The sequence below is a fragment of the Streptomyces sp. ISL-43 genome (genome assembly GCF_018614195.1).
Taxonomy (GTDB): domain Bacteria; phylum Actinomycetota; class Actinomycetes; order Streptomycetales; family Streptomycetaceae; genus Streptomyces.
The window spans coordinates 1-57,671 of the sequence record NZ_JAGGOT010000018.1; the positions used below are offsets into that span (position 1 = coordinate 1).

The following is a 57,671-nucleotide window of genomic DNA, read 5'->3' on the forward strand; positions in this document are numbered from 1 at the left end:
GTGGCGGTGGCGCCAACACGCCGAACACCCCGAACACGCCTAACTCCCCCAACACTCCGGGTGGCGGTGGCGCCAACACCCCGAACACCCCCAACACCCCGAACTCTCCTAACACCCCGGGTGGTGGTGGGGCCAACACTCCGAACACCCCCAACACCCCCAACACCCCGGGTGCCTGAGCCAACACCCCAAACGCCCCCAACCCCCCCAGCAGTCGAGGTGATGCACTGACCACATGACGGCGCCGCGCAGTGAAGACACTGCGCGGCGCCGCCGTGTGATGTGAAGAGCCAAGCAGCCTTCAGGCTTCGACAGCGCCTACACAACGCTCGATGTGTTGGGCGTATTCGGCGTATTCGGCGTGTTGGGCGTGTTCGGAGTGTTTGGAGTGTTCGGGGTGTTGGGGGTGTTGGGGGTGTTGGGCGTATTCGGAGTGTTCGGGGTGTTCGGCGTGTTGGGCGTATTCGGGGTGTTCGGAGTGCTCAGGGTATTCAGCGAGTAGGGCGCGTATGGCGTATATGGCGTATATGGCGAGTAGGGCGCATACGGCGAGTACGGCGCGTATGCCACGCCGTCGGTGGCCAGCTTGAACGCCTGCTTCTCGGCTGCATTCTCCTGCAGCCACGCCTGGGGCCTAGCCTGCGGGAGGTGCGCAAGTTGCGGCAGTTGAGCAAGCCGCGGGAGCTGCGGAAGTGGCGGGAGCTGCGGAAGTTGTGGCAGCTGAGCAATCCTCGGTGTGTGCGGCGTCGGCGGTGTCTGCCCGCCCCACGCGCTCAGACCGCTGGAAGACCGGCCACTGTGGCCACTCGCGTCGGCGTGAGCACTTCCCGCGCCCAGGACGGCCAGACTCCCCACCGCCATAGTGACGATCACGACCTGCTGGAGCTTGTGCATGAATACTTACCCTCCGTGCTTCGGCATTCGCGCGCACTGATTACCCGGTGCAAGCAGACGGTCACAAAGTACACATAGGGGTGGATTCATACCTGCCGGGAAGAACGCGTCGCCCCCTCCATCACCCATTCGTCGTCCACAGCCCGCTCAGCCGCCATTGATACCCGGGGCTGTTCCTCGTCGCGGCCGTTGCGGATCGGTGGGCCGTGGGGGAGCGGAATGGACCTCGTGTCTCGACGGCTCGCGGCCGGCCGATGGCGATGACGGGCCCGCCTCCCGATCACCGTCGCGCGGCGAACCGCGCGACGGGGTTCTTGAGGGTGCCGATCAGCTGGAGGGCGGCCGACGGGTCGGCGAGGTCGACCATCTGCCTGTTGTTGCGCAGCTGGAGGCGGTTGAGGCAGGACAGCTGGAACTCGTCCGCGAAGAGGTCGTAGCGGGCGAAGCGGTCCGCCAGGGCCGGGATCGAGTCCTGGTAGTCGTGGGCGCAGTCGGCCACGGCCTTCCAGAAGGTGTCCTCCTCGCAGATGCCCTCCGAGACCAGGATCGAGCCCAGGAAGCGGAAGAAGCAGTCGAAGACGTCCGTGAAGATCGACAGCAGCTTCATGTCCTCCGGGATGTCCGCCCGGACCCGCTCCACGGCCGGCGGCAGGACCGCGTCCGGGTCCATGACCACGATCTCCTCGGCGATGTCCTTGAAGATCGCCCGCTTCACCACGCCGTTCTCGATGACGAGGATCGTGTTCTCGCCGTGCGGCATGTACGCGAGGTCGTACTGGTAGAAGCAGTGGAGGAGGGGGACCAGGTAGGCGTTCAGGTACGAGCGCAGCCACTCGGCCGGGGTGAGGCCCGACTCGGCGATGAGGGCGCCGACGAAGGAGTTGCCCTCGCCGTCCACGTGCAGGAGCGAGGCCATCGTCGCGAGGCGCTCCTCGCCCTGGAGCGAGGCCACCGGGGACTCGCGCCACAGCGCGGCCAGCATCTTGCGGTACGGGGAGTAGCGGTCGGTCGCGCGCTCGTACTGGCGGTGGTGGTAGCCGATCGCCGCGCGCTCGCGGATGATCGAGAAGTTCACCGACCGCAGGACCTCGTCCGACTGGATCAGCTGGTGCAGCCAGTCGTTGATGGCCGGGGTGGCCTCCATGTAGGCGGCGGACAGGCCGCGCATGAAGCCCATGTTGAGGACCGAGATGGCCGTTTTGACGTAGTGCTTCTCGGGGGCGCTGGTGTTGAAGAACGTACGGATCGACTGCTGGGCGAGGTACGCGTCCTCGCCCTCGGCCAGCAGGACCAGACGGCGGTTGGCGATCTCCGCGGCGAAGGTGACCGTGGTCTTGTTCCACCACTGCCAGGGGTGGACCGGGAAGAAGTGGTAGTCCGCCGGGTCCAGGTCCAGGGCCCGCAGGGAGGCCTCGAACCGCTCCACCGCCGGCTCGCCGAGCTCGGCGCGCATGAAGGAGTCGTGGTCCAGGCCCGAGCCCGCCGTGAAGGTGGAGACGTCCTTGCGGGCCGCCACCCACACGAGGTGGACCGGGCTCGCGGTCTCCGGGGCGTACGAGAGGTACTCGTGCACGCCGAAGCCGAGGCGGCCGTTGTTGGCGACGAAGCAGGGGTGGCCCTCGGTCATGCCGGTCTCGATGTCCTGGAAGGAGGACTTCGCGAGGACGGCGGAGGGGATCTGCGGCCTCGTGTACTTGAAGCCCGAGCCCGCCAGGGTGGAGGAGATCTCCTCCAGGTAGACCGGCAGGACCTCGGCGCTCAAACCGAGCGAGTCCTTCAGCTCGATGTGGAAGTCGATCGCGTCCGGTGGCAGTTCGGCGCCGTCCCGGTGGCGGGTGATGGACGCCTCGTCCACCGCCCAGTGGTCCAGGGAGTGCAGGACGGCGGTGAAACGGTACTCCACCGTCCGGTCGTCGCTGAGGACCGCGTACGCGTCCCCGCCCAGCGGCGCCGGGGTCAGCAGGCGCTCGTGCGAGAACTCGGCCAGGGCCTTCTTGACCAGGGCGCGGTTGGCGCGGGCCCACAGCTCGGGGGAGAGGTGGGCGACGGCGTCGGTGAGGCTCATATCGACGCTCCCGTGGTGAGGCCGGTGGCGGCTTCGAACTGCTCGCGGGTGCAGAAGCTCAGCAGGGCTTCCTTCTCCGGCTTGGTGACCGGGCCGTCGGGCACGAAGCCGACCGCCTCGTTCAGCGCGTGCACGGCCGTGTTGCGCACGTCGGGCTCCACCACGACGCGGCGCGTCGCCGGGTCGGCGAAGAGGGCCGCCATGACGGTGGTGATGACCGCGCGGGTGAATCCGTGCACGGGGGCGCTGCTGGGGGCGACGAGGAAGTGCATGCCGACGTCCCCGGGCTGTGCGTCGTACAGGCCGACCAGCTCCAGCTCGCTCGGGTCGTAGCGCTCCATCAGGAAGGCGGGGCGGCCCTCGTGGAGGCCGATGAAGGCGTCGTGGTGCTCGTGGGCGGCGATGCGCATGTACTCGCGCTCGACGTCCGGCAGCGAGGCCTCCTGCATCATCCAGAACGAGGCCTTGGGGTGGGTGACCCAGCCGTGCAGCAGCTCGGCGTCGGCGAAGGGGTCCAGCGGCCGGACGGCGAAGGTGCCGAGGGCGGCATCGGTGCGGGTGAACCGGTGGTCGGTGGTGGTGCTCATGCGAAAGCGCCTTCCGGGGCTGCGAACTGCTGGAACGCGATGGACTTCTCGACCTTGTAGTACTCGCGGCCGAGGAGCTCTCCGATGATGTACGCGTTGCGGTACGCGGCCATGCCCAGGTCGGGCGAGGTGATCGAGTGGTTGTGGACCGTGCCGTTCTGGAGGAACACGCCGCGGCCGGTGGTGTCGATGCTGTAGTTGCGCGCCGCGTCGGGGCGGCCGTGGCCGTCGAAGTTCAGGCGGTCGCGGACCGGGTTCAGGAACTCGGGCAGGGAGTACTTGTAACCGGTCGCGAGGACCAGGCCCTCGGTGGCGAGGGAGAAGTCGCGCTCCTGCTCCTCCTGGCGCAGCCCCAGCGTGTACGAGCCCGTGGTGGTGTCGTACGCGGCGCTGTTCAGCGAGGTGTTGGTCAGCAGGGTGGTGGGGACCGGGCCCGGCGAGGTGACCTTCTTCTGGTAGAGCATGTCGAAGATGGCGTTGACGAGCTCGCCGTCGATGCCCTTGAAGAGGTTCTTCTGCTGGGTCTCCAGGCGGTAGCGGGTGTCCTCGGGCAGCGCGTGGAAGTAGTCCACGTACTCGGGGGAGGTCATCTCCAGCGTCAGCTTGGTGTACTCCAGCGGGAAGAACCGCGGGGAGCGGGTGACCCAGTTGAGCTGGTAGCCGTGTACGTCGATCTCGGCGAGGAGGTCGTAGTAGATCTCGGCCGCGCTCTGGCCCGAGCCGACCAGGGTGATCGACTTCTTCTTCTGCAGCTCGGCCCTGTTCTGCATGTAGGCGGAGTTGTGGGTGAAGTCGCCGCCGGCATGCGCGCACGCCTGCGGGATGAAGGGCGGGGTGCCGGTGCCCAGGACCAGGCGGCGGGCCAGGTGGGTCTCGCCGCGGTCGGTGTGGACCTCGTACAGGCCCGCCCGCTCGTCGTAGGTGACCTCGGTGACCGAGGTGGAGTACAGGACGTTGTCGAGGCGGTCGGCGGCCCAGCGGCAGTACTCGTTGTACTCGGCGCGCAGCGGGTAGAAGTTCTCCCGGATGTAGAACGAGTACAGCCGGTCCTTGTCCTTCAGGTAGTTCAGGAAGGAGAAGGGCGAGGTCGGGTCGGCGAGGGTCACCAGGTCCGACATGAACGGCGTCTGGAGGTGTGCGCCGTCCAGGAACATTCCGGCGTGCCACTCGAAGTGCGGCTTCGACTCGATGAACAGGCCGTCGAGCTCGTCGATCGGCGCGGTCAGGCAGGCGAGTCCCAGATTGAAGGGACCGAGACCGATTCCGATGAAGTCGCGGGGCTTAACGGTGGACGGCAAGGGATTCTCCCAGGAACTGCTCGGCGTGTGCGGCGAGAAGGTCGAGGACGGCCGCGATGTCGGCCGTCGTGGTCTGCGGGTTGAGGAGGGTGAACTTCAGGTACTGCCGGCCGTCCACCTTGGTCCCGGCCACGACGGCCTCACCGGAGGCGAACAGGGCCTTGCGGGCGTGCAGGTTCGCCTCGTCCACGAGGTCGGCGCGCGCATCGCCCTCGGGGACGAAGCGGAAGACCAGGGTGGAGATCTGCGGCTTGACGACGACCTCGTAGCGCGGGTCGGCGTCGATGACGTCCCAGCCCGCCGCCGCCAGGTCGATGACCTCGTCGAAGAGCGAGCCGATGCCGTCGGCGCCCATCACGCGCAGGGTCATCCACAGCTTCAGCGCGTCGAAGCGGCGCGTGGTCTGGATGGACTTGTCGACCTGGTTGGGGATGCGCTCCTGCGCCATCCGGCGCGGGTTGAGGTAGTCCGCGTGGTACGTGGCGTGCTTCATGGTGTCGCGGTCGCGGACCAGCAGGGCGCTGGAACTGACGGGCTGGAAGAACGACTTGTGGTAGTCGACCGTCACCGAGTCCGCCGTCTCGATGCCGTCGAGCAGGTGCCGGCGGGTGGGGGAGACCAGCAGTCCGCAGCCGTACGCGGCGTCCACGTGCATCCAGGCGGAGTGCTCGGTGGCCAGGCGGGCGATCTCGGGGAGCGGGTCGATGGACCCGAAGTCGGTGGTGCCGGCGGTGGCGACGACGGCCATGGGGAAGAGGCCCTCGCGGGCGCAGCTCTCCAGTTCCAGGGCGAGGACCGAGGTGTCCATCCGGCGGTTGCGGTCGACGGGGACGCAGATGACGGCCTCGTAGCCCAGTCCGAGCATGGCGGCCGACTTCTGCACGCTGAAGTGGCCGGCCTCGGAGGTGAAGATGCGCAGCTTCGGCAGGACTTCGGACTTGGGCAGCTCGCGGGAGCTGTTCTTCATGACGTTTCGGCAGGCCTCGTCGCGGGCCAGGAGCAGTGCGTGGAAGTTCGACTGGCTGCCGCCGGAGGTGAAGATGCCGTCCGCGTCGGGGCCGAGGCCGATGCGCTGCGCGGTCCAGTCGATCAGGCGGCGCTCGATGAGCGTGCCGCCGATCGACTGGTCCCAGGTGTCGAGGGAGGAGTTGACTGCCGAGAGGACGGCCTCGCCGAGCACGGCCGGGATGACGACCGGGCAGTTGAGGTGACCGAGGTAGCGCGGGTGGTGGAAGTAGACCGCGTCGCGGAGGTAGACCTCTTCCAGCTCGTCCAGGGCGGCGGCCGCGTCTTCGAGCGGGGCGTCCAGGTCGATGCCGGCGATGACCGGGGCGAGCGCGTCGACGGACATGCCGGTGTGGGGCCGTTCCGTGGTGGCGAGTTTGGCCGCGACGCGCGCGACTCCCTCGGTGACGGAACGCCGGTAGAGGTCCGCGGTCGTCTCGTTGAGCAGATGCTGACGCATCAACTTTCCTCCGGGCAGGGGGAGAGGATGGGGGGTGCGGGACTTAGGTTAGCCTAACCTAACTTTCGCACCAAATGGAGATGGGCCCCGGCCGAAGCCGGAGCCCATTCCAAGTGTTTTCAGCCGAACGGCGGTTGAAGCCGTGCTGTGGATCCGCGGAGCTAAAGGGCTGCCGTCGGGTCCTCGCTGGGTGCCTGACCCGCGTACGCCTCCGCGAGGAGCTCCTCCTCGCTCGCCCCGAGCCGCCAGTAGCCGGTGAAGCGCACCGCGCGCCGGTCGACGCCCCGCTCCTGCACGAAATGTCTGCGCACCGCCCGGATCGTCGCGGACTCGCCCGCGATCCAGGCGTACGGGGCTTCGGCGGCGGGGGTTTCGGCCGCCCGGAGCACCTCCAGCAGCCGCTCGGTGCGCTCCCCGCCCGCACCGCGCTCCCGGACGACCCAGGTGATGTCCGCGTCGGCGGGCGTCGACAGGGCCAGCCGGTCGTCCTCGTGCGGGACCTCGAACCAGGCCTTGACCCGGGTGCCCTTCGCCAGCCGGTCCAGGATCGCGGCGGCCGCGGGCAGGGCGGTCTCGTCCGCGTACATCAAGATCGCGTCGGTGGCGGCAGGCGGCTGGAAGCGTACGGACTTGTTCTCCGCGACGGCCGGACCGATGGCCATGATCCGCCGGCCGGTCACCGCGCGGCCCGCCCAGGAGGCGGCTGGGGAACCCGCCGCGTCGGCGGCTGATGTCGCAGTGCCGTGCAGGACGAAGTCGATGTCGACCTCGTCCACACCCTCGGGCGTCCGCCGCTGCTCGCGGACGGTGTAGGAGCGCATCACCGGGCGCTCCTCGTCGGCCATCGCGCGCCAGTCCGCGAACCAGGTGTCCTCACCCGTGGACGGCAGCACGGTGTGCTCGCGGCCCGCGGGCGGCAGGAACAGGGAGAGGCTCTGGTCGTAGCCGCCCGAGCGGAAGTCCGCGAGGGACTCGCCGCCGAAGGTGATCCGCAGGAACGAGTGGCCGAGGCGGCGGGTGCGCGCCACTTCGAGTTCGAAGAACCGGAAGTGCGCGACGGCCGGGGCGGCTTCGGTGGTCGGAGCGGCGTCAGCGGCCCCGGTGGCCCGGGGCGCGGAGGCCTGGGCGGCGTCGGATGCGGCGGCGGTCATGCGGAGGGTCCCCCTGCGGATCGGTGCGATGACGGGCGACGGCAAGCGGCCCCGGCGCCTGGGTGAGGCGCCGGGGCCGGTCGGCCGAGGGTCAGCTGACCTTCTTGGCGTTCTGGATGGACTTCGCGAGGTCTTCCAGGATCTGCGCGCACTTCTCGTACGAGTAGATCGGCTCGGTCACGCGCGGGGTGACCTGGTTCGCCTTGACGGCGGGCAGCTCGGCCCAGGTCGGCTTGGCCTTCAGCTCGGTCGGCTGCAGGGTGCCGGTGCGGTTGTCGAGGAGGACGACGTCGGCCTTGTACTTGCCGGCGTTCTCCCAGCTGAGGCTCTCGAAGAAGCCGCCCTCGTCCGTCTTCTCCGGGTTGACGAACTCGACGCCGAGCGACTGGAAGTACTTCAGGTCGGCGGAGGTGGCGGCCGTGGAGACGTAGAACAGGTCGGCGGAGCCGGAGCCGACGAGCACCTTGGTGCCCGGGTTCGCCTTGGTGGCCTCGCGGAGCTTCGCGGAGGCCGCCTCGAAGCGGGCCTTGCCGTCGACGGCCTTCTTGGCGTTCATGTCGGCGCCCAGGGACTTGGCGAGCTCCGCGGTGCGGGCCAGCGCCTTGTCCATCGTGACGTCGCCGCCCACGCCGATCGCGGCGGCCGGGGCGAGCTTCAGGATCTTGTCCTTGGAGGCCTCCGGCACGTACCAGTACGTGCCGTCCCAGGTGTTGGTGACCAGCAGGTCGGGCTGGAGCGCGGCGTACTTCTCGACGTTGAACTCGTCGTAGACGTTGCCGAGGATCTCGACCTTGGAGATGTCCATCGAGCCGGCCTGGACGTCGGCCTTGCCGTCGGCGGTCTTGGTCGGGCCGAAGACGCCCTTGACGTTGATGCCGTAGTCGTACAGCGCGGCGGCGGTGCCGGTGAAGGCGACGATGTTCTTCGGTGTGGACTTGGCGGACAGGGGGTCCTTGCCGAGGTCGTCCTTGAAGGACCAGGGACCCGAGGCCGCGGCGCCCTTGCTGCCCGACTCGTCCTTCGCGGAGTCGTTGCCGCAGGCGGTGAGCGCGGCGACGAGGCCGAGAGCGCCGCCTGCCGCGATGAGACCGCGGCGGGTGAGGAGGGAGGATCGGGACTTGGGCATGTCGATGTCCGCTTTCATGCGTGCCGGGCGGCCGTCGGGCCGTTCGAAAGGAAGGTTAGCCTAACCTTGGCTGAAAACGGTAAGGGGGCCCTAACCAATCTGGGCCCCCTGGTCCTGCGATGGTCCTGCGACGCGCGTGCCGTCGGGCGTTGGCGCGGCTAGACCCCGAGCCCCAGCTCGCGGGCGATCAGCATGCGCTGGACCTCGCTCGTGCCCTCGCCGATCTCCAGGATCTTCGAATCGCGCCACATGCGGGCCACCGGGTACTCGTTCATGAACCCGTAGCCGCCGTGGATCTGCGTGGCGTCGCGCGCGTTGTCGACGGCCACCGTCGAGGAGTACAGCTTCGCGATGGCCGCCTCCTTCTTGAACGGCTCGCCCGCCACGAGCCGGGAGGCCGCGTCGCGCCAGCCGATCCGGGCCATGTGGGCGCGCATCTCCATGTCCGCCAGCTTGAACTGGATGGCCTGGTTGTCGCCGATCGCCTTGCCGAAGGCGTGCCGCTCCTTCGCGTACTTCACGGACTCGTCCACGCAGCCCTGCGCGAGCCCGGTCGCCAGCGCCGAGATGGCGACGCGGCCTTCGTCGAGGATCCGCAGGAACTGGGCGTAGCCGCGGCCCTCTTCACCGACCAGGTTGGCGAGGGGGACCCGTACGCCGTCGAAGGACAGTTCGCGGGTGTCCGAGGAGTTCCAGCCCACCTTGGAGTACGGGGCGGCCACGGTGAAGCCGGGGGTGCCGGACGGGACGATGATCGAGGAGATCTCCGGGCGGCCGTCGGCCTTGCGGCCCGTCACGGCCGTGACGGTGACCAGACCGGTGATGTCCGTACCGGAGTTGGTGATGAAGCACTTCGAGCCGTTGATCACCCACTCGTCGCCCTCGCGGACCGCGGTGGTGCGGGTGCCGCCCGCGTCGCTGCCCGCACCGGGCTCGGTCAGGCCGAAGGCGCCCAGGATCTCCCCGGAGCACATCCTCGGCAGCCACTGCCGCTTCTGCTCCTCGGTGCCGAAGAGGTAGAGGGGCATGGCGCCCAGGGAGACGCCCGCCTCCAGGGTGATGGCGACCGAGGAGTCGACGCGGGCCAGCTCCTCCAGGGCGATGCCGAGGGCGAGGTAGTCGCCGCCCATGCCGCCGTACTCCTCCGGGAAGGGCAGGCCGAACAGGCCCATGCGGCCCATCTCGCGGACGATCTCGTACGGGAACTCGTGCCGCTCGTACAGATCGCCGATCTTCGGCGCCACGACATCGTGCGCGAACGCCTCGACGGTGCGGCGGAGTTCCTCGTGCTCGGGGGTGAGCCGGTGGTCGAGGGCCATGGTCTTCGTTACTCCTTGTGGGAGAGGGCGCGGACGGTACGGGAGGGGCTGGGGCGCCCCAGCTGCTCGGCCATCCACACGCTCGTGGCGGTGAGGGCGGCCAGATCGACCCCGGTCTCGATGCCGAGGCCGTCCAGCATCCAGACGAGGTCCTCGGTCGCGAGATTGCCCGTGGCGCTCTTCGCGTACGGGCATCCGCCGAGGCCGCCGGCGGAGGCGTCGACGGTGGTCACGCCGTGCTGGAGCGCGGCGAGGGTGTTGGACAGGGCCTGGCCGTAGGTGTCGTGGAAGTGCACACCGATCCGGTCGGTGGCGACCCCCGCCTCGTTGAGCTCGTTCAGGAGGGTCTGGACGTGCCCCGGGGTGGCGACGCCGATGGTGTCGCCGAGGCTCAGCTCGTCACAGCCGAGGTCGAGCAGGGCCTTGGCGACGCCGACCACCTGGTCGACCGGGACCGGACCCTCCCAGGGGTCGCCGAAGCACATCGAGAGATAGCCGCGCACGTGCGCCTTCTGGTCCTTGGCCCGGGCCACGACGGGCTCGAACATGGCGAGGGACTCGGCGACGGTGCGGTTGAGATTGCGGGAGGCGAAGGTCTCGGTGGCCGAACCGAACACGGCGATGCGGGTGGCCCCGAGCGCCAGCGCGCGGTCGAGGCCGCGCTCGTTGGGGACGAGGACGGGCAGGGCCGCCTCCACGTCGGCGAGGAGCGGGAAGAGCTCCTCGGCGTCGGCCAGCTGGGGGACCCACTTGGGGTGCACGAAACTGGTGGCCTCGATGGTGCTGAGCCCCGCGGCCGCCAGCCGGTGGACGAACTCCGCCTTCACGTGGGTGGGGACGGCCGTCTTCTCGTTCTGCAGCCCGTCGCGCGCGCCGACCTCGTGGATGCGGACCCGGGCCGGCAGCCCGGGTGCGGCAACGGTCATGGGCAGCCCGTTCATTCGCTCTCCTCGTCCGGGGCGACCACGGCCAGGACCTGGTCCATGGCGACGGTGGTGCCGGGGGTGACGTCGATTTCGGTCACGGTGCCGGCGTGCGGGGCGGAGATGACGTGCTCCATCTTCATCGCCTCGACGACGAGCAGGCTCTGCCCGGCCGCGACCCTGTCGCCGACGGCCACCTTGACGACGGTGACGGTGCCGGGCATGGGGGCGGCGAGGGTTCCGGCGCCGGTGTGGCCCCGGCCGCCGAGGGCTGCCGCCACGGGGTCGTGGGCCTGCACGTGCCAGGAGTCACCGTCGCGGCCGAGCCAGGTCCCCTCCGGGGAGGTGGCGTGGCTGAACCGGTGCGTGACGCCGTCGAGCTCGATGGTGACGTGGTCGGGGGCGCGGTGGACGATCCGACCCCGGGCCGGTGCGCTGGGGCTCCCCCCCAGCCCCCGCGCCTCGAATGCCGACGAGGCCGGATCGGCGGAGTCGGCTGCGCGGAGGAGGAGCTCCGTGTGCGGGTCGGGGCCTTGCCCCGGGTCCGTCCCGGCGGGCCGGGTGCGGACCTCCACCGGGTCCTGGCCCGGCAGGCGGAAGTGGTGCACCGTCCAGGCGGGGGTGCCGCCCAGGCGCCACCCGTTGGAGGCGCTGAAGGGGTCGACCCACCCCTCCGGACCCGCCGGCGCTTGAGGCGCGGGGGCCGGGGCCGAGCCCCGGTTTCGGGAAGGGGCGGGGTGGGGGGCGGAAAGCAGTGCCGCCGCCGCGTACACCTCCGACGGGACCGACGGCGGGAGCAGGGACGGGAGGTCCCGTTCCACCAGGCCCGTGTCCAGGTCCCCGGAGACCACATCCGGATGCGCCAACAGCCTCCGCAGGAAACCGGTGTTGGTCTGGACGCCCAGGATGACCGTGTCGGCCAACGCGCCCCGCAGCACCCGCAGAGCGGTCGCGCGGTCGGGGCCGTACGCGATGACCTTCGACAGCATCGGGTCGTACGTCGACCCGGTGTCCACCCCCGCCACCAGCCCGGAGTCCGTCCGCACGGAGCCGCCGGACGGTTCGGACAGCGCCAGCACCATGCCGCCGGAGGGCAGGAACCCCCGTGCCGGATCCTCCGCGCAGACCCGGGCCTCGATCGCGTGCCCGGTCAGGACGACGTCCCACTGGCCGAAGCCCAGCTCGGCGCCCGCCGCCACCCGCAGCTGCTGCTCCACCAGGTCCAGCCCGGTGATCAGCTCCGTCACCGGGTGCTCGACCTGGAGCCGGGTGTTCATCTCCATGAAGTAGTACGAGGAGGGGTCGGAGCCGGGCACGATGAACTCCACCGTGCCCGCGCCGACGTACCCGCACGAGCGCGCCGCCTCCACGGCCGCCGCGCCCATCGACTCCCGCAGCTTTGGCGTCAGCAGGACCGACGGGGCCTCCTCGATCACCTTCTGGTGGCGCCGCTGCAGCGAGCACTCGCGCTCGCCGAGGTGCACCACGTTCCCGTGCGCGTCCGCCAGTACCTGGATCTCGATGTGCCGGGGCCGGTCCACCCAGCGCTCCACGAGCAGCGTGTCGTCCCCGAAGGAGGACCGCGCCTCGCGCCGTGCCGCCGCGATCTCCTCGCTCAGCAGCCCTGGGTCCCGTACCAGCCGCATGCCCTTGCCGCCGCCGCCCGCCGAGGGCTTCAGCAGGACCGGCATGCCGATCTCCTCGGCGGCGGCGGCCAGTTCGGCGTCCGACAGGCCGCTGCCCGAGGAGCCGGGGACCACGGGCACGCCCGCCGCCTTGACGGTCTCCTTGGCCCGGATCTTGTCGCCCATCAGGGAGATCGCGCTCGCCGGCGGCCCGATGAAGGCCAGTCCGGCGTCCGCGCAGGCCTGCGCGAAGGCCGCGTTCTCCGCGAGGAAGCCGTAGCCGGGGTGGACGGCCTCGGCGCCGGTCCGGCGCGCCGCGTCGAGCAGCCGCTCCACCGACAGATAGCTCTCGGCGGCCGCCGCCGGGCCGATCCGGACGGCCGTGTCGGCCTCGCGTACGTGCCGGGCGTCCGCGTCCGCGTCGCTGAAGACGGCGACGGAGCGGATGCCGAGCTGCCGCAGGGTGCGGATGACCCGGACCGCGATCTCGCCCCGGTTCGCCACCAGAACAGTGCTGAACATCAGTGAGGTCCTCACGTCACATACGGAAGATGCCGAAAGCGGAGTCGCCCAGCGGGGCGTTCGCGCACGCGGTCAGGGCCAGTCCCAGCACCTGCCGGGTCTCCAGCGGGTCGATGACCCCGTCGTCCCACAGCCGGGCGGTCGCGTAGTAGGCGTTGCCCTGTGCCTCGTACTGCTCCCGGACCGGGGCCTTGAAGGCCTCCTCGTCCTCGGCGGGCCACTCCTGGCCGGCGCCCTCGATCTGGTCCCGCTTGACCGTCGCGAGGACGGACGCGGCCTGCTCGCCGCCCATCACGGAGATCTTGGCGTTGGGCCACATCCACAGGAAGCGCGGCGAATAGGCCCGCCCGCACATGGAGTAGTTGCCGGCGCCGTAGCTGCCGCCGACCACGACGGTCAGCTTCGGGACCCGGGTGCAGGCCACGGCCGTGACCATCTTGGCGCCGTGCTTGGCGATGCCGCCGGCCTCGTAGTCCCGGCCGACCATGAAGCCGGAGATGTTCTGGAGGAAGAGCAGCGGGATGCCGCGCTGGTCGCACAGCTCGATGAAGTGCGCGCCCTTCTGGGCGGATTCGGAGAACAGGATGCCGTTGTTGGCGACGATCCCGACGGGGTGGCCGTGGATCCGGGCGAAGCCGGTGACCAGCGTCTGCCCGAACTCCGCCTTGAACTCCTGGAAGCGGGAGCCGTCCGCGATCCGGGCGATGATCTCGCGGGCGTCGTAGGGGGTGCGGGAGTCGACGGGGACCGCGCCGTACAGCCCGTACGGGTCCACCTTGGGCTCCTCGGGAGCCTCCACCGACCAGGGCAGGGCCCGGCGCTCGGGCAGGGTGGCCACGATGTTCCGTACGATCCGCAGCGCGTGCGCGTCGTCCTCCGCGAGGTGGTCGGTGACGCCCGAGGTCCGGGAGTGGACCTCGCCGCCGCCGAGCTCCTCGGCCGTGACCACCTCGCCGGTGGCGGCCTTCACCAGCGGCGGGCCGCCGAGGAAGATGGTGCCCTGGCCGCGCACGATGACGGCCTCGTCGCTCATGGCGGGGACGTACGCGCCGCCCGCCGTGCAGGAGCCGAGGACGGCGGCGATCTGCGGGATGCCGGCCCCCGACATGCGGGCCTGGTTGTAGAAGATGCGGCCGAAGTGGTCCCGGTCGGGGAAGACCTCGTCCTGCATGGGGAGGAAGGCACCGCCGGAGTCGACGAGGTAGAGGCAGGGGAGACGATTCTCCAGGGCCACTTCCTGGGCGCGCAGGTGCTTCTTTACGGTCATCGGGTAGTACGTGCCGCCCTTGACGGTGGCGTCGTTCGCGACGATCACGCACTCGCGGCCGCTGACCCGGCCGATGCCGGCGATCACCCCGGCGGCCGGAGCCGCGCCCCCGTACATGCCCTCGGCGGCCAGCGGGGCCAGCTCCAGGAAGGGGGACCCGGGGTCGAGGAGGGCGTCCACGCGGTCGCGCGGCAGGAGCTTCCCGCGGGCGGTGTGGCGGGCGCGGGCCTTCTCCCCGCCGCCGAGCCGGGCGGCCTCCAGACGGGCGCGCAGGCCGTCGGCGAGCTCGCGGTGGGCGGCCTCGTTGGCCCGCCAGGCATCGGACGCCGGGTCGGCGGCGCTCGTCAGCACTGGTGCCTGCTGCATCGGTCGAGCTCCCTTGCTCGGTACACGCTTGTTAATGAGCGTTAACGCATGTGGGGCTTAGGTTAACGACCGCTAACGGCCCTGTCTAGAATGGATTTCCATGAGCACCAGAGCGGCCGCACCGACCCGTCGCGAGCAGATCCTCAACGAGGCCGCCCGCCTCTTCGCCGCGCGCGGATTCCACGGCGTGGGCGTGGACGAGATAGGCGCCGCCGTCGGTATCAGCGGCCCCGGCCTGTACCGGCATTTCGCGGGCAAGGACGCCATGCTCGCCGAGCTGCTCGTCGGCATCAGCGAACGGCTGCTGACCGGCGGCCGCCGACGGGTGGAGGAGGCGGCCGGCGACCCGGCCGGCGTACTGGCCTCCCTCGTCGAGGGCCACATCGACTTCGCGCTCGACGACCGGGCACTGATCACCCTCCACGACCGCGAGCTCGACCGGCTGCGCGAGGCGGACCGCAAGCTCGTACGGCAGCTGCAGCGGCAGTACGTCGAGCTGTGGGTCGATGTCGTGCGCGAGCTGAACCCCGAGGTGGGCGAGGCGGAGGTACGCGTCTGCGTGCACGCGGTCTTCGGCCTGCTGAACTCCACCCCGCACCTGGCCGCCCTGGGCCGGGAGGCGACGGAGTCGCTGCTGCGGCGGCTCGCCAACGGGGCGTTCGGGGCGCTGTCGGGATGAAGTCACGTGTCCGCCGGTCGGGATGGGGCGGACGCCTGCGCCCGCGCGGCGGCAGAATGGGCCGCATGCCGAAGCCGATAGAGACGCCCGTACCCAGCCGCGCCGAACTCGTCGACCACCTGGTCCGGACGCGGATCGCGGGGCAGGTGGCCACCCCGCGCGAGAACAACCTCTCCCACTACCGCAAGCTCGCCAACGGCGACCGGCACTACTGGCTGGGTCTGGAGCTGGGCGACCGCTGGAGCGACGAGCAGGACGTGCTCGCGGTGATGGCGGAGCGCTGCGGGGTCGTGGACGAGCCCGCGTACATGTACGGCCAGGACACCATCGACCCGGAACTGACCGTGGCCGGCCTGGACCGGCTGGCGGCGCGGCTGCGCAAGGCCGCGCTGGACCGGCAGAGCGTGCTCCTGGCCACCGGCCACCCGGGCGGCCTGCTGGACGTCCACCGGGCGACGGCCGACGCCCTGCGCGCGGCGGGCTGCGAGATCGTGGTGATCCCGCCGGGCCTCATGGCCGACGAGGGCTCGGTGTGGCAGTTCGCGGACGTCGCCGTACTGGAGCGCGGCGCGACCCTGTGGCACACCCACTCCCCGGAGCCGATGGCGGCGATCCTGGACGCCCTGACGGGACACGGCCGCCCCCAGCCGGACCTGGTCGTCGCCGACCATGGCTGGGCGGGCTGCGCCGCGCAGCGCGGCCTGGACGCGGTGGGGTACGCGGACTGCAACGACCCGGCGCTCTTCCTGGCCGAGGCCGAGGGCACCCTCCAGGTGGCGGTCCCCCTGGACGACCACGTCCGCGACCCGCGCTTCTACGACCCGATGGTGGCGTATCTGCTCGACGCGGCGGGCCTGCTGTAGACCCCGCGACGCCGTCGCAGGGGGCCGGGGCGGAGCCCCGGGTCTCTCGGGTCCGGGCCGGGCTCAGGGCCCGCCCGCGGGAGTGGGGGGACCGGGGACGCCCGCGGACGCCGGCGGCGGGGCCGGTGTCGGGGTCGGGTCCAGGTACACGCGGCGGATCGCCGGGAAGCGTTCGCGCAGCTGGGCCTCCGCGTCCTCGCACGCCGCTTCCACCTGCCGCGCCGACGCCAGGTCGTGGAAGTCGATCTTCGCCGCGATCAGTACCTCCGACGGCCCCTGCACCAGCGTGGTCAGCTCCAGCACGCCCTCGATGTGCAGCACCGAGAGCAGCTCCTCCCGTACCTCCGCGCGCATCCCGGGCGGCAGCGGGCGGCCGATCAGGTACTGCGCGTTCGAGCGGCCCAGCTCCCACGCCACCCACACCAGGAGCAGCCCGATCAGCAGCGAGGCCACCCCGTCGTAGACGCCCGATCCGGTGAGCTGCGCGCCCAGCAGGCCGCCGGCCGCCAGCGCCAGGCCGATCAGCGCGGCCACGTTCTCCAGCAGGACGGCCTTCACCGCCGTGTCCGGGGTGTGCTGCACGTACAGCCCCAGCGGCGCCCGCATCCGCGCGGCCTCGCCCTTGACCTGCCGCCAGGCCACCAGCAGCGAGTAGCCCTCCAGCAGGAAGGCGACGGCGAGGATGACGTAGGACAGCGCGGGGTTCCCCGGGTCCTCCCCGTGGACCAGCGTGTGGACGCCGTCGTAGACCGCGAACACCGCGCCGCCGACGAAGGTGGCGATCGAGGCCAGGAGCGCCCAGATGTACCGCTCGGGGCCGTATCCCAGCGGGTGCGCCTCGTCCGCCGGCTTCGCGCTGCGCTTGAGGGAGGCCAGCAGCATGACCTCGGTGACGGTGTCGGCCACCGAGTGCGCGGCCTCGGAGAGCATCGCGCTCGATCCGCTGACGATCCCGCCGACCGCTTTGGCTGCGGCGATGCCGAGGTTCGTGACGACGGCGACGGCGACCGTACCGACGCTTTCGTCTTCGCTTCCACCACTGCTGGACATGGAGTGACGGTACGTCGGACGGTCGTAACTACGCGCGCGGGACGCGCACCACGCCCTCCTGGATGACCGTCACGGCCAGCCGGCCGTCCTGGGTCCAGATCCGGGCCTGGCCCAGGCCCCGGCCCGCGGCCGCCGAGGGCGACTCCTGGTCGTACAGCAGCCACTCGTCCGCGCGGAACGGCCGGTGGAACCACATCGCGTGGTCCAGGGAGGCGCCGACCACGTCGCCGACCGCCCAGCCGCCCCGCCCGTGGGCGAGGAGCACCGAGTCGAGCAGGGTCATGTCGGAGACGTACGTGGCCAGGCAGGTGTGGAGCAGCGGATCGGCGCTGTCCAGCTTGCCGGCGGTACGGAACCACACCTGCGAGCGCGGTTCGACCGGCTCGCCGACGGTGCCCCAGGGCGGGACGGTCGCGTACCGCAGGTCCACGGCGCCGCGCGCGTCGATCAGCCGCTCCACCGTGCCCGGGTCGCGGAAGATGTCCCGGTAGAGCGGGAGCGACTCGGCGGCCGTCGCCAGGGTCTCCGGATCGGGCGCGTCGGGCATCGCGGCCTGGTGGTCGAGGCCCTCCTCGTACGTCTGGAAGGACGCGGAGAGGTGGAAGATCGGCTGCCCGTGCTGGACGGCGACGACCCGGCGCGTGGTGAAGGAGCGCCCGTCGCGGATCCGGTCGACCGAGTACACGATGGGCGCGCCCGCGTCGCCGGCGCGCAGGAAGTACGAGTGCAGCGAGTGCGCGGTGCGGTCCTCGGGCACGGTACGCCCGGCCGCGACCAGGGCCTGGGCGGCGACCTGGCCGCCGAAGACCCGCGGTACCAGCGCCGAACGGCTGGTACCGCGGAAGATGTTCTCCTCGATCTGCTCGAGGTCGAGCAGATCGAGGAGCGTCGTCAGTGCCTCGTTCATGGGGTGAAGGCTGGGTGCCTTACAGGCCCATCGACTTGGCGATGATCGACTTCATGACCTCGCTGGTGCCGCCGTAGATGCGGTTCACGCGGTTGTCGGCGTACAGGCGGGCGATCGGGTACTCGTTCATGTAGCCGTAGCCGCCGTGCAGCTGGAGGCACTTGTCGATGACGCGGTGCGCGACCTCGGTGCAGAACAGCTTCGCGGACGCGGCCTCGGCGGCGGTGAGCTCACCGGCGTCCAGGGCCTCCAGGGCGCGGTCGGCGACCGCCTCGGCGGCGTCCACCTCGGCCTGGCAGGCGGCCAGTTCGAACTTGGTGTTCTGGAAGTGCGCGACCGGCTTGCCGAAGACGGTGCGGTCGGTCACGTACTGCTGCGCGAAGCGGACGGCGGCCTTCGCCTGGGCGTACGCGCCGAAGGCGATGCCCCAGCGCTCCGAGGGCAGGTTGGCGCCGAGGTAGTGGAAGCCCTTGTTCTCCTCGCCGAGCAGGTCCTCGACCGGGACCTTCACGTCGACGAACGCCAGCTCGGCGGTGTCGGACGTGCGCAGGCCGAGCTTGTCGAGCTTGCGGCCGATGGAGTAGCCCTCGGACTTGGTGTCCACGGCGAAGAGGGAGATGCCGAAGCGGCGGTCGTCCTCGCGCGGGGAGGAGGTGCGGGCGCAGACGATCACGCGGTCGGCGTGCACGCCGCCCGTGATGAAGGTCTTGGAGCCGTTGAGGACGTAGTGCGTGCCGTCCTCGGAGAGCTTGGCGGTGGTCTTCATGCCCGCGACGTCGGAACCGGTGCCCGGCTCGGTCATCGCGAGGGCCCACATCTCCTCGCCGCTGACGAACTTCGGCAGGAAGCGCTTCTTCTGCTCGTCGTCGCCCAGCATCTTGAGGTAGGGCAGGGCGAGCAGCACGTGCACGCCGGAACCGCCGAACTGGACGCCCGCGCGCGAGGTCTCCTCGTAGAGGACGGCCTCGAACTTGTGGGTGTCCAGGCCCGCGCCGCCGAACTCCTCGGGGACGTTGATCCCGAAGATGCCCAGCTCGCCGAGCTTGTAGTAGAACTCGCGAGGGGCCTGGCCGGCCGCGAACCACTCGTCGTAGACCGGGACGACCTCGGCCTCGATGAAGGCGCGGATGGTCTCGCGGAACGCCTCGTGGTCCTCGTCAAAAACGGTACGGCGCACAGCCGGCTCCCTTCGGTCGCGGCGGTCCGCCGCTTATGCCTAAGCGCTTGCTCAGACTAAGTTACCGGCGAGTTATCCTTCCTGTCCAGAGTGAGGTCGAGCACGCCCGCGGCGGAACCCGGTGAACCTTGCCGGTCACGGCACTGGAAGCCGCCGCAGACCGCCGGGGCGGGTACGCGTACGGCGGTGGGGCCCTGGGGTGGGCGCTGCCCCCATCCCTGTGGCTCCGGGGAGCCGTCCGGCCGTGTCCCAAGCGTCGCCCCGGATGTCACGGACCGCGACCCCCTCCTCCCCGTCAGGGGGACGTCCCGCCGGCCCGGGACGGCCCATGGCGGCGCCCGGCGGGTCAGCCGTCCGGCTCGGTGTGCCGCAGCGCGAACCACAGCTCCATCCGGGTGTCCGGGTCGTCCAGGTCGGCGCCCAGCAGGCCGGCGGCCCGGGCGATGCGCTGGCGGACCGTGTTGCGGTGGACGCCGAGCGCGGCTGCCCCGCGGTCCCAGCTGCCGTGGTGGGCCAGCCAGGCGCGCAGGGTGTCCCGCAGGACGGGGGAGAGCGGGCCGAGCAGGGCCTCGGCGTGCGCGCGGGCCTCGGCCTCGCCGACCAGGCCCGCGAAGCCGGGATCCGTGTGCCGGGCCATCGGGGTACGGGCCGCCTCGGCGCGCTCCAGGGCCCGCCCGGCCTGCGCGTCGGCTCCGGGCAGGCCTTCGGGCGCGGCCGCGGCGCTCACCCCCAGCCGCCAGCCCGCCTGCGGGGCGGGTTCCCGGTCGGTGAGCAGGCGTACGCCGTCCTCGCGCGGGTCCAGCAGTACGGTGCCCAGCGCGGCCGCCAGGGCCTGCGGATCCCCGCCGCCCCGGGCGTGGACGGCGTACCAGGGCCCGGGACCCAGCGCCGCGCCCGGCTCCCCGCCGAGCAGCAGCCGGGTCAGGGCGGCGGCCTGAGCCCCGGCCGGGCGGTGGGCGGTGAGCAGGGTCAGCAGGACGGCAGCCACCGAGGCGACCGTGTGGTCCCCGGGAGCCCGCGAGGGAGTGGCGAGGGCCAGGGCCCGGCCGTCGCCGAGGGCGTGGGCGGCGAGGTGGAGCTCACCGTGCGCGGCGGTGGCGGTGGCCGCGGAGCCGGGCGCCACCCGGCGGGCGAGCGCGGCGAGCGCGGCCAGCACCTCGGGGGCGGGCGGCGGCCCGGCTCCGGGCGCGGCGGCGGGCGGCGGCCCGGCCACGGCCGCGGCGGCCCCCGTGCCCTCCGGCGGCGTGGTCGGGAGCAGCCCCGCCCAGCCGCCCAGGGTCGCCGCCAGCCGGCGAAGTACCGCCGGGACCGGGTCCGGGCGGGCGGCGGCCGCCGCCAGGGACTGCTGGGCCTCGGTGACCCGGCGGAGCTCACCGGTCCTGGCCTGCGCCATCAGCCGCCAGACGCTCCGGCCGACCGCCGTGAACGGGGTCCCGGGCGGCACCTCCACCAGGGGCAGCCCGTGCCGGGCGCAGGCGTCGACGAGTGACCGCGGCACGGTCTCGTGCACCGGGGTCACGCCGAAGCCCACGGCCGCGGTCCCGGCGCGGACGAGCCGGGCGACGTACTCCCCGGCATCCGTCCCGCCGTGCGCGAGGCCGCCGGCCGGACCGCCCGCCTGGCCGCCGGCGGACGGCTCCGCCCCGGCGAGGCCCGCCCCCGCCGTCAGCAGCAGCTCGCCGCCCAGCAGGTACGGCGACGGGTCCGCCATCTCGGAGGCGTGGACGCCGTGCACCTCGCCCTCGGCGGGCCCGGCCAGATGCCGCAGCCCCAGCTCGTGGTCGGCGAGCAGCCGGCCGAGCGCCACCGGCGGGGTGGGAGGTGCCTCCATGGATACTCCGTACACATCAGGGGAGCCGGATGGATGAAACGTACACTTCGCGCGCTCTGGGTGTCGGCTTACGCTCGAAGCACCGCACCCGTAGGAACCCGCAGTACCTCCAGAAGGGCACCCCCCATGAGCACGCAGCCGCGCGGCCCCGTCGACTCCTCCCGCATCCCGCGCTACGCGGGCCCCGCGACCTTCGCCCGGCTGCCCCGACTGGACGAGGTCGGCGGCAAGGCGGACGTCGCCGTCGTCGGCGTGCCCTTCGACTCCGGTGTCTCCTACCGCCCCGGCGCCCGCTTCGGCGGCAACGCCATCCGTGAGGCCTCGCGCCTGCTGCGCCCGTACAACCCGGCGCAGGACGCCTCCCCCTTCGCGCTCGCGCAGGTGGCGGACGCGGGCGACATCGCCGTGAACCCCTTCAACATCAACGAGGCCGTCGACCAGGTCGAGGCCGCCGCCGACGAGCTCCTCGGCGCGGGCTCCCGCCTGATGACCCTCGGTGGCGACCACACCATCGCACTCCCCCTCCTCCGCTCCGTCGCCAAGAAGCACGGCCCGGTGGCCCTGCTCCACTTCGACGCGCACCTGGACACGTGGGACACCTACTTCGGCGCCGAGTACACGCACGGCACGCCGTTCCGCCGCGCCGTGGAGGAGGGCATCCTCGACACCGAGGCGCTGTCCCACGTCGGCACGCGCGGCCCGCTGTACGGCAAGCAGGACCTGGACGACGACGCCAAGATGGGCTTCGGCATCGTCACCTCGGCCGACGTCTACCGGCGCGGCGCCGACGAGGTCGCGGACCAGCTGCGCCAGCGCATCGGCGACCGCCCGCTGTACATCTCGATCGACATCGACGTGCTGGACCCGGCGCACGCGCCCGGTACGGGCACGCCGGAGGCCGGCGGCATGACCTCCCGCGAGCTGCTGGAGATCATCCGCGGACTGTCCTCCTGCAACCTCGTTTCCGCCGACGTCGTCGAGGTCGCCCCGGCGTACGATCACGCCGAGATCACCTCGGTCGCGGCCTCGCACACCGCGTACGAGCTCACCACGATCATGAGCCGCCAGATCTCTGCCGCCAGATCTCTGCCGCCAGGCAGGGTCGGTAAGCACACTGCTGCGGCGAAGGCGAACCCGAAGGGCGAGTAGGCGCACGTGACGCACGACCACGACCTGGTACTCCGTCCCACCGAAGCCCAGAAGGCGGCCGCGCTCGCGCCGCCGCCGGGGCGGACGGGCGGGGACCTGGTCGTGGAGACGCTGCGCTCGCTCGGCGCGACCACCGTCTTCGGACTGCCGGGGCAGCACGCGCTCGGCCTCTTCGACGCGGTCGGGCGCTCCGACCTGCGGCTGATCGGGCTGCGTACGGAGAACAACGCGGGCTTCGCCGCCGACGCGTACGGCCGGATGACGGGCGAGGCCGTACCGCTGCTCCTGTCCACCGGCCCGGGCGCCCTGATGGCGCTGCCCGCCCTCGCCGAGGCGGCCGCCGCGTCGGCGCCCGTCCTGGCGATCTCCTCACAGGTCCCGACCCCGGGGCTGGGCGGCGGCCGGCGCGGGCACCTGCACGAGCTGCGGGACCAGGCGGCCTCCTTCCGGGACGTGGTCAAGTCGGTCCACGCCGCCCGCACCCCCTCCCAGATCCCGTCCGTGATCGCCGAGGCCTGGGAGTCGGCGCTGACGGCCCCGCACGGCCCGGTGTGGGTCGAGATCCCGGAGGACGTCCTGCGCGCGGAAACGGTGATCCCGCAGGTCACCGGCATGGACGCGACCCCGCACGAGCTGGCCCCGCGCCCGGAGCTGACGGCGCTGGCCGCGCACTGGCTGGAGAACGCCGAGCGCCCGGTGATCATCGCGGGCGGCGGGGTGATCCGTTCGGACGCGGCGGGCAAGCTGAAGCAGCTGGCCGAACGGCTCAGCGCCCCCGTCGTCACCACCTTCGGCGGCAAGGGCGCCTTCCCCTGGAACCACCCGCTCTCCCTCCAGTCCTGGCTGGAGGACCGCCACATGACGGACTTCCTGGAGGACGCGGACGTCCTGCTGGTCGTCGGCTCGGGGCTGGGGGAACTCTCCTCGAACTACCACACGTTCTTCCCGGAGGGCCGGGTCGTCCAGATCGAGGCCGACCTCGGAAAGCTGGAGTCCAACCACGCGGGCCTCGGCATCCACGCGGACGCCCGCCTCGCCCTGCAGGCGCTCCTCGAAACGGTCTCCGAGCGCGAGGACCCGCAGGCCCCCGAGCGAGTGCGCCTGCTCCTCGCGGACATCGCTGCCCGCCTGTCCACCCAGGACGTCGGCCTGGAACAGCAGCTCCTCGCCTCGATCCGCGCGGCCCTGCCCGCGCGCTCCCCGTCCTTCTGGGACATGACGATCCTGTCCTACTGGGCCTGGTCGGCCTTCGACGCCAAGCACCCCAACACCATGCACTCGGCGCAGGGCGCGGGCGGCCTCGGCTACGCCTTCCCGGCGGCCCTCGGCGCGTGCGCGGCCGAACCGGGCACCCCGGTGCTGGCCGTCTCGGGCGACGGCGGAGCGATGTACTCGATCGCGGACCTGGCCACGGCGAAGCAGCACGACCTGGACGTCACCTGGCTGATCGTGGACGACGGCGGCTACGGCATCCTGCGCGAGTACGGCTGCGAGACGGGCACGTCCCTGACCCGCCCCGACTTCGTCGCCCTGGCGGCCTCCTTCGACATCCCGGCGACCACGACCACCCCGGAAACCCTCCGCGAGGACCTGTCCAAGTCCCTCGCCGAGCCGGGCCCCTCGGTCCTCGTCCTCCCGGCCACCCTCAAGATGTTCGCCCCGACCCACCTCTGACCTCGGCCCAGACCGCCTTCCCGATCCCGTGGCGCCGGGGGCACTGGCCCCACCGCACGGCGAGGGCGGCGACGATGGCGAGGCCTCGCCCGTGCTCGTCGCCGTCAGACGCGATCCGTGGCGTGAGCTTGACGATGGGACCGGCGTCGGCCACCTCCACGCGCACCACCCCGTCGTACCGTGCGAGCCGGACGCCGATGTCCCGGTGCCTAGGATGACTAGAGATGATCAGGGAGGACCGCATGCCGAGTGATGGCGCCGTTCGGCAGCCCAAGTACCAGCGCATCGCTGCCGCGCTGAAGGCCGCCATCGACGCAGGCGAGTACGGGCCCGGCGACCGGTTGCCCGGCGAGAACGACCTGATGAGCACCTACGGTGTCGCCCGGATGACCGCACGACAGGCGCTCGGCGTGCTCCAGGCCGAAGGGCTGACCGAAGCGCGCAAGGGCGCAGGGGTGTTCGTGCGGGAGTTCCGGCGGATCCGGCGGCGTGGTGTTCAGCGGCTGGCCGCGGAAGTCTGGGGCGCGGGGCAGTCCATCTGGGCCGCCGACACCGAGGACCGGGATCCCGAGGTGGAGTTCCTCGGCGTCACGGAAGAGGCCGCGCCCAGCGGCGTCGCTGCGCTGCTCGGGCTGAGCGGTGGCGCACCGGCCTGCGTTCGCCGCCGGAGGTTCCTGCTCGACGGGAAGCCGGTGCTGCTCGCCACCTCGTACCTCGACGCCGCCCTCGCCGCCGGCACGCCCATCGCGGATCCGGATTCCGGCCCCGGCGGTATCTACGCCCGCCTCGCCGAGCTGGGCCGCAAGCCCGCCCGCTTCCGCGAGGAGATCAGCTCGCGGATGCCCAGCCCCGACGAGGCCGCGAGCCTCGGCCTGGCCGCCGGGACCCCGGTGGTCCTGATCTGCCGTACGGCCTTCGCCGCCGACGGCAAGGTGGTCGAGGTCAACGAGATGGTGCTCGACGCCTCGGCGTACGTCCTGGAGTACGAGTTCGACGCCTCATAGCAAGAGGGCCCCACATGTCCGGTGAGTACATCGAAGTCGACGACGAGGCCCTGGCGGCAGCGGCCGAAATCCTGCGCACGACATCGCCGGAGGCTACCGTCAACGCCGCGCTCCGTGCCTTCATCGAGCAGCATCGGCAGCCGCTCGCCGACCCCGAGTCCGGTCAGTCGTAGCGCCGGCTCAGGCCGCCTCGTGCTCCTGGGCCGTGAAGACGACCTGGGAGGTCTCCCCGACCAGCTTGAGATTGAGTTCCGACTCCATCGCCCGTGCGAGGCGCGCCAGCAGTGGCACGGTCGGTACGGTGCCGCCCAGCTCCAGCTTGGAGACCTGCGGCTGCGTCATGCCGGCGCGGCGGGCCAGCTCGGTCTGGGAGATCCCGAGCGCGGTGCGCCGGTCGTACACGGCCTGGCCGAGGTCCCAGGCGAGCCGGATTTCCTCGCGGTGTTTTGTCACCTCCGGGCTCTCGGAGAAGCCCTGGGCGACCTTCTTGTCCCGGGCAAGTTTCCAATGCGCGTGGCTCACCATGACCTGGCTCCCTCTTGCGGCTCACGGCTGAAGACGTCGTGGGCTGGTTCGTGCTCATCCGCGCAGATCGCCTTTGTCTGCTTGGCGCGTGCGACTTCGGCGTCTTCGCGCTGCCGGGTCTTACGGAAGACGGTCAGCAGCACGACCCGGCGCCCCGGGGCTAGCCAATAGGAGATTCTGACAGCGTCCCGGCTAGGGCCGATGTCGAATCGCAACTCCCGGACTCCGTCGCCCAGGTAGCGGGAGTGTGGTTCACCCAGGGTGGTTGCCTCGGTTGCCAGTCGATCGGCTGCGTGCTCGGCTGCTCTGTAGTCCGCCTCGGAAAGGTTCATCAGCCACAGCCGGACCTCCGGCTCGATCTCGATGTCGAACGGGTCGTTCATGCGTCGGAATGTATAGACGCTTCAGTGTATGGCTGGCTTGAACGCGGAGGAAGTCCACCGGAAGGGGTGATGCCTCGGTGTGACGGTGACGTACGGGAGTGCGATTGTTCCCGGGGGATGAAATCCGCCGGTCCGGGCGTTGGGGGAGGCGGCAGGACAGGACGAACGGGGAGGCATCACGTGGCGGCGGCAGAGACAGCGGCTGGGGAAAAACAGGGCTGGGGCAAGCGGCTGGCGGCCTACACCTGGCGGTACAGGGCCAATGTGCTGCTGGCGCTCGGGTCCTCGCTCGGCGGCATGGCCGTCATGGCGCTCGTGCCGCTCGTCACCAAGGTGATCATCGATGATGTCATCGGGGAGAAGAGCAAGCCCATGGGCCCCTGGGCCGGGATGCTCATAGGTGCGGCGGTTCTCGTCTACGTGCTCACCTACATACGTAGGTACTACGGCGGCCGCCTCGCCCTCGACGTGCAGCACGACCTGCGCACCGACATGTACGACACCATCTCCCGCCTCGACGGGCGCCGCCAGGACGAGCTGTCCACCGGCCAGGTCGTCGGGCGGGCGACGAGCGACCTGCAGCTCATCCAAGGGCTGCTCTTCATGCTTCCGATGACCATCGGGAACTTCCTGCTCTTCGGGATATCCCTCGGGATCATGCTGTGGCTCTCGCCGCTGCTGACCGTCGTCGCGCTGCTCATGGCCCCCGCCCTCTGGTTCATAGCCAAGCGCAGCCGCAAGAAGCTCTTTCCCGCCACCTGGTACGCCCAGAGCCAGGCCGCCGCCGTCGCCACCGTCGTCGACGGGGCCGTCACCGGCGTCCGCGTCGTCAAGGGCTTCGGCCAGGAGGAGCAGGAGACCGGCAAGCTCCGCGACGCGGGCCGCCGGCTCTTCGCCGGCCGGATGCGCAGCATCCGGCTGAACTCGCGGTACACCCCCGCCCTGCAGGCCGTACCCGCCCTCGGGCAGGTCGCCATGCTGGCCCTCGGCGGCTGGATGGCCACCAAGGGGCAGGTGACCCTCGGTACCTTCGTCGCCTTCTCGACCTACCTCGCCCAGCTCGTCGGGCCCGTCCGCATGCTCGCCATGGTCCTCACCGTCGGCCAGCAGGCCCGCGCCGGCGTGGAGCGGGTCTTCGAGCTCATCGACACCGAGCCCGTCATCGAGGAGGGGGGCCAGGAGCTTCCCGCGGACGCGCCCGCCACCGTCGAGTTCGACGAGGTGCGCTTCGGGTACGACGCCGAGCGCCCGGTCCTCGACGGCTTCTCGCTCCGCATCGACGAGGGCGAGACCGTCGCCCTCGTCGGCTCCTCCGGCAGCGGCAAGTCCACCGTCTCCCTGCTCCTGCCCCGCTTCTACGACACCGACCACGGCACGGTCCGCGTCGGCGGCCACGACGTGCGCACGCTGACCTACGACTCGCTGCGGGGAGCGATCGGGCTGGTGCCCGAGGACTCGTTCCTCTTCTCCGACACCATCCGCTCCAACATCGCCTACGGACACCCCGGCGCCACCGACGAGCAGGTCGAGGCCGCGGCCCGCGCCGCCCAGGCCGAAGGGTTCATCCAGGCCCTGCCCGCCGGCTACGACACCAAGGTCGGCGAGCAGGGCCTGACCCTCTCCGGCGGCCAGCGCCAGCGCATCGCGCTCGCCCGCGCCATCCTCACCGACCCCCGCCTGCTGCTCCTCGACGACGCCACCTCCGCCGTCGACGCCCGCGTCGAGCACGAGATCCACGAGGCGCTGCGCGCCGTCATGGCCGGCCGCACCACCCTGCTCATCGCTCACCGCCGCTCCACGCTCGCGCTCGCCGACCGGATCGCCGTACTCGACCACGGGCGGCTCTCCGACATCGGCACGCACGAGGAGCTGGAGCACCGCTCCGCCCTGTACCGGCGGCTGCTGACCGACCCGGACGCGCTGGGCGCCGCCTCCCCGCGGACTCCGGACGCCCCGCCCATGGCCGAGTTCGAGCGCGACCTCGAGCGCGACCGGGGCCGGGACATCGAGCGGGACATCGAGCTCGAGGCCGAGATCGACTCCGAGCCGGTCAACGCCAAGCGCCGCGTGGCCGGCGGCATCACCCCGGAGCTGTGGCGGCGCCAGGAGGAGGCGGACGAGAAGGACACCGCCCCCGCCGGCATGCCCGCCACCCCCGAGCTGCTCGCGCAGGTGGCCGCGCTGCCGCCCGCCGACGACACCCCCGACGTGGACGAGGGCCGCGCCGCGTCCGCCGAGGACAGCTACAACCTGCGCCGCCTGCTCCGCGGCTTCTGGGCGCCCCTCGCGATATCCCTCGGCCTCGTCGCCGCCGACGCCGGATCCGGGCTGCTCCTGCCGATCCTGATCCGGCACGGCATCGACCAGGGTGTGGAACAGGCCGCCCTCGGCGCCGTCTGGGTGGCCGCCGGCCTCGCGCTGGCCGTCGTCGTCGCCCAGTGGGCCGCGCAGTTCGCCGAGACCCGGATGACCGGCCGCACCGGCGAGCGCGTGCTCTACGCGCTGCGCGTCAAGATCTTCGCCCAGCTCCAGCGCCTTGGCCTCGACTACTACGAGCGCGAGCTGACCGGCAAGATCATGACCCGGATGACCACGGACGTGGACGCCCTGTCCAGCTTCCTGCAGACCGGGCTCGTCACCGCAGTCGTCTCCGTCTTCACCTTCTTCGGCATCCTGATCGCCCTGCTCGTCCTCGACGTCGAGCTGGCGCTGATCGTCTTCGCCACCCTGCCCGTCCTGGTCCTCGGCACGTTCTTCTTCCGCCGCAAGTCGGTCGCCGCGTACGAGCTCGCCCGCGACCGGGTCGGCCTGGTCAACGCCGACCTCCAGGAGTCGGTGGCTGGGCTGCGCATCGTCCAGGCCTTCCGCCGACAGCACTCGGGCGCCGCCCGCTTCGCCGAGCGCAGCGACTCCTACCGCGAGGCCCGGGTCCGCGGCCAGTGGCTGATATCCGTCTACTTCCCCTTCGTCCAGCTGCTGTCCTCCGGAGCCGCGGCCGCCGTGCTGATCGTCGGCGCGGGCCGGGTGGAGGCCGGCACGCTCACCACCGGCGCGCTGGTCGCGTACCTGCTCTACATCGACCTGTTCTTCGCCCCGGTCCAGCAGCTCTCCCAGGTCTTCGACGGCTACCAGCAGGCCACCGTCTCCCTCGGCCGGATCCAGGGCCTGCTGCGCGAGCCGACCAGCACCCCCCGCGCCGCCGCGCCCCGCGCCGTCCCGGAGCTGCGCGGCGAGATCGCCTTCGAGGGGGTCCACTTCGCCTACGGCACCGCCGAGGAGCGCGGCGAGAAGGAGCAGGCGCTGGCCGGAATCAGCCTGCGCATCCCCGCCGGGCAGACCGTCGCCTTCGTCGGCGAGACCGGGGCCGGCAAGTCCACGCTGGTCAAGATGGTGGCCCGGTTCTACGATCCGACGTCCGGCCGGGTCACCGCCGACGGGGTGGACCTGCGCGAGCTGGACCTGACGGGCTACCGCCACCGGCTGGGGGTCGTCCCCCAGGAGCCGTACCTCTTCCCGGGGACGGTCCGCGACGCCATCGCCTACGGGCGGCCCGAGGCGAGCGACGCCGAGGTGGAGGCCGCCGCGCACGCGGTCGGCGCCCACGACATGGTCGCCACCCTCGACGGCGGCTATCTGCACACCGTCACCGAGCGCGGCCGCAACCTCTCCGCGGGCCAGCGCCAGCTGATCGCGCTGGCCCGCGCCGAGCTCGTCGACCCCGACGTGCTGTTGCTCGACGAGGCCACCGCCGCCCTCGACCTGGCCACCGAGGCCCTGGTCAACCAGGCCACCGACCGGCTCGCCGGCAAGCGCACCACTCTGGTCGTGGCGCACCGCCTGACGACCGCCGCGCGCGCCGACCGGGTCGTGGTCATGGACCGCGGCCGGGTGGTGGAGGACGGCACGCACGCCGAACTGCTGGCCCGCGGCGGCGGCTACGCGCGGCTGTGGCGGATCTTCGTCGGGGAGGACGAGCGCGCGGCGGCCTGAACGCGGTGAGCGGCGGGGCTCAGAGCTCGCCGAACAGCAGGTTCCCCGGGGCGTCCTCCTCGGTGCCGGTGTAGTACTCGCGCACGGCGTCGAGGAGCTCGTCCACGGACAGGAACCCGTCGTGGTTCGTGTCGATCCGGGCGAAGAGCACGTCCGCGTCCTCACGGTTCAGCTTCGTGTCGAAGGCCAGCTGGGCCTTGTGGAACTCCTCGGCGCTGATGCGGCCGTCGCCGTCGGTGTCGACGACCAGGAGCATCGCCTGGACCATCGGCCGGAACGACTTGTCGTACGCCGCGCCGCCGCCCTCGTACAGGCGCGCCATGCCCTGCTTGTACTCCTGCGGCGTCACCTTGCCGTCCCGGTCGATGTCCAGCTCGGTGAACAGCTCCTGCCAGAAGTCGACGAGCCCGCCCATCACCTGGGTCGCCTTGGGCGAGGTGGCCGGCTCCCCGAGGGCGGAGAGCAGGCGTGAACCGAGCCCGATGATGTCGTGCTCGTCGATGACCTGGTCGTCGTTGACGTCGAGGTGCGCGAAGGCGCGGTCCAGCTTGCGGTCGAGCAGGTCGTTCGTCATTTCAGTTGCCTTTCACGGCTACGTTGCGCGGTCTTTCGATCACCTACCGCAGTCTCCCTCGTGATCGTGAACTCCCGTTATCCCGCTAGGAAGTTGTGGATGCACTCTTACGAGGTATGGGTGGCCGGCGCGGAAGAGCCCGGCACCCGTTGGGTCTACTGGCCCCGGATGGGTCAACTGCTCCGCGAGCCGTTCGAGGTGCTCGGCCTCAAGGCCCGCCTGGAACGCGGCGAGGACCTCCCGTACGACGACCGCCTGCTCGCCGGCCGCGTCGCCATGTCCACCCCCGAGCAGGGCCTGCGCGCCCTGGCCGCCGCCCGGGCCGCCCAGCCGGCCTGGGCGAGGGTCCCGCTCGCCGACCGGCTGGAGCTGCTGCACGCCGTCCACCGCGCCGTCGTCGGGCGCCGTGAGGAACTGGCCGCGCTGCTGGTCGCCGAGGGCCACCCCGTGCGGCTGGCCGCCTGGGAGCTGGACTCGGTGGCCTGCGGGTTCCACCCGGACTCCGTCGCCGACTTCGCCGAGCGGCTGCGGCAGCCCGAGCGGATGTCGGCGGGCCGGCGGGTCCGCATGGTGCGCAAGCCCGACGGGGTGGTGTGCCTGAGTCCGCCCCGCAACGCCCCGACTTCCAACTCCTTCTACGGGGCGCTGGTGCTCGCGGCGGGCAACAGCCTGGTCGTCAACGCGCCGCCGACCGCCCCGCTGGGCGTCAGCTTCGTCTACCGGGAGATCGTGGCCCCGCTCCTGGAGCGCCTCGGCGCCCCGCCCGGGACCCTGAGCGTGCTCTCCACGCATGCCCGCGCCGTCGTGCGCCAGTGGCTGGACAGCCCCGACTGCGACGACCTCGTCTTCTTCGGCGGCTCCGAGCAGGGACTGAAGCTGGAGCGGGAGTGCGTGGCCGCGGGGAAGAAGCCCGTACTCGAACTGTCCGGCAACGACGGTGTGCTGGTGTGGCGCGACGCCGAGGCCGATCTCGCCGCGCGGGCCCTGTGTGAGCGGTACTACGGCTCCGGGCAGATCTGCATGACCCCGAAGTTCGCCATCGTCCACCCGGAGGTGGCGGACCGGCTGCTGAAGGAGCTGGTGGAGCGGGCGGGCGAGATCCGGCCCGGGCCGCCGGAGGATCCGGACACGGTGCTGAGCCCGGTGGTCAAGCGGGCGGAGTTCACCGAGTTCCTCGATGAGGTGCTGGCGGCCGGCGGGGAGCTGCTGTGCGGTGGCGAGTTCGTGGACGTGGACGACGTGCCCGCGGCGGCGGGGCCGTTCATCCGCCCGGCGGTCGTCCGCGTGGACGGGCTGGAGGCCGCCGGCCGGCTGCGCGCCTTCCGCGAGGAGACCTTCTTCCCGCTGCTCTGCGTGGTCGTGCCCGAGGCGCCCGTCCGACTGGAGGAGGCCATCGGCTTCCTCAACGCCAACCGCTACGGCCTGCGCAACTCCCTGTGGACGCAGGACGAGCGGGTCGTGGAGCGGTTCTGCGAGGACGTGGTCAACGGCGGCATGCTGAAGGTCAACGACTCGCACATCGGCTGCGTGCCGGTGCTCCCGTACAACGGCGGCACGGGCGCCACGGGCGGGGTCTTCGGCGAGGCCAACCAGCCCGCCGTTCGCACCACCCACCTCCAGTCGATCGCCGTCGCCACCCTGGTCCGGCCCCGGGAGTCGGTCTTCGACCACGCGGCGGGCGTGGAGTGAGCCCGGCGCGCTGAGTCCTTGTCCACCGCAACCTTTCGAGCGGAATGAACGTCGTACGGGCGTGCGCGCGTTAGTACGTACGACCGATGGGGGACAGGGTGTTGAAGGCGCGGAAGGGGTGCGGCCGGTGGGCCGCACGCCTGGGGGTGTTCACGGCGGCGCTGTGGATCGGCGCGGGCGCGCTGCTCGTGGCGCAGCCGGCGCAGGCGGCGACCGGGGGGTGTCCGGGGCGGCTGGCGGTGACGCTGCCCTTCTCGACGGGCGAGGTGCGGGTGTACAAGACCCGCGACCAGGCCTGCGCGGTGGCGGTCGCCGGTGACCCCGGCCGGCGCCGCCCGATGTCGGTGAGCATCCAGCCGCGCGGCGGATACCCCGTCCGCGATTCGGGGCGATTCACCCGTTATGCCGGACCGGTCACCGTCCACGCGATCCACCGCTGCGTGTATGTAAAGGGGAGCGTGGGGACCGGATCTGTCGATTCCGGCTGGATACTGTGCTGATGGAGCGACCCAACTAGGTCTGTTCAGGCGTGCGTTGCCCCCGCTAGGTTCACGGCGACCGAAGTGAACTCAAGGGGAGTGTGAATGCGCAAGAAGCTCGGATGGCTGCTGTCGCTCGTGGTGCTCATCGGCACCATGGGCGCGGCCGGCACCACGGCGCAAGCGGCCACCGCCGCGGAGCCTGCCGCCGCCACGGATGCCGCCGCCGCCACGGACATCAAGGACCAGATCCTCGCGGTCCCGGGGATGAGCCTGATCGAGGAGAAGCCGTACGCCGGCTACCGCTTCTTCGTTCTGAACTACGAGCAGCCGGTGGACCACCGCGCGCCGTGGAAGGGAACCTTCAAGCAGCGCCTGACCCTGCTGCACAAGGACGTCTCCCGGCCCACGGTGTTCTTCACCTCCGGCTACAACGTCAACACCAGCCCGCGCCGCAGTGAGCCGACGACCATCGTCGACGGCAACCAGGTGTCCATGGAGTATCGATTCTTCACCCCGTCCCGGCCCGACCCGGCCAACTGGGGGAACCTGGACATCTGGCAGGCCGCCAGCGACCAGCACCGGATATTCACCGCCCTGAAGAAGATCTACAAGAAGAACTGGCTCGCCACGGGCGGCAGCAAGGGAGGCATGACGGCCACCTACTTCGAGCGCTTCTACCCGCGCGACATGGACGGCGTCGTCGCGTACGTCGCCCCCAACGACGTGGTGAACAAGGAAGACTCGGCCTATGACCGGTTCTTCGCCAAGGTCGGCACCGCGGAGTGCCGCGACAAGCTGAACGCGGTCCAGCGCGAGGCGCTCGTGCGCCGCGACGCGCTGGAGGTCAAGTACGCCGCGGCCGCAGCCGAGAACGGCTGGACCTTCACCACCGTCGGCAACCTCGACAAGGCCTACGAGGCCGTCGTGCTCGACTACGTGTGGGCCTTCTGGCAGTACAGCCTGCTCGCCGACTGCGCCTCCATCCCGGCGGCCGCGACCGCGAGCGACCAGGAGATCTGGGACACGGTCGACGCGATCTCCGGCTTCTCTGCCTACGCCGACCAGGGGCTGGAGACGTACACGCCGTACTACTACCAGGCGGGCACGCAGCTCGGTTCGCCCGATATCAAGCAGCCCCACCTGGGCAAGCTGAGCCGCTACGGCTACCAGCCGCCGCGCAACTTCGTCCCCCGCGACATCCCCATGAGCTTCCAGCCGGCGGCCATGCGGGACGTGGACACCTGGGTCAAGCACCACGCGAACCAGATGCTCTTCGTCTACGGGCAGAACGACCCGTGGGGATCGGAGCCGTTCCACCTCGGCTACGGGGCGCACGACAGCTACGTGATGACCGCGCCGGGCGCCAACCACGGAGCCAACGTCGCCAAGCTCCAGGAGGGCGAGAAGGCACTGGCCACCGCGAAGATCCTGCAGTGGGCCGGGGTCGCCCCGGCCGCGGCGCTCACCGGCCCGGCGAACGCCGCGCCGCTGGCGAAGCCGGACGCGCAGCTCGACCAGGTGGACCTGGAGCGCGAGCCGATGCTGCGGCCGTAGCCGCTGCCCCCGCTGGGCCCCCGGCTAGTACGTCAGCCCGTGGCCCAGCGGGTAGCGGCCCGGCACCGGCACCGGGAGGCGCCCGGTGGGCCGCAGCGCCCCCGTGAGGACCCGGGCCGCCGCCCGCAGTTCCACGTCCGTCCAGGTGTACGTCGCCAGCTCGGCCGCGCAGCTCGGCAGCCGGGCCGGGTCGTACGGGTTGCGGATCGCCACGAGGACCACCGGCACCCCGGTGGCCAGCAGCTCCGTGACCAGGTCGCGCTGCGGGCTCGCCCCCTCCGGGACGTTGTACGTGCACACGAGCACGGCCGCGTTGCCGGGGGCGGCGGCCACCGCGCGGGCGGGCGGCAGGGCCGTCGCCCGGCAGCCCAGCGCGGACAGCTCCCGGGCCAGTACCGCCGTAGGGGGTCCCGTGGTACCCGTGGGGGAGACCGGGTCGCTCCCGGTGACCAGGAGCAGCGGCCGGGCCGCGGGATCCAGCGGCAGCAGCTTCGCCGCGTTGGCCAGCAGGGTCGTCGTCCGGCCCGCGATCTCGTCGGCGGCGGCCAGGTGCGCCGGGATCCCGACGGCCGCGTCCACCGCCGCGCCCGCCGAGGCCGGCGCCGGGGCTGTGACCTCGCCGAACAGCCCCCGGCGGGCCTTCAGTTCCAGGATCCGCAGCACCGACTCCTCGATCCGGGCCCGCGTCAGCTCGCCCGATTCCACCGCCGCCAGCACGCTGCGGTGGGCGAGCCCCAGGTCCGGCGGGTTCAGCAGCTGGTCGCAGCCCGCCTTCAGGGCCAGTACCGGGACCCGGTCGTCCCCGTACTTCTGGCGTACCCCGGCCATGTCGAGCGCGTCGGTGACCACCACGCCCCGGAAGCCCAGGCGTTCACGCAGGATGCCGGTGACGATGGGCCGAGAGAGGGTCGCCGGATCCCCCGAGGGATCGAGCGCGGGGAAGACGATGTGCGCCGTCATGACCACGTCCACGCCCGCCTCCACGGCAGCCCGGAACGGCGGCTCGTCCAGCTCCTCCCACTGCGCGCGGGTGTGCTTCATGAGCGGCAGCCCGACGTGGCTGTCGGTACCGGTGTCCCCGTGCCCCGGGAAGTGCTTCACCGTGGCGGCCACTCCCGCGCCCTGGTAGCCCCGGACCTGGGCGGCGACCAGGGCCGCCACGGCCCGCGGGTCGGCGCCGAAGGACCGTACGCCGATGACCGGGTTGGCCGGGTCCACGTTCACGTCGGCCACCGGCGCGTAGTTGTGCCGGATGCCCATCGCGGCCAGCTCGGCGCCCGCGACGCGCGCGGCCCGGCGCGCCTCGGCGGCGGCCCCGCCGGACTCGGGGGCCATCGCACCCAGCGCCATGGCGCCCGGGAGCAGGGTCGCGGGCTTGCCCACGCGGGCGACGGCGCCGTGCTCCTGGTCGGTGGAGAGCAGCAGCGGGATGCCCGCGCCGGAGTCCGCGGCCGCCTTCTGGAGGCCGGCCGACAGCTCGGCGATCTGGTGCGGGGTCCGGGTGTTGTGCGCCCAGCCGAAGTAGACGATTCCGCCCAGGTGGTAGCGGGCGACCAGTTCGGCGGCGGTGCGCACCCCGAAGAGCGCCTGGTTGCGCTCGGCGTCCTCCGGGGCGGGGTCGGTCGCCGAATGCCCGTACGCCCGGGACACGAAGAGCTGCCCGACCAGTTCGGCCAGGCTCATCCGGGCCATGGTCTCGCGCGGCCGGCCCGGGGCGCGCCCCGGCGGGCGGTCGCCCGGCCGGCCGTCGTCGGGGACGGGGCCGTGCGGGGCCGGTCCGCCGGGTGTCCGGGAGGGGCCCACGGCGGCCGTGACGGCCCCCGCGGCGGTGACGGCGGCCACGGCGGCCGCGGTGAGCAGGGTCCGGCGGGAGGCTTGGTACGGCACGCGCCGGACGCTACTGCGGGACTACGCCTTCGGAGCGAGGGACACTCGCCAGGTCCCCCGGACGGGGGGCCAGCCGGGCCCAGTGCTCCTGGATGGTCCGCACGGCCTCGGTGATCGCGGGCCGGCGGGCCGCCCCGGTCCGCCAGGTGGCGTACAACCGGCGTACGGGGCCCGGGTCCAGCGGCACGGCCACCGCGCCCGGCGGCAGCTCCCCGGTGCCCAGCCGCGGTACGACGGCCACCCCGAGCCCGGCGGCCACCAGCGCGACGATGGTGTGGTTCTCCTCGGCGACGTGGGTGATGTCCGGTTCGAACCCGGCCGTGCGCAGGGTGCGCACCAGCCAGTCGTGGCAGACCCGGCCGGGCGGCTGGCACACCCACCGCTCCCCGCCCAGGTCCGACCGGAGGATGACGGAGCGCGAGGTGAAGGGATGTCCGGCCGGCACCACGAGGTCGCAGTGGTCGTCCCCGATCACCGCCTGCTCCACGCCCTCGGGGGCGGGCAGCGGGGCGATGTCCCAGTCGTGGGTCACCGCCAGGTCCGTGACGCCGCGGGCCACCAGGTCCATGGACAGGTGCGGGTTGATCTCGGTGAGCCGGGTGTCCAGGGCCGGGTGACGGCGGGCGAGGTCGGCGAGGACTCCGGGGAGCAGACCTCGGGCGGCGGAGGCGAAGGCCGCGATCCGCAGCCGGCCGACGGGCTGGCCGCGGGACTCCTCCAGGGTGGTCTCGGCCCGCTCCGCGATGGCCAGCAGCTGCTCGGCCGTCGCGGCCAGCAGCTTGGCCTCCTCGGTGAGCGCGACCCCGCGGCCGTGGCGTTCGAGCAGGGTGGTGCGGGTCTCCCGCTCCAGCTTGGAGATCTGCTGGGAGACGGCGGAGGGCGTGTACCCGAGTGCGGCGGCGGCCGCGCCGACCGAGCCGTGGACGGAGACGGCGTGGAGGGCGCGCAGCCGTGAGAGGTCCAGCATGCAAGGCAGCTTAGGCGCGCCCGTACGGCGACTGGATGAAGCATTACTAATTCCGATACTGAAGACATCGGCGCTGGTGCTAAACGGTCGTTGACCCGATGCTCAGTTCATGCGACCCATACATACCGCCCTCGCGGTTCTCGTAGCCGCCGTCTGGGGTTTCAACTTCGTCGTCATCGAGATCGGGCTCGGCGCGTTCCCTCCGCTGCTGCTGTCCGCCCTGCGCTTCCTGGTCGCCGCGATCCCGGCGGTCTTCTTCGTCGGCAAGCCCAAGGTGGCGTGGAAGTGGGTGATCGCGGTCGGTGTGGTGCTCGGCATCGTGAAGTTCGGGCTGCTGTTCACCGGCATGGACCACGGGATGCCGGCCGGGCTGTCCTCGCTGGTCCTCCAGGCGCAGGCGGTGTTCACCGCCGTGTTCGCGGCCGTCGTGCTCAAGGAGCGCCCGGGCCGGGTGCGGATGGCCGGGATGGCCGTGGCCTTCGTCGGGATCGGCGTGGCCGCCGTGGACGAGGGCGCCTCCGGGCCGGTCCTGGGCTTCACGATGGTGATCGCGGCCGCCGCGTGCTGGGGCGTGTCCAACGTCCTGACCCGCAAGGCCTCCCCGCCCGACGCGCTGAACTTCATGGTGTGGGTGAGCGTGGTGCCGGTACTGCCGCTGACCGTGCTGTCGCTGCTGCTGGAGGGCCCGGACCGGGACCTGGCCGCGCTGCGCGGGCTGGACTGGAGCGGCGTCGGCGTCATCGTGTACCTCGCCTGGATCACCACGGTGTTCGGCTTCGGCGCGTGGGGATACCTGCTGCGCAGCTACCCCGCCTCCTCCGTGGCCCCGTTCTCGCTCCTGGTACCGGTCTTCGGGATGACCTCGGCGGCCTTGGTGCTGGGGGAGCAGGTGAGCGGGCTGCGCTGGGTGGCGGCCGTGCTGCTGGTGGGCGGCGTCGCGGTGACCTCCCTGGTCCCCTCGAAGCCCCGGCCGGCGGCCGTCGCGCCCGGGACACAGGCGGCCGGCACGGTCGCCCCCGCCCCCGAGCCCGCGGTCACCGCGGCCGAGGCGGCGGACCCCCTCCCGACGGGCGGCGGCCGCTAGGTCGTCTCTTTCGGAACTCCCGCCCGTACGAAGGGTCCCACGGCGGATCCGGGCCGCACCCCCGTGCCCGGATCCGCCGTGGGATCAGTTGCCGCTGAAGGGCTCCTTGCCCAGCAGATATCCGGCGTGCAGCCGGTTGCGGGCGCCGATGCTCTTCATGATGTTCGCGATGTGCCGCTGGGTGTTCCGCAGGGAAATCCCGACGACATGGGCTATGCGGTTGTCCGATTCACCCTGGATGAGCAGGGATACGATCGTCTGCTGGATGTCCGAGGTAATGGCGGCACGGGCCGGCCGGTCGGTTTCCGGGACGAATTTCTCCGCCGCGCTCCAGGCGCGCTCGAAAGCCTCCGCAATGAATGAGACAAGGTGGCGATTTCTCGATACCGCCGCCCCGTGTGATCCGTCCATGAGCGGCAGGATCGCCACTTCCCGGTCGAAGACGATGCAGCGCGGAAAACCGCCGGCGAGCGTGCAGACTTCCGCGCCGAGCGGTGTGAAACGCTCGACGAAGGACATCGTGACCGGGCTGAAGCGGGCCGTGTGCTGATAAAGGGTCCGCATTCGCACCCCCCGCTCCAGCAGTCGCTCGGTGCGCTCCAGGCTCTCGTCGAGCACCCCCTCGTCCCGTGCTCCGCCGGGCTGGGAGGTCAGTACCTCCGCGCGGCAGCCCTCGGCCAAGCCGGTGATGAGCTTGCGCACGTCGTGGACGCCGGGGACGACCTCCAGTGAGTTGTCGTCCTGCAAGTGCTCCGTCTTGAGCGTCAACTCATCGAGATCGCCCCGCAGATGGTCGATGAAGGACTGCATCTCGTTCAGGCCGTGCTGCGCCGGGTTGAGGACCTTGATGCGCGCGTGGTCCACCGGGTACGGGGTGAAGATCCCGGTGTCCGGGCACTTGCTCAGCAGCCCCAGGTCCCCCAGTGCGGAGGCGGCTTCCTTCACGTCGGCGGCGTCCATGTCCAGTGCCTCGCCCGCGGATTCGCACGTTGTACCCGGTGTCTGGGTCACGAACCGGTAGAGACGGTTCCCGTCAGCGGTCAGCTGAGGCACGGGAAAAGGATGGACTTGTCTGATTGAGTTCAATTCATCCCCCTGTCATGTTTTCGCCAGCGGCAACATGATCCCAGAAGGGGATGGATCCGGAAGTCGTCCTGCCAGCAGGATGAAGGCGAAGCTGATCCGGACCGCAGAAAATTCTGGAGGGGCAGGTAAGCATGCCACGTATAGCGAGATCCCTTCTCGCCATTGCGGCGACTGTCGCGGTGTCCGTCTTCCTTGCTCCGTCAACGAGTGGTGCGGCCCCGGTGGCCGCCACTGGCCCGGATCAGGTAGTCAACGATCTCGGCTGGGGATGAGATGCCTCGAAGTAAGTCGTACAACACGTACTCCAACCTGCAGCGACCCGAGTTCCGCAAGCGAGTGGACGAGCTCCTGCTGAAGTTCGAGCGGGACTTCTATGAGCGCAGCGCGGGCGCCGACGGAATGCTCGACAAGGAGAAGTTCGACCTCGACCTGTACAAGCGGCACAACGTGGAGACGATGATCCGCATCGGTCTCAAGCGCGCCGTCGACCCGCTCGTCGCCAACTACTGGGCCACCCGCGACCCGCAGCTCTGCAAGGAGTGGGGCCTGTACGGCGCGGAGGAGGGCCGCCACGACCGCATGTTCGCCGGCGACCTGCACAAAGTGGGCATGACGGACGAGGAGATCTACGCGATCCGCCCGACCTTCGCCACCGAGCTGCTCAACGGCTACTTCTACTACACGATGGCCACCGAGGGCCCGCTGGCCGCGATGATCAGCGGCTTCTACCTGGAGTACATCGCGGGCAAGACGCAGCCCGACTGGCTCGACATCATGGAGCAGCACGTCGGCGCCGCCAACACCAAGGGTGCCCGTGCCCACCTGGCCCTCGACGACGACGACGACCACGTCGACATGGTCTGGAACCTGATCATGCGCGTCGTCAAGGACGAGGCCGACGAGGAGCGCTTCGTCGAGCACCTCATCAAGATCAACTCGCTGTTCGTCTCCTACTTCGTCGAGGTCTACGCCGCCACCGTGCTCGGCGCCGGCGCCGACCTCTCCCTGCTGACGCAGGCGGCCCCGGCCGCCGCCGTCCAGACCAACCTGCAGACGCAGGCCACCGCCTCGGTCTAGTCCGACGCGTAAGTCGCCACCTCCGCATGCCGGCGATCCCGGACATTGCGCACCCAGATGTCCGCACCGCCCCGCGGGGCCGTGCGCGCGATGTCCGGGGTCCGGCTGCCTCCCCCGTCCACTCACCAAGGAAGACGACGATGCACTATTCATGGCCTCGCGAGCTGTCCGAGCAGGACATGCGCGAAATGATCGAGCTGATGGACGCCGTCGCGGTCAAGGAGATGACCCTCGGCTTCTACGAACCCGTAGGACTGGAGAAGGGCCTCCCGCTGATGCGGGCCTTCGAGGCCGACCTGAAGAAGGGCGCCGTCGACCTCCTCCACGTCCGCAACGACGAAGGCCGCATCGTCGGCATGGTGACCCTCGCCCGGGCGCCGCTGCCGGCCCGCCGCCACATCGTCGAGATGCGCCGCTGCGTCGTCGCCCCCGACTACCGCGGGCAGTTCCTGCTCGAGGGCTGGGCCGAGGCCCTGCGCAAGGTCGGCGAGATGGGATGCGACGTCATCACGCTCGAAGTCCGCGACGACGGCCCCTCCGCGCTCTGGCAGCGCCTGGGCTTCCGCGAGTACGGCCGGCTGCCCGACTACGCCCGCGCCGACGAACGCCCCGTCACCGGCTTCTACATGTACGCCCGGCTCGCCGACATCACGGCCCACTTCGAGACCACCGGCAGCTGGCTGCACGAGCTCGAGTCCGACCGCGTAGCGGCGTAGCGGGCCGGCCGAACTCCGCACCGGACCGCACCACCTGAACGTACGAGCACGCCCCCGCGCCGCCCTCGCAGCGCACTCGCACCGCACCTGACGCGCTTCAGAGCGCCCCTCCCGGCCGTCGGCGCCCCATCGGGGCCGCCCGGCACGGTGTCACCGTTCACGCCCCGCCACCGGCGGGCGGATCTCCCCTCCTGAAGGCGGGCAGCGGCCCGACGGCCGCGCCCACGCGGCGCCCGCCGCGCCCGGCCCGCGCACACACCCCGGCAGAGCGTGCTTCGGCGCGCCCCCGGCCGGGTCCGTCCAGCCCACCCGTTCACCGAAGGGCACAGCCATGTCGAAGATCGCCGTCCTCACCAACGACCTCCAGTACGAACTGGTCGAGAAGAACCCCGAGCGCGTCGCCGCGGTCGACGCCGCGACCCCGCACTTCACCGGGTTCCTCGACGAGATGCGCCGCCGCGGGCACCACATCTTCCACCTGCAGCTCGTCAACGACCCGGAGGACCCGAACGCCGAGCGCTACGACGGCTACCTCCCGGTCCAGCGCGGCACCCACGGCGCCGACATCATCGAGGCGTTCCTCGCCCCCGAGGACGTCGTCATGGAGAAGAGCAAGGACTCGGGCTTCTACGAGACCGACCTGCACGAGCGCCTCCAGGCCCTCGGCGTCGACACCGTGCTGATCACCGGCATGCAGACGCAGATCTGCGTCCAGACCACCGCCGCCGACGCCTTCTTTCGCGGCTACAACATCTGGGTCCCGACCGACTGCGTCGTCTCGGCCCGCCTCGACGACAAGCAGCGCGCCCTGGACTGGCTCGAGGGCTACTGCGCCACCGTGACCGACTCCGACGAGGTCCTGCGCGTCCTCGACGCCGAGGGCGGCCTGCCCCGCAAGAACATCAAGACCCCGTGACCGCGCCCCTCTCGACGAAGCCCCTCTCCGCAAAGGAACCGGCATGACCACGAGCGTGGACCCCACCCAGTACATCGTTCTCGACCACGGCACCGGCGCCAAGCTGAGCCAGGACCTGGTGCAGCTGATCGCACAGACCCTCGGCGACGTCTACGTCGGCATCATGGAGGACAGCGCCGTCCTCAAGATCGAGGGCGACCGCATCGCGATGACCACCGACTCCTTCGTGATCGACCCGCCGTTCTTCGGCAACGGGGACATCGGGAAGATCGCGGTCTGCGGCACCGTCAACGACCTGGCCGTGGCCGGCGCCCGGCCCAAGTACCTCACCCTCGGCATGATCCTGGAGACCGGGCTGCCCATACCCCGGCTGGTCCAGGTCCTGGAGTCGATCCGCGACACCGCCCGCGAGGCCGGCGTACAGATCGTCGGCGGCGACACCAAGGTCGTCCGCAAGGGCGAGGCCGACCAGATCTACCTCAACACCGCGGGCGTCGGAGTCTTCGAGCGCGAGCCGCTGACCATGACCGACGTACGCCCCGGCGACCGGGTGATCCTCAGCGGTCCCATCGGCAACCACACCGTCCACCTGCTCTCCATCCGCGAGGGCCTCGGCTTCGAACAGCGCGTGGACAGCGACTGCGCGCCGCTCAACGGCCTCGTCGACACGCTGCTCTCCAACGTCCCCGCCGGCGCCGTCCGCTCGATGCGCGACGTCACCCGCGGCGGCCTGACGGCCGTGCTCCACGAGTACGCCCACAAGCTCGGCCGCACCATCCGCGTCGCCCAGGACGACCTGCCCATCCAGCACGAGACCGCGATGGCCGCCGACATGCTCGGCATCAACCCCCTCCACTGCGCCAACGAGGGCTGCCTGGCGATCTTCGTGGACCCGGCGGCGGAGGCCGACGTACTTGCCGCCCTGCACTCCACCCCCTACGGCAAGCACGCCGTCGCCATCGGCGAGATCGCCGAGGACACCGAGGGCCTGGTGCTGCTGCGCGACAAGGAGGGTCGCGAGACCCAGCTGGAGGAACTGCTCGGCGCCGAACTCCCCCGGCTCTGCTGAGAAGGACCGAGGAGACCGCCATGAGCACCGTGCAGAGCGCAGAGCCCGCAGTGGGCGCAGAGGAGTGGCGCATCCGCGTCACCGGCGTGGTCCAAGGCGTCGGCTACCGGCCGTTCGTCTACAAGCTGGCCCGTGAACTCGGCCTCGCCGGCTGGGTTCGCAACGACCCCGAGGGCGTGCTGGTGGAGGCGTCCGGACCGGTCGCCGCCCTGACGGAGTTCGCGGCCGGCCTGAGCGGCCGCGCCCCCGAACTCGCCCGGGTGGACGAAGTCCGTCCCACCCGGGGCCTGGCCCCGGGGAGCGTGCCCCCCGGCCCGTTCACCATCGTGCACAGCGAGCACACCGGAGCCCGGTCCGCGCTGCTCCCGGCGGACACCCACGTGTGTGGCGACTGCCAGGCGGAACTTCGGGACCCGAAGGACCGCCGGCACCGCTACCCCTTCATCAACTGCACCAACTGCGGGCCCAGGTACTCCATCATCCAGGACCTGCCGTACGACCGTCCGATGACCACCATGGCCACCTTCACCATGTGCGCGGACTGCAAGAACGAGTACGAAGACCCCATGGACCGGCGCTACCACGCGCAACCCAACGCGTGCCCGGAGTGCGGCCCCCGGCTGCTGCTCCAGGACCGCGAGGGGAACACGGCCGAAGGGGACGAGGCCCTCGTCACGGCCGCCCGGGTCCTGGCGGACGGCGGGATCGCGGCGATCAAGAGCGTCGGCGGCTTCCACCTCGCGGTGGACGCGACGAACGCGGAGGCCGTGGCCCTGCTGCGCAGCCGCAAGCGCCGCGACTCCAAGCCGTTCGCGGTGATGGTCCGCGACCTCGCCACGGCGCAGCGCCTGGTGGAGCTCTCCGAAGAGGAGATCGACATCCTGCGCTCGCCGGCCCGGCCGATCCTCCTGGCGCGCAAGCGCCCCGGCTCCCTCCCGGAGTCGGTGGCGCCGCGCAACCCCAACCTGGGGATCATGCTGCCGTCGGCACCGCACCACCACCTGCTGCTGGACGAGCCCGGCCTCGAAGCCCTCGTCGCCACCAGCGGCAACATCTCCGGCTACCCCATCGCCTACCGCAACGAGGAGGCGCTGGAACAGCTCTTCGAGATCGCCGACGTCATCCTCTACCACGACCGTGACATCGAGATCCGGGTGGACGACTCGGTGGTCCGCCTCTCGGACCACCCCGAACTCGACAAGCCGCTCCTGCAGTTCATCCGGCGGGCCCGCGGCTACGCGCCCTACCCGGTGGACGTCGGCCGCGAGGTGGCCCCCGTGGTCGCCCTCGGAGCCGAACTGAAGACGACCGTCGCCCTGACCAACGGATCCCAGGTCTTCCTCAGCCAGCACATCGGCGACCTCAAGAACGACGAGACCTTCGCCGCGCACCACCGCACCGCCCGGCACCTGGCGCAGCTCTACGCGCTGAAGCCGGAGATCACCGCCCATGACATGCACCCGCAGTTCCGCTCCACCCGCGCCGCCCTGGACGACGACGGCACCGGCCCGGCCCTGCCCACCGTCGAGGTACAGCACCACCACGCGCACATGGCCTCCTGCATGGCGGAGAACCACGTGAGCGGCACCACCCTCGGCGTCATCTTCGACGGCTTCGGCTACGGCGAGGACGGCACGGTCTGGGGCGGGGAGTTCCTCCTCGGGGACTTCGCCTCCTACCGCCGGGTCGGCCGGCTGCGCAGGCTGCCGCTGATCGGCGGGGACCAGGCCGTACGCGAACCCATCCGCACGGGGTACGCGCTCGCCCTGGACGCCTTCGACGGAGACCCGGACCGGGCCCTCGCGGGCTTCCCCGCCCTGGCCGACCTCGACGGGCAGCGGCGCCAGGTCTTCGCGAGGATGGCCGCCCGCGGCATCAACTCCCCGCCGACCTCCAGCATGGGCCGCCTCTTCGACGGGGCCGCCGCCCTGGCCGGAGTGTGCTCCAAGGCCGAGTACGAGGCCCAGGGCCCGATCGAGCTGGAAGGCCTGCTGGGCCGCGACGCGACCCGCGAGGCAGCGCCGGACTACCGCTTCGGAGCCTACGAGGCGGACGGCCTGACCGAGGTGGACCCGCGGCCCGTGATCCGGGCCATGGCCGCCGACGTCGCCGCCGGACTGCCCACGGAGCGGATCAGCCGCAGGTTCCACACGGCCGTCGTCGAGATGGTCCGGGAACGCTGCAAGGCCCTGCGGGAGGAGACCGGGGTCAACCAGGTCGCCCTCTCCGGAGGCGTGTTCCTCAACGAATTCCTGCTGCTCAACTGTCTGACCGGGCTGACCGCCGACGGTTTCGACACCTACGTCCAGCGGCTCGTCCCGACCAACGACGGGGGGATCGCCCTCGGCCAGGTCATGGTCGCCGACGCCCGCTCACACCTGAGGAAGTGAAGACGTGACCACCCTCACGCCGGACGACATGTACACCTTCGTCAAGGAGCGCGAGTCGGGCGCCCGGACCTACGCCAACGCCTTCGGCCGGATCCTCACCGAGGGCCGCGGCGCACGGATCCGTGACGGACACGGCCGCGAGTACCTGGACTGCCTCGCGGCGGCGGGCACCCTCGCCCTGGGGCACAACCACCCCGAGGTGCTGCGCGAGGTGGCGCGGTACCTCTCCTCCGGTCAGGTCCAGCAGGCGCTGGACCTCACCACTCCGGCCAAGTACGAGTACCTCCAGGCCCTGTACGCACGGCTGCCGGGCACCATGGCCGACCACTTCAAGACGCAGTTCTGCGGGCCGGCGGGCACCGACGCCACCGAGGCGGCCATCAAGCTCTTCAAGACCGCGACCGGCCGCCGGACGGTGATGTCCTTCCACGGCGCCTACCACGGGATGACCGCGGGCGCGCTCGCCCTCACCGGCAACCTGGGCGCCAAGGAGTCCGTGCCCTCCCTCATGCCGGACGTCCACCACCTGCCCTACCCGTACGACTACCGCTGCCCGTTCGGGATCGGCGGAGAGCAGGGCGTCCAGGCCGGCCTGACCTACCTGGAGCGGCTGCTCACCGACCCCGAGAGCGGCATCACCAAGCCGGCCGCCATCTTCGTCGAGGCGGTCCAGGGCGAGGGCGGGGTCATCCCCGCGCCGCCGGCCTGGCTGCGGGGGCTGCGGGAGATCACCGCCCGGCTGGACATCCCGCTGGTCCTGGACGAGATCCAGGCGGGCTTCGGGCGCACCGGCACCATGTGGGCCTTCGAGGAGTCGGGGATCGAGCCGGACGCCGTACTGGTGTCCAAGGCGGCCGGCGGCGGCTTCCCGCTGTCGATGCTGCTCTACCACGGCAAGTACGACTCGTGGTCGCCCGGCGCCCACGCGGGCACCTTCCGCGGCAACCAGATCGCCCTGGTCGCGGGACTCGCCGCCATGCGGGTCACGGAATCCGAGGGTCTGATCGAAAAGGCCGCCGCCAAGGGCGAGTTGATCGCCGAACTGCTGGGACGGCTGGCCGCGGGCCACCCCGAGATCGGCCAGGTCCGCGGCCGGGGCCTGATGTGGGGCATCGAGATCGTCGACCCGCTGGGCCAGGCCGACGCACTCGGCACCCTGCCCGCCGACGGAGCCCGTGCCAAGCGCGTCAAGCGGGCCTGCTTGGAGCACGGACTGCTGCTGGAGAGCGGCGGCCGCCACGGCGCCGTGCTCCGCCTCCTGCCGCCACTGATCATCACCGAGGACGAGATCCACGAGATGGCGGCGGCTCTGGAGAAAGCTCTGATCGACTGCGCCTGAGCCGGAACGGCCGGTTCGGCACGACAGAGCACGGATCCGCGAGCGACGGATCCACGAACACGAGGACAGGGACATGACCACGGGAACGAGCAGCGGTCAGTGGCGGATCGACTTCGACGCGGAGGTCGTCTTCAGCAACGGCGGCGCCTTGCAGACCCAGGGATTCCGACTGGACATCCCCGGTGACGACATCGGCGACGGCGAGCTGGGCGAACTGCTGGTGCGCCACCTCGGGCTGCTGATGGTCGGCAGTACGAAGATCACGCGCCGGGAGCTGATCCGGGAGCCCCACAAGGGCTCCCGCAACACCGTCGCCCCCGGCTCGGGCCGCCGCACCGTCGACCTGACCGGCCCCGCGACCAGGGCCGCCTGGCCCGCGGCACCGGGCGGCGGCGCACCGGGCCTGGCCGGCCTGGTGGACCTGCCCGTGGTCCTGCTGCGGCTGCTCGGAGCCGGGCAGCCGGTCGCCGACCGGCTCGCGCTCGCCCCCTTCGACCTCGCCGGACACGCCGTCGTGGTGCAGAGCGGCCGCGTAGCCGGCCCGTACCTCACCGAGGACGCGGTGGCCCTGCTCGCCGCGCAGGGCGCGGCCCTCGTGGCCACCGACAGCCGGCAGGGCGACGGTCCGGTGGCGCGAGCGCTCGCCGCCGCGGGCCTGCCCGCCCTCACGGGCCTGACCGGCCTGGAGGCGCTCCCGGCGACCGGGGCCCGGCTGCACGCCGTGCCGTTCCCCGGCGACAACACATTGATCAGGGTCTACGGAGTGACAGATGACCAGCACTGAGCAAGCCCGCGTCCCGGTGGCCGACGCGGTGGGCACCACCCCCGCGCCGGCCCGGCGCCCCCGCAGGGAACTGGCCGCGGCCACCGTCGGCTCGGTCGTCGAGGCCTATGACTGGACCATCTACGGCATCCTCGCCCCGTACTTCGCCGAGGCCCTCTTCCCCGGCTCCTCGCCCACCGCCAAACTCATCGCCGCCTACCTCGGCTTCGCCCTGGGATTCCTGGTCCGGCCGCTGGGCAGCGTGCTCATCGGCCGCCTCACCGACACCCGCGGCCGGCGCTACGGACTGACCCTCACCGTCGGCCTGATCGCGGCCGGCTCCCTGTTCCTGGCCGTCATACCGGGCTACGCCTCCATCGGCCTGGCCGCCCCGCTCCTGGTGGTCGGCGCCCGGCTGGTGCAGGGCCTCTCGGTGGGAGCGGAGAACCCGAGCGTGGCGGCGTACGTCACCGAGACCGCCCCGGCCGGGCGCCGCTACTTCTACAGCGCCGTCTCCTACGGGGGAGTGGTACTGGGCAGCGCACTGTCCTTCATCGTGATGAACGTCCTGCTCGGGGTGTTCGGGGAGAGCGGGGTCGAGGACGGCGGCTGGCGCTTCGGCTTCGTCTTCGGCGGACTGCTCGGCCTCACCGCCCTGTGGATCCGGCGCGGCGCGGCGGAGAGCGCCGTCTTCACGGCCTCCACCCGGGACTCCGGACAGGCGAGGGCCGACGCAGCGGCCACAGCGGCGGCTCCTCCCGCCGCCGCGAAGGCACCGAGCCCCTGGCCGGTGCTGCGGTCCCATCTCGGGCGCCTCGCCGTGGTGTTCGCCATCACCTCCGGCGCCACCACCGCCTTCTACTTCGTCACCGTCGACTTCCCGTCCTACGCGGACAGCGTCGGCGCCGCCACCAAGGAGGAGACCTCCGCGGCCCTGCTCCTCGGCATGGTGGCCCTGCTCCTCGCGATGCTCGGCGGCGGCAAGGCAGCCGACCGGTTCGGCGCACTGCCCGTCCTGCGCACCGGCTTCGCCGGGCTCGCCCTGGGCACCGTGCCGCTGCTGGCGGCCATGGAGGCCGGCCGGGTGCCCGTCCAACTGGTCACCGTGGTCCTGCTCTTCCTGCTGGGCCTGCCGCTCGCCGTGAGCAACGTCTTCGCGGGGCAGCTGTTCCCGCCGGCCGTGCGCGCCGTGGCGGTGGGCCTGCCCACCGCGGCCGCGATCAGCCTCTTCGGCGGCACCTTCCCGATGCTCGCGGAGCTGCTGCGGTCGGCGGGACTGGGCGGCCGGCTGCCGTGGTGGCCCGCGCTCACCGCCGCGGCGGCGCTGGCCGCCTCATGGGGTGTACGCGATCACCCCATGTCCTCCGTCACCCCTCATGCCTGAGAAGGACGCCATGACTGCACTGCTCGAAGGTCTCGACTCGCTGCTGCCGGCCCTGGAGGCCGACTACCGCGAACTGCACACCCACCCCGAACTCGCCTTCCAGGAGAAGCGGACCGCCGCCCTCGTCGCCGAGCGGCTCGCCGCCCAGGGCGGCTGGGAGATCACCACCGGCGTCGGCCGCACCGGTGTGGTCGCGGTCCTGCGCGGCGGCGAGGGCCCCGTGGTCATGCTGCGCGCCGACATGGACGCGCTGCCCGTGAAGGAGGCCACCGGACTGCCGTACGCGAGCACGGAGACCGCCACCGACGACACGGGCGCCGAGGTCCCGGTGATGCACGCCTGCGGACACGATCTGCACGTGGCCGCCCTGATCGGGGCCTGCGAGCTGTTCGCCCGCAACCGGGAAGCCTGGCGGGGCACCGTCGTCGCGGTGTTCCAGCCGGGCGAGGAGAGCGGTTACGGCGCCCGGGCGATGGTCGACGACGGCCTCTTCGAGCGCTTCCCGCGCCCCGACGTGATCCTCGGCTCGCACGTCGGACCGGGACCGGCCGGGCTCATCGCCACCTGCCCCGGCACGGTCATGGGCGCCACCGACTCCATCACGGTCAAGCTCTTCGGGCGGGGCGGCCACGGCTCCAAGCCCGAGGCGGCGGTGGACCCCGTGGTGATGGCGGCCTCGCTGGTGCTGCGGCTCCAGACGGTCGTCTCCCGCGAGATCGCCGCCCAGGAACCGGTGGTGCTCACCGTCGGCAAGCTGCAGGCCGGCACCACCGCCGCGGTCATACCCGACACCGCCGAGCTCGGCATCAACGTCCGCACCAGCTCCGCGCCGGTCCGCGAAAAGGTCATCGCGGCCATCGAGCGCCTGGCGCGCGCCGAGTCGGCGGCCGCCGGCGCGACCGCCGACCCGGAGATCACCTCCGTCTACCACCTGCCGATGACGGTCAACGACCAGGCGAGCGCCGAGCGGGTCGCCCAGGCCCACCGCGACCACTTCGGGGCCGGCGCCGTCATGACCATGGGGCCGACCACCGCCAGCGAGGACTTCGGCCTCCTCGCCACCGCGGCCCAGGTGCCCTCCGTGTACTGGTTCTACGGCGGCCTCGACCCGCAGGCGTTCGGCGAGGCCTTCGCGGCCGGCCGGCTGGAGGACCTCCCGCAGAACCACTCCTCCACCTTCGCGCCCGTCGCCGGCCCCGCGCTGTCCGTCGGCGTCCGCACGATGGCGACGGCCGCCCTGCCCTGGCTCGCCGCCGAAGCCGCCGACGCCGCCGACGCGACCGACGCGACCGACGGGGCCGGCACGGACGAGGCGGGAGAGGGGGCAGAGCGCGCATGAACGGCGACCGCCCCCACATCCTCGTCCTGCACCGCTGGCGGGACACCCACGCGCACTACACCGACTACCTCGACCACCACTCCGCCCACGTCACCTACGTGAGCACCGAGCTCGGCCGCGCCTCGCTGCCCCCGGCCGCCGCCGCGGTGACCACCGTGGGGCTCACCGACGACCTGCCCGCCGTCCGCGCGGCCGTCACCGCACTCGTCGCCCGCTTCGGCACCCCGGCGCGGCTGGTCGCCCTCAACGAGGGAGACCTCGACACGGCCGCGCTGATCCGCGAGGAGTTCGCGATCCCCGGCCAGACCACCGCCGAACTGGCCGTCTTCCGCGACAAGCTGACCATGTGCCGCACGGCGGCCGCGGCCGGACTGCCCGTACCGGCCTTCGCCCCGGCGCCCGACCCGGCCGCCGTGCTCGCCTTCGGCGAAGCCCACGGCTGGCCGCTGGTCGTCAAGCCGCACCGAGGCACCGCCAGCCGGGGAGTGGTCAGGGTGGACTCCGCCGCGGACGTGGCAGCCGTCCCCGGGCTGGCCGCCGCCCTGGCCGGCGAACCGTACCTCGTCCAGAGCTACGTGGACGGGCCCATCCTGCACATCGACGGCCTGTGGGAGGGCGACTCGCTGGGCAGCTGGACGGTCTCGCGCTACGTCGGCGGCACCTGCGCCGACTTCACCCAGGGCACCTGGCTCGGCTCCGTGGAGGAGGACGACCCGGCGCTGCTGGAGGCGACGGAGGCCTTCGCCGCGGCCGTGGGCGCGGCCCTCGGCGGCTCCCGGCCGTGGGTCTTCCACCTGGAGGCCTTCGTCACCCGGGCAGCCGACGGCGGGCCCGCGCTGGTCTTCCTCGAGTGCGGGGCCCGGGTGGGCGGCGGAGAGATCCCCTTCACCTGGCGCGACGTCCACGGCGTCGACCTGATGGCCGCCGCCGTCGACATCCAGCTGGGCCTGACCCCGGTCCTGCCGCCCCTGAAGACCGGTGAGGTCGGCGGCTACCTGCTGCTCCCGCTGCCGGTGCCCGCCCCCTGCCGGGTGGAAGCCGCCGGCTGGGTACGGCAGCCCGAGCCCGCCCGGCTCCCGTACGCCGTCCTGCACACCCCGGTCGGCGCCCTGGCCCCCGCGATCAGCGGCTACGAGCACGTGGGCACCCGCTTCCGCTTCCGCGGACCCTCCACCCAGGAGGTCGAGGCGGCCATCACCGAGGCCGCGAACGGCTTCCGGCTGACCTGCGTACCGGCGGTGGATCCGCCCGCCCCACCGAACTGACACACGACGCGCCGCGCGGACCAGCCCGCGGCGCGTCCCTCCCCGCACCCCCTGTCTTGCCGGGGCCAAGGCACCACGCCCCGCATCGGAAAGGAACCCACCGTGGTCTTCACGACCTCTGAACGCCAGCGCGTCATCCTCGTCGGCAGCCGCATACGCCAGTACCGCGAATACGCCCTGGCCTCCCTCGCCCAGCACTACGAGGTGACGCTCGTCGCGCCGGAGGCGCCCACCTGGCAGTCCCGCTACGTGGAGACCCACCGGATCGCGGACACCACGGACGCGGCCAAGCTGTACGCCCCCGTCGCCGACCTGCGGGGCGAGGTCGCGAACGCCGCGATCGTCACCTGGGACGAGTGGTCACTGGTCGCCGTCTCCTCGGTCGCCAAGAAGCTGGGCATGCGGGCCATGGACCCGGCCGCCGCCCGCGTCTGCCGCGACAAGTACGCCACCCGCCAGGCCCTGGAGGCGGCCGGCATGGCCGCCGTCCGCTACATCCCGGCCACCACCGAGGACGAGGCTGTCGCCGCCGCCGAGGCCATCGGCTTCCCCGTCGTCGTCAAGCCCCGCACCCTCGGCGGCAGCTTCGGCGTGATGATGGCCCGCGACGTGGACGGCCTGCGCCGGGCCTTCCGGCTCGCCTCCACCAGCCGCCTGCGCGGCGCCGGCACCACCGCCTCGGTACTGATCGAGGAGTTCGTCGAAGGACCCGAGCTCAGCGTGGACAGCGTCGTCGTGGACGGCGTCGCCACCCCGGTGGCCGTGGCCCGCAAGCGCCTGGGCGCCCACCCGTACTTCGAGGAGGTCGGCCACCTCGTCACCGACTGGCGCGACGAGCCGTGGGCCGAGGCCGTCACCGAACTGGTCCAGGGATCCCACCGCGCGGTCGGCGTCGACTTCGGCGTCACCCACACCGAACTGCGGGTCTCCGCGAACGGCCCGCGGCTGATCGAGCTCAACGGCCGGCTCGGCGGCGACCTCATCCCGCACCTGAACAACCTGGCCACCGGCGTGGACCTGCCGCTGGCCGCCGCCCGGATCGCCTTCGAGGAGACCCCCGACGTCACCCCGACGCGTTCCAAGAGCGCCGAAGTCCGCTTCCTCTACCCGGCCTACGACGGAGCCGTCGACCGGGTCGTGCTGCCCGCGCCCGAGGAGGTCGAGGACCTGGTCGAGGCGGTCGCACTGGTGGAGCCCGGCGACGAGCTGCTGCTCCCGCCGCGTGGCCTGACACCGCGCTCCGCCGCGCTCATCGCGGTGAGCGACACCCCCGCCGGGACCCGCCGCGCCCTGGACCGGGCCGAGGAGCTCTCCCGTACCGAGGTCTCCGGAGTGGCCGCGCACCGGCTGGGCGCACGCGTCGAGAACGCCGTGACCCGCCGCTTCTTCGACCACGAGCGCACCGCCCGGCGGATGACCGTCTCCGGCGTCCGGGGCGTGGAGCGGTTCCGTACCGGCGCCGGCGGCGGCGAGGGCCTCAACCGCCCCGTCTTCCTCAGCGCGACCGACGTCGCCACCCTGGAGCGCGACCTCGGAGGCCTCTTCGAACTGCTGAAGGCCGTGCCCGCCCGGCTCTTCGGCGGCGACCTGCGCGCCTTCGCCCGGGCCGTCGGAATGTCCCCCACCCAGGCAGACCTGGTCCTGCGCGGCTCCTCGGACGAGCTCGCCCCGCTCTCCCGCGCCGACCTGTACCGCGAGACCGGCGGCTTCCGCGTCATGGAGCTCAACACCGGCTCCTCGCTCGGCGGCTGGCAGATGGGCGAGTTCGCCCGCGCCCTGGTCCAGGACGAGGAGTTCGCCACGTTCGCGGACGCCGAGGGCCTGGTCTACCCCGACCCGCTCGCCCGCATCACCGAGGTGCTGCGCCGCCAGGCGCCCTCCCTGGAAGGCGTGGAGCGCCCGCTGCTTGCGATCACCGACTGGCCCGAGGGCTTCGAGAAGTCCAAGTGCTGGATGGAGTTCGTCGTCCCGGCCTTCGAGCGGCTCGGCTTCGAGCCCGTCGTCTGCCACCTCGGCGACTTCGCCTACGAGGCCGGCAACGTCCTGCACCGGGGCCGCAAGGTCGACGCGGTCTACCGGATGTTCCTGCCCGGCGAAATGCCGGACGAGCCCCGCACCTACGACCTCGTGAACCCGCTGCTGGACGCCGTCGAGGCCGGCAACGTCGAGCTGTTCGCCCCGCTGGACTGCGAGCTGTACGGCAACAAGGGCAGCCTCGCCATGCTCAGCGACGAGCGCAACCGCGGCGTCTTCACCGAGGAGGAGCGCGAGCTGATCGACCGGATCCTGCCCTGGACCCGGTTCGTGCGCGACGAGAAGGTCACCTTCGACGGCGAGAAGATCGACCTGCTGCCCTACGCCATCGCCAACAAGGACCACCTGGTCCTCAAGCCCACCCTCCTCTACGGCGGCGTCGGCGTGACCCCCGGCTGGACCACCGACCAGAAGGAGTGGGTGGCCAAGCTCCGCCAGGCCACGGACGGCCCCTACGTCCTGCAGCACCGCCTGCTGCCGACCACCGAGCGCTTCCTCTCCGAGGACGGCGAGAGCTGCGAGGACATGGCCGTCGCCTACGGGACCCTGATGGTCGACGGACGCTACGCCGGCACCCTGGCCCGCGGCGTCACCGACCCCGCCGTGGGCATCGTCAGCATGCTGCGCGGCGCCCAGATCGGCTGTGCCTTCCACGTCGACCCGGCCGCCGGGGTGGTGGACGCGAAGTGACCGACATCGGGAACGGGGCCGCCGAGGCGCTGGAGGAGGCGCCGGCCGGCCCCCCGGCCGGCGCCGGGAACTCCACGCTCTGGCGGGATCCGGAATTCCTCAAGTTCTGGTCCGGGGAGGCGATCTCACAGGTCGGGGCCCAGGTCACGACCCTGGCGCTGCCGCTCACCGCGGTCCTCACGCTCGACGCCAGCTCCTCCCAGGTGGGCTTCGTCAACGCGGCCTCCTACGCCCCGTTCCTGATGGTCACCCTCCTGGTCGGCGTCTGGGTCGACCGGGTGCGGCGCAGGCCGCTGATGATCATGGCCAACGTGGGGCGTGCGCTGCTGGTCAGCGCGGTGCCGCTGCTGGCCGCGCTCGACCTGCTCCGCATCGAGTACGTCTACGTCGCCGCACTGCTCGTCGGCACCCTGACCGTGGTCTTCGACGTCTCCTACCAGTCGTACTTACCGACCCTGGTCGGCAAGGAGCACCTGGTGGAGGGCAACAGCAAGCTCCAGGGCACCAGTTCGCTCGCCCAGATCGGCGGCCCGGGTCTGGCCGGCCTGCTCGTCGGCTGGGTCACCGCTCCCTACGCGCTGCTGATCAACGGGATCTCGTACCTGGTGTCCGTGCTCACCCTGCTCGCGGTACGCCGCGCCGAACCGGCGCCGGAGCCCCAGCAGGAGCGGACCGGCATCTGGACCAGCATCAACCAGGGCGTCCGGATCATCTGGGACAGCGCCCACCTGCGGGCCTGCGCCCTCCAGTCCGGGCTGTACAACCTGTGCTGGATGTCGCTCCAGACCGTCTTCGTGCTGTACGCGGCCCGCACGCTCGGCATATCGCCCGGCGGCATCGGCCTGCTGCTCGGCACCGGCGCGGTCGGCTCCCTGGTCGGCTCGATGCTCGCGCAGTGGCTCAAGCGCAGGATCGGGCTCGGCTCGGCCATCCTGGCGGCCCTGCTGCTGTGCTGCCTGGCCCCCGCGGCCATCCCGGCGGCTCCGGCGAACGGCGGCGCGCTCTCGCTCGCCCTGTTCGTCGCCGCCTTCGCGCTGATCGGCGCCGGCGGCACCATCGCCAACATCCACATCATCAGCCTGCGCCAGTCCATGACCCCGGATCACCTCCTGGGCCGCATGAACGCCGGCTACCGGTTCGTCTCCTGGGGCACCCTCCCGCTCGGCGCCCTGCTGGGCGGCTGGCTCGGTGACCTCATCGGGCTGCGGGAGACCTTGTTCGTCACGGCCGCGGTCTTCCTGACGGCGGTCCTGGTGGTCCTGAAGTCGCCGGTGTGGCGCCTGAAGGACTTCCCGGCGCAGATCGGCGCGCAGCCGCGGAAGGTGGAGGCAAGGTGACCCCCGTGACCCCGGTGAACCCGGCGGCGTCCGTGACCCACGCGGCACGGCCGGGCACGGCCGGCGGCGGCATCGAGACCCTGCTCGCCCGCCGGACCGGCTGGGGCCGCTCCGACGCGGTGAGCCGGATCCTGGCGGCCGCCGGCGCACCCGGTGTGCTCTCGATGGCCGGGGGCATCCCGGCACCCGACAGCTTCCCCGTGGCCCGGCTCGCCGAGGCCACGGAGCGGCTGTTCGCCGGCTCCGCCGTGCCGGCGCTCCAGTACGCCCCCACCGACGGCATCGCCCCGATGCGCGAGGTGATCGCGGCGCGGGCCACCGCGACCGGCGCCCCCGCCACCCCCGACCGGGTGATGGTCACCGCCGGCAGCCAGCAGGGCCTGGACCTCGTCGCCCAGACCCTCATCGACGAGGGCGACGAGGTGGCGCTCGACGACCCCAGCTACCTGGGCGCCGTACAGGTCTTCCGGCGGGCCGGCGCCCGGCTGCTGCCGGTGCCGGGGGACGCGGACGGCATGCGCACCGACGTGCTGGAGCAGCGCCTCGCCGCCGGGGCCCGGCCCAAGCTGGTCTACGTCGTACCGCACTTCCACAACCCCACCGGCGCGGTGCTCTCCGAGGAGCGGCGCCGCCACCTGGCCGCGCTGGCCGAGCGGTACGGCTTCCTCGTGGTCGAGGACGACCCGTACGGCGACCTGGCCTTCGAGGGCCGCCGGCTGCCGTCCACCGACGTCCACAGCGACCGGGTCGTCCGGCTGATGAGCCTGTCCAAGACGGTCTGCCCGGGACTGCGGGTGGCCGGCCTGGTCGCCCCGACCGGGCTGATCGGGGAGCTGATCGCCGCCAAGCAGTGCGGCGACCTGCAGACCAACACCCTCGGCCAGTACCTGCTCGTCGACCTGCTCGGAGACCCGGAGTTCCTGCCGGCCCACCTGGCGGGACTGCGCACGCTCTACGGCGGGCGGGCGCGGGACATGGAGGCGCTGCTGCGCGAGCGCCTGCCCTGGCTGGACTTCGAGCGCCCGCGCGGCGGCCTCTTCTTCTGGTGCCGGCTGACCGACGCCCGGGTCGGCTCGGAGGCGCTGTACGAGCACGCGCTGGCGCAGGGCGTGGCCATCGTGCCGGGTAAGCCCTTCTGCATAGAGGAGGACGGCTCGCGCGTGCTGCGGCTGTCCTTCGCCTCCCTGGACGACGCGCAGCGCCAGGAAGGCGTCGCCCGCCTGGCCACGGCCTGGGAGAAGGCCCTCGCCGACGGCTCCTGACGGACCGCCCGCCACTGGCGGGGCCCGGCCGCGTTTCCGCACACGCAGTACCCACGGGTGACCCCCGGCCGTACGACCCGCACCGCCCGCACCGCGTGCAACCCGCCCGGTGCGCATCCGCACAGTCCACATCCCGCACTGTCCGCACCCCCGAAGGAGCATGGCCGTGACAACCACGTCCCCCGCACCGGTGACCGCCGACTTCCTGGTGGCCCGGCTGTTCCAGGTGATCGACACCCGCTCGTGGGACCGGCTCGGCGAGGTCTTCTCGCCCGACGCCGTCTACGAGCGTCCGGGCTACTCCCCGCTGGAGGGCCTCGACCGCATCCGCCGCTTCTACGAGCACGAACGCATCATCACCTCGGGCGCGCACGAGGTGAGCCAGGTGACCGGCGGGCTGGCCGCGGCCGCCTGCTGGGGGCGCTTCAGGGGGGCCGACAAGAACGGCACCGCCCTGGACGAGGCCTTCGCCGACACCTACCTCGTACGCGACGGCAGGATCGAGCACCGCAAGACCTTCTTCTACCGCCCCGCGATCTGACGCAGGGCCGGGTGGGTCCGGCTCTGCGTCGGGTCCGGACCGCCGGGGGGCGGCCCGGGCCCATTCCCCTCGACCCGGCCCCGATACCGATCGGGGCCGGGTCGGCCGTCCGGGTGAACGCGCGGCGACCCTACTTCTTGCCGCCGCCGAGGATCTGGCTCAGCAGGTCGCCGAGGCCGCCGCCGGTGGACGGCGCTCCCGGGGCCGCGCCCGCCCCGCCCGGTACCGCTCCGGGCGAGGGGATGGGGGAGTCGGCGCCGGCGGCCTGCGGGGCCGCGCCGCCGCCCCCGCCCTTGCCGGCGGCCGCGCGCTTGGCGAAGACGGCCAGCAGCACCGGGATCAGCAGTTCGATGACGCGGGCGACGGTGGGCGCGGGAATGCCCGTC

The 57,671-nt window shown here is 71.9% G+C and carries 47 protein-coding genes (1 of these 47 running past the window's edge); 25 read left to right on the forward strand and 22 right to left on the reverse strand.

Annotated elements, in window-relative coordinates:
* Positions 1 to 334 precede the first annotated feature (334 nt).
* A complete protein-coding gene (locus J7F03_RS10790; RefSeq protein WP_214948490.1) occupies positions 335 to 502 on the forward strand; it encodes a hypothetical protein in 168 nt (55 codons plus the stop codon).
* Between the two features lie 672 nt (positions 503 to 1,174).
* On the opposite strand, the gene J7F03_RS10795 is transcribed toward J7F03_RS10790, so the two are convergent.
* The 10 genes from J7F03_RS10795 to J7F03_RS10840 form a co-directional block, all read right to left on the reverse strand.
* Positions 1,175 to 2,959 carry an IucA/IucC family siderophore biosynthesis protein gene (locus tag J7F03_RS10795; RefSeq protein WP_214948491.1) on the reverse strand — a complete coding sequence of 595 codons (1,785 nt, stop codon included), beginning with the start codon at positions 2,957 to 2,959 and terminating at the stop codon, positions 1,175 to 1,177.
* Complete coding sequence (locus J7F03_RS10800; protein WP_214948492.1) at positions 2,956 to 3,546, reverse strand: GNAT family N-acetyltransferase; 591 nt, start codon at positions 3,544 to 3,546, stop codon at positions 2,956 to 2,958. The genes J7F03_RS10795 and J7F03_RS10800 overlap by 4 nt, the downstream gene beginning before the upstream one ends.
* Positions 3,543 to 4,844 carry a lysine N(6)-hydroxylase/L-ornithine N(5)-oxygenase family protein gene (locus tag J7F03_RS10805; RefSeq protein ID WP_214948493.1) on the reverse strand — a complete coding sequence of 434 codons (1,302 nt, stop codon included), beginning with the start codon at positions 4,842 to 4,844 and terminating at the stop codon, positions 3,543 to 3,545. Before J7F03_RS10805 ends, J7F03_RS10800 begins: the two co-directional genes overlap by 4 nt.
* Entirely contained in the window at positions 4,828 to 6,309 is a 1,482-nt protein-coding gene (locus tag J7F03_RS10810) for an aspartate aminotransferase family protein (protein ID WP_214948494.1), read from the reverse strand. The genes J7F03_RS10805 and J7F03_RS10810 overlap by 17 nt, the downstream gene beginning before the upstream one ends.
* Before the next feature lie 161 nt (positions 6,310 to 6,470).
* Complete coding sequence (locus tag J7F03_RS10815; protein WP_214948495.1) at positions 6,471 to 7,460, reverse strand: siderophore-interacting protein; 990 nt, start codon at positions 7,458 to 7,460, stop codon at positions 6,471 to 6,473.
* A 91-nt stretch (positions 7,461 to 7,551) separates the two neighbouring features.
* Positions 7,552 to 8,586 (reverse strand): ABC transporter substrate-binding protein, encoded by a 1,035-nt coding sequence (locus J7F03_RS10820; protein WP_214948496.1) that lies wholly within the window; start codon positions 8,584 to 8,586, stop codon positions 7,552 to 7,554.
* A gap of 158 nt (positions 8,587 to 8,744) precedes the next feature.
* Complete coding sequence (locus J7F03_RS10825; protein WP_214948497.1) at positions 8,745 to 9,905, reverse strand: acyl-CoA dehydrogenase family protein; 1,161 nt, start codon at positions 9,903 to 9,905, stop codon at positions 8,745 to 8,747.
* 8 nt (positions 9,906 to 9,913) lie between these two features.
* Complete coding sequence (locus tag J7F03_RS10830; protein WP_214948498.1) at positions 9,914 to 10,846, reverse strand: hydroxymethylglutaryl-CoA lyase; 933 nt, start codon at positions 10,844 to 10,846, stop codon at positions 9,914 to 9,916.
* A complete protein-coding gene (locus J7F03_RS10835; protein WP_214948499.1) occupies positions 10,843 to 12,975 on the reverse strand; it encodes a biotin carboxylase N-terminal domain-containing protein in 2,133 nt (710 codons plus the stop codon). Before J7F03_RS10835 ends, J7F03_RS10830 begins: the two co-directional genes overlap by 4 nt.
* Before the next feature lie 16 nt (positions 12,976 to 12,991).
* On the reverse strand, positions 12,992 to 14,608 hold the full coding sequence (locus J7F03_RS10840; RefSeq protein ID WP_214948500.1) for a carboxyl transferase domain-containing protein: 1,617 nt from the start codon (positions 14,606 to 14,608) through the stop codon (positions 12,992 to 12,994).
* Between the two features lie 100 nt (positions 14,609 to 14,708).
* Here J7F03_RS10840 and J7F03_RS10845 point away from each other — a divergent pair, with 100 nt between their 5' ends.
* Together J7F03_RS10845 and J7F03_RS10850 are read left to right on the forward strand one after the other, a co-directional pair.
* Entirely contained in the window at positions 14,709 to 15,287 is a 579-nt protein-coding gene (locus tag J7F03_RS10845; RefSeq protein WP_214948501.1) for a TetR/AcrR family transcriptional regulator, read from the forward strand.
* Positions 15,288 to 15,343: 56 nt separating this feature from the next.
* Positions 15,344 to 16,150 (forward strand): phosphatase, encoded by an 807-nt coding sequence (locus J7F03_RS10850; RefSeq protein WP_214948502.1) that lies wholly within the window; start codon positions 15,344 to 15,346, stop codon positions 16,148 to 16,150.
* A gap of 63 nt (positions 16,151 to 16,213) precedes the next feature.
* Here J7F03_RS10850 and J7F03_RS10855 read toward each other — a convergent pair whose 3' ends face one another.
* The 4 genes from J7F03_RS10855 to J7F03_RS10870 form a co-directional block, all read right to left on the reverse strand.
* Positions 16,214 to 17,200, reverse strand: coding sequence for a cation diffusion facilitator family transporter (locus J7F03_RS10855; protein WP_214948503.1), 987 nt, complete (start codon positions 17,198 to 17,200; stop codon positions 16,214 to 16,216).
* Between the two features lie 28 nt (positions 17,201 to 17,228).
* Positions 17,229 to 18,107: an acyl-CoA thioesterase II gene (locus J7F03_RS10860; RefSeq protein ID WP_214948504.1), complete on the reverse strand. Its 879-nt coding sequence runs from the start codon at positions 18,105 to 18,107 to the stop codon at positions 17,229 to 17,231.
* Between the two features lie 19 nt (positions 18,108 to 18,126).
* Entirely contained in the window at positions 18,127 to 19,284 is a 1,158-nt protein-coding gene (locus J7F03_RS10865; protein WP_214948505.1) for an acyl-CoA dehydrogenase family protein, read from the reverse strand.
* Between the two features lie 346 nt (positions 19,285 to 19,630).
* Positions 19,631 to 21,115 carry a PucR family transcriptional regulator gene (locus tag J7F03_RS10870; protein ID WP_214948506.1) on the reverse strand — a complete coding sequence of 495 codons (1,485 nt, stop codon included), beginning with the start codon at positions 21,113 to 21,115 and terminating at the stop codon, positions 19,631 to 19,633.
* Between the two features lie 126 nt (positions 21,116 to 21,241).
* Between J7F03_RS10870 and speB the strand changes: the two genes are divergently transcribed.
* The 4 genes from speB (at position 21,242) to J7F03_RS10890 (ending at position 25,115) form a co-directional block, all read left to right on the forward strand.
* On the forward strand, positions 21,242 to 22,264 hold the full coding sequence (gene speB, locus J7F03_RS10875; RefSeq protein ID WP_251071733.1) for an agmatinase: 1,023 nt from the start codon (positions 21,242 to 21,244) through the stop codon (positions 22,262 to 22,264).
* A 6-nt stretch (positions 22,265 to 22,270) separates the two neighbouring features.
* Positions 22,271 to 23,938, forward strand: coding sequence for a thiamine pyrophosphate-binding protein (locus J7F03_RS10880; RefSeq protein ID WP_214948507.1), 1,668 nt, complete (start codon positions 22,271 to 22,273; stop codon positions 23,936 to 23,938).
* A gap of 242 nt (positions 23,939 to 24,180) precedes the next feature.
* The gene (locus J7F03_RS10885) at positions 24,181 to 24,942 is read left to right on the forward strand and encodes a GntR family transcriptional regulator (protein ID WP_214948508.1); all 762 of its coding nucleotides are present in this window, start codon (positions 24,181 to 24,183) and stop codon (positions 24,940 to 24,942) included.
* 14 nt (positions 24,943 to 24,956) lie between these two features.
* Positions 24,957 to 25,115, forward strand: a complete 159-nt coding sequence (locus J7F03_RS10890; RefSeq protein ID WP_214948509.1) for a type II toxin-antitoxin system VapB family antitoxin — start codon at positions 24,957 to 24,959, stop codon at positions 25,113 to 25,115.
* Positions 25,116 to 25,122: 7 nt separating this feature from the next.
* Here the strand turns inward: J7F03_RS10890 and J7F03_RS10895 are convergent, their stop codons facing one another.
* Both J7F03_RS10895 and J7F03_RS10900 read right to left on the reverse strand, forming a co-directional pair.
* Positions 25,123 to 25,467 (reverse strand): helix-turn-helix domain-containing protein, encoded by a 345-nt coding sequence (locus J7F03_RS10895; RefSeq protein ID WP_214948510.1) that lies wholly within the window; start codon positions 25,465 to 25,467, stop codon positions 25,123 to 25,125.
* On the reverse strand, positions 25,461 to 25,850 hold the full coding sequence (locus J7F03_RS10900; protein ID WP_214948511.1) for a type II toxin-antitoxin system RelE/ParE family toxin: 390 nt from the start codon (positions 25,848 to 25,850) through the stop codon (positions 25,461 to 25,463). Before J7F03_RS10900 ends, J7F03_RS10895 begins: the two co-directional genes overlap by 7 nt.
* A 180-nt stretch (positions 25,851 to 26,030) precedes the next feature.
* On the opposite strand from J7F03_RS10900, the gene J7F03_RS10905 reads away from it, so the two are divergent.
* On the forward strand, positions 26,031 to 29,840 hold the full coding sequence (locus J7F03_RS10905) for an ABC transporter ATP-binding protein (protein WP_214948512.1): 3,810 nt from the start codon (positions 26,031 to 26,033) through the stop codon (positions 29,838 to 29,840).
* 19 nt (positions 29,841 to 29,859) lie between these two features.
* Here the strand turns inward: J7F03_RS10905 and J7F03_RS10910 are convergent, their stop codons facing one another.
* The gene (locus tag J7F03_RS10910; RefSeq protein ID WP_214948513.1) at positions 29,860 to 30,414 is read right to left on the reverse strand and encodes an EF-hand domain-containing protein; all 555 of its coding nucleotides are present in this window, start codon (positions 30,412 to 30,414) and stop codon (positions 29,860 to 29,862) included.
* Between the two features lie 99 nt (positions 30,415 to 30,513).
* Between J7F03_RS10910 and J7F03_RS10915 the strand changes: the two genes are divergently transcribed.
* The gene (locus J7F03_RS10915; RefSeq protein ID WP_214948514.1) at positions 30,514 to 32,103 is read left to right on the forward strand and encodes an aldehyde dehydrogenase; all 1,590 of its coding nucleotides are present in this window, start codon (positions 30,514 to 30,516) and stop codon (positions 32,101 to 32,103) included.
* Between the two features lie 70 nt (positions 32,104 to 32,173).
* On the opposite strand, the gene J7F03_RS42620 is transcribed toward J7F03_RS10915, so the two are convergent.
* Positions 32,174 to 32,500 (reverse strand): hypothetical protein, encoded by a 327-nt coding sequence (locus tag J7F03_RS42620; RefSeq protein WP_214948515.1) that lies wholly within the window; start codon positions 32,498 to 32,500, stop codon positions 32,174 to 32,176.
* A 187-nt stretch (positions 32,501 to 32,687) separates the two neighbouring features.
* Here J7F03_RS42620 and J7F03_RS10925 point away from each other — a divergent pair, with 187 nt between their 5' ends.
* Positions 32,688 to 34,139, forward strand: coding sequence for a S28 family serine protease (locus tag J7F03_RS10925; protein WP_214948516.1), 1,452 nt, complete (start codon positions 32,688 to 32,690; stop codon positions 34,137 to 34,139).
* A gap of 24 nt (positions 34,140 to 34,163) precedes the next feature.
* Here J7F03_RS10925 and J7F03_RS10930 read toward each other — a convergent pair whose 3' ends face one another.
* Together J7F03_RS10930 and J7F03_RS10935 are read right to left on the reverse strand one after the other, a co-directional pair.
* Positions 34,164 to 36,026 carry a glycoside hydrolase family 3 protein gene (locus J7F03_RS10930; RefSeq protein WP_214948517.1) on the reverse strand — a complete coding sequence of 621 codons (1,863 nt, stop codon included), beginning with the start codon at positions 36,024 to 36,026 and terminating at the stop codon, positions 34,164 to 34,166.
* Positions 36,027 to 36,036: 10 nt separating this feature from the next.
* Complete coding sequence (locus J7F03_RS10935) at positions 36,037 to 36,993, reverse strand: LysR family transcriptional regulator (protein WP_214948518.1); 957 nt, start codon at positions 36,991 to 36,993, stop codon at positions 36,037 to 36,039.
* Between the two features lie 109 nt (positions 36,994 to 37,102).
* Here J7F03_RS10935 and J7F03_RS10940 point away from each other — a divergent pair, with 109 nt between their 5' ends.
* Complete coding sequence (locus tag J7F03_RS10940; protein WP_214948519.1) at positions 37,103 to 38,077, forward strand: EamA family transporter; 975 nt, start codon at positions 37,103 to 37,105, stop codon at positions 38,075 to 38,077.
* An 84-nt stretch (positions 38,078 to 38,161) separates the two neighbouring features.
* Here the strand turns inward: J7F03_RS10940 and J7F03_RS10945 are convergent, their stop codons facing one another.
* The gene (locus J7F03_RS10945) at positions 38,162 to 39,130 is read right to left on the reverse strand and encodes a LuxR C-terminal-related transcriptional regulator (protein WP_214948520.1); all 969 of its coding nucleotides are present in this window, start codon (positions 39,128 to 39,130) and stop codon (positions 38,162 to 38,164) included.
* Positions 39,131 to 39,436: 306 nt separating this feature from the next.
* Between J7F03_RS10945 and J7F03_RS10950 the strand changes: the two genes are divergently transcribed.
* The 14 genes from J7F03_RS10950 (at position 39,437) to J7F03_RS11015 (ending at position 57,285) form a co-directional block, all read left to right on the forward strand.
* On the forward strand, positions 39,437 to 40,240 hold the full coding sequence (locus J7F03_RS10950) for a hypothetical protein (protein ID WP_214948521.1): 804 nt from the start codon (positions 39,437 to 39,439) through the stop codon (positions 40,238 to 40,240).
* Between the two features lie 140 nt (positions 40,241 to 40,380).
* Complete coding sequence (locus J7F03_RS10955) at positions 40,381 to 40,956, forward strand: GNAT family N-acetyltransferase (protein WP_214948522.1); 576 nt, start codon at positions 40,381 to 40,383, stop codon at positions 40,954 to 40,956.
* Between the two features lie 331 nt (positions 40,957 to 41,287).
* Complete coding sequence (locus J7F03_RS10960) at positions 41,288 to 41,872, forward strand: cysteine hydrolase family protein (RefSeq protein ID WP_214948523.1); 585 nt, start codon at positions 41,288 to 41,290, stop codon at positions 41,870 to 41,872.
* A gap of 43 nt (positions 41,873 to 41,915) precedes the next feature.
* Positions 41,916 to 42,941 (forward strand): hydrogenase expression/formation protein HypE, encoded by a 1,026-nt coding sequence (gene hypE / locus J7F03_RS10965; RefSeq protein ID WP_214948524.1) that lies wholly within the window; start codon positions 41,916 to 41,918, stop codon positions 42,939 to 42,941.
* A 20-nt stretch (positions 42,942 to 42,961) separates the two neighbouring features.
* On the forward strand, positions 42,962 to 45,331 hold the full coding sequence (gene hypF, locus J7F03_RS10970) for a carbamoyltransferase HypF (RefSeq protein ID WP_251071735.1): 2,370 nt from the start codon (positions 42,962 to 42,964) through the stop codon (positions 45,329 to 45,331).
* A 4-nt stretch (positions 45,332 to 45,335) separates the two neighbouring features.
* Complete coding sequence (locus J7F03_RS10975; protein ID WP_214948525.1) at positions 45,336 to 46,670, forward strand: diaminobutyrate--2-oxoglutarate transaminase family protein; 1,335 nt, start codon at positions 45,336 to 45,338, stop codon at positions 46,668 to 46,670.
* Between the two features lie 73 nt (positions 46,671 to 46,743).
* Positions 46,744 to 47,454, forward strand: a complete 711-nt coding sequence (locus tag J7F03_RS10980) for a hypothetical protein (protein ID WP_214948526.1) — start codon at positions 46,744 to 46,746, stop codon at positions 47,452 to 47,454.
* Positions 47,441 to 48,817 (forward strand): MFS transporter, encoded by a 1,377-nt coding sequence (locus J7F03_RS10985; RefSeq protein WP_214948527.1) that lies wholly within the window; start codon positions 47,441 to 47,443, stop codon positions 48,815 to 48,817. The genes J7F03_RS10980 and J7F03_RS10985 overlap by 14 nt, the downstream gene beginning before the upstream one ends.
* A gap of 10 nt (positions 48,818 to 48,827) precedes the next feature.
* Complete coding sequence (locus J7F03_RS10990) at positions 48,828 to 50,156, forward strand: amidohydrolase (RefSeq protein ID WP_251071736.1); 1,329 nt, start codon at positions 48,828 to 48,830, stop codon at positions 50,154 to 50,156.
* Entirely contained in the window at positions 50,153 to 51,421 is a 1,269-nt protein-coding gene (locus J7F03_RS10995; protein WP_214948529.1) for an acetyl-CoA carboxylase biotin carboxylase subunit family protein, read from the forward strand. The genes J7F03_RS10990 and J7F03_RS10995 overlap by 4 nt, the downstream gene beginning before the upstream one ends.
* A 102-nt stretch (positions 51,422 to 51,523) precedes the next feature.
* Positions 51,524 to 54,145 carry an ATP-grasp domain-containing protein gene (locus tag J7F03_RS11000; protein ID WP_214948530.1) on the forward strand — a complete coding sequence of 874 codons (2,622 nt, stop codon included), beginning with the start codon at positions 51,524 to 51,526 and terminating at the stop codon, positions 54,143 to 54,145.
* On the forward strand, positions 54,142 to 55,482 hold the full coding sequence (locus tag J7F03_RS11005) for an MFS transporter (RefSeq protein WP_214948531.1): 1,341 nt from the start codon (positions 54,142 to 54,144) through the stop codon (positions 55,480 to 55,482). Before J7F03_RS11000 ends, J7F03_RS11005 begins: the two co-directional genes overlap by 4 nt.
* Entirely contained in the window at positions 55,479 to 56,744 is a 1,266-nt protein-coding gene (locus tag J7F03_RS11010; RefSeq protein WP_214948532.1) for a PLP-dependent aminotransferase family protein, read from the forward strand. Before J7F03_RS11005 ends, J7F03_RS11010 begins: the two co-directional genes overlap by 4 nt.
* 166 nt (positions 56,745 to 56,910) lie before the next feature.
* Positions 56,911 to 57,285, forward strand: a complete 375-nt coding sequence (locus J7F03_RS11015) for a nuclear transport factor 2 family protein (protein ID WP_214948533.1) — start codon at positions 56,911 to 56,913, stop codon at positions 57,283 to 57,285.
* 130 nt (positions 57,286 to 57,415) lie between these two features.
* Here J7F03_RS11015 and J7F03_RS11020 read toward each other — a convergent pair whose 3' ends face one another.
* Positions 57,416 to 57,671 carry the final stretch of a DUF937 domain-containing protein gene (locus J7F03_RS11020; protein WP_214948534.1) on the reverse strand. Its footprint extends 332 nt past the window's final position, so the window shows 256 of its 588 coding nt (coding positions 333-588); its start codon lies off the right edge, out of view; its stop codon occupies positions 57,416 to 57,418.

Coding starts and splice junctions, on each gene's coding strand:
- J7F03_RS10795 (WP_214948491.1), bottom strand. CDS start 2,959: ATGAGCCTCACCGACGCCGTCGCCCACCTCTCCCCCGAGCTGTGGGCC.
- J7F03_RS10800 (WP_214948492.1), bottom strand. CDS start 3,546: ATGAGCACCACCACCGACCACCGGTTCACCCGCACCGATGCCGCCCTC.
- J7F03_RS10810 (WP_214948494.1), bottom strand. CDS start 6,309: ATGCGTCAGCATCTGCTCAACGAGACGACCGCGGACCTCTACCGGCGT.
- J7F03_RS10815 (WP_214948495.1), bottom strand. CDS start 7,460: ATGACCGCCGCCGCATCCGACGCCGCCCAGGCCTCCGCGCCCCGGGCC.
- J7F03_RS10820 (WP_214948496.1), bottom strand. CDS start 8,586: ATGCCCAAGTCCCGATCCTCCCTCCTCACCCGCCGCGGTCTCATCGCG.
- J7F03_RS10825 (WP_214948497.1), bottom strand. CDS start 9,905: ATGGCCCTCGACCACCGGCTCACCCCCGAGCACGAGGAACTCCGCCGC.
- J7F03_RS10830 (WP_214948498.1), bottom strand. CDS start 10,846: ATGAACGGGCTGCCCATGACCGTTGCCGCACCCGGGCTGCCGGCCCGG.
- J7F03_RS10835 (WP_214948499.1), bottom strand. CDS start 12,975: ATGTTCAGCACTGTTCTGGTGGCGAACCGGGGCGAGATCGCGGTCCGG.
- J7F03_RS10840 (WP_214948500.1), bottom strand. CDS start 14,608: ATGCAGCAGGCACCAGTGCTGACGAGCGCCGCCGACCCGGCGTCCGAT.
- J7F03_RS10845 (WP_214948501.1), top strand. CDS start 14,709: ATGAGCACCAGAGCGGCCGCACCGACCCGTCGCGAGCAGATCCTCAAC.
- J7F03_RS10850 (WP_214948502.1), top strand. CDS start 15,344: ATGGGCCGCATGCCGAAGCCGATAGAGACGCCCGTACCCAGCCGCGCC.
- J7F03_RS10855 (WP_214948503.1), bottom strand. CDS start 17,200: ATGTCCAGCAGTGGTGGAAGCGAAGACGAAAGCGTCGGTACGGTCGCC.
- J7F03_RS10860 (WP_214948504.1), bottom strand. CDS start 18,107: ATGAACGAGGCACTGACGACGCTCCTCGATCTGCTCGACCTCGAGCAG.
- J7F03_RS10870 (WP_214948506.1), bottom strand. CDS start 21,115: ATGGAGGCACCTCCCACCCCGCCGGTGGCGCTCGGCCGGCTGCTCGCC.
- speB (WP_251071733.1), top strand. CDS start 21,242: ATGAGCACGCAGCCGCGCGGCCCCGTCGACTCCTCCCGCATCCCGCGC.
- J7F03_RS10885 (WP_214948508.1), top strand. CDS start 24,181: ATGCCGAGTGATGGCGCCGTTCGGCAGCCCAAGTACCAGCGCATCGCT.
- J7F03_RS10890 (WP_214948509.1), top strand. CDS start 24,957: ATGTCCGGTGAGTACATCGAAGTCGACGACGAGGCCCTGGCGGCAGCG.
- J7F03_RS10895 (WP_214948510.1), bottom strand. CDS start 25,467: ATGGTGAGCCACGCGCATTGGAAACTTGCCCGGGACAAGAAGGTCGCC.
- J7F03_RS10900 (WP_214948511.1), bottom strand. CDS start 25,850: ATGAACGACCCGTTCGACATCGAGATCGAGCCGGAGGTCCGGCTGTGG.
- J7F03_RS10910 (WP_214948513.1), bottom strand. CDS start 30,414: ATGACGAACGACCTGCTCGACCGCAAGCTGGACCGCGCCTTCGCGCAC.
- J7F03_RS10915 (WP_214948514.1), top strand. CDS start 30,514: ATGCACTCTTACGAGGTATGGGTGGCCGGCGCGGAAGAGCCCGGCACC.
- J7F03_RS10925 (WP_214948516.1), top strand. CDS start 32,688: ATGCGCAAGAAGCTCGGATGGCTGCTGTCGCTCGTGGTGCTCATCGGC.
- J7F03_RS10935 (WP_214948518.1), bottom strand. CDS start 36,993: ATGCTGGACCTCTCACGGCTGCGCGCCCTCCACGCCGTCTCCGTCCAC.
- J7F03_RS10940 (WP_214948519.1), top strand. CDS start 37,103: ATGCGACCCATACATACCGCCCTCGCGGTTCTCGTAGCCGCCGTCTGG.
- J7F03_RS10950 (WP_214948521.1), top strand. CDS start 39,437: ATGCCTCGAAGTAAGTCGTACAACACGTACTCCAACCTGCAGCGACCC.
- J7F03_RS10955 (WP_214948522.1), top strand. CDS start 40,381: ATGCACTATTCATGGCCTCGCGAGCTGTCCGAGCAGGACATGCGCGAA.
- J7F03_RS10960 (WP_214948523.1), top strand. CDS start 41,288: ATGTCGAAGATCGCCGTCCTCACCAACGACCTCCAGTACGAACTGGTC.
- hypE (WP_214948524.1), top strand. CDS start 41,916: ATGACCACGAGCGTGGACCCCACCCAGTACATCGTTCTCGACCACGGC.
- hypF (WP_251071735.1), top strand. CDS start 42,962: ATGAGCACCGTGCAGAGCGCAGAGCCCGCAGTGGGCGCAGAGGAGTGG.
- J7F03_RS10980 (WP_214948526.1), top strand. CDS start 46,744: ATGACCACGGGAACGAGCAGCGGTCAGTGGCGGATCGACTTCGACGCG.
- J7F03_RS10985 (WP_214948527.1), top strand. CDS start 47,441: ATGACCAGCACTGAGCAAGCCCGCGTCCCGGTGGCCGACGCGGTGGGC.
- J7F03_RS10990 (WP_251071736.1), top strand. CDS start 48,828: ATGACTGCACTGCTCGAAGGTCTCGACTCGCTGCTGCCGGCCCTGGAG.
- J7F03_RS10995 (WP_214948529.1), top strand. CDS start 50,153: ATGAACGGCGACCGCCCCCACATCCTCGTCCTGCACCGCTGGCGGGAC.